The organism is Paenibacillus dendrobii (assembly GCF_009807035.1).
GTDB classification, from domain to species: domain Bacteria; phylum Bacillota; class Bacilli; order Paenibacillales; family Paenibacillaceae; genus Paenibacillus_AQ; species Paenibacillus_AQ dendrobii.
Genome location: NZ_WUBI01000006.1, coordinates 1 through 57,671 on the forward strand (window position 1 = coordinate 1; position 57,671 = coordinate 57,671).

The window sequence follows — 57,671 nt, forward strand, 5'->3', positions numbered from 1 at the left end:
GTGATCAAATCGCTTGAATCGTTTGGTGGCGATGGCGGAGGGGTTCCACGCGTACCCATCCCGAACACGACCGTTAAGCCCTCCAGCGCCGATGGTACTTGGACCGAAGGGTCCTGGGAGAGTAGGATGCTGCCAAGCGAAGAACCACTGTTGATAACAATTGACAGTGGTTTTTTTGTCCCCATCTGTGGATAGGCTGTTTTTTAATCTCGATTCATCCACAGCTTCTTCAGTTTTCCATTCAGAAAGAACACTTGTACACAGAGAAATCAATCGAAATTTGTAATTTTAGAGAATCTCACAAAAAGTTCTCCACAAATTCACAAATTCATCCCCATAATACACAGTTTTTTAACAAAAAGAACTGACAAACTGTAATGGCCGGATAGTTATGAACATGAGGATAACTCACGATAGATTCTTTCCTGAATTGTTATGTGTTCATTAATATTTATCGGCACCGGTTCGGCCGGGTTGCCTTCATTCTTAGTCCGCTCTGCGATCAGGGATATCCTGTTCGTGGAGTTCTTTGACCTTCTCTGGTAGATTCATGATCTTGTTCAAATGCTTCACGTGACTTATGGATCTTAAGCTTTAAATCGGTTACCGCAATTTAGTTTGGCTTGTGGCCTCTTTGCTGGTTTTCGATAATGAGGCAAGTTATGATTTAGATACAGGAGAGTGAAAGCCTATGGATATCAAGTGGAACGAGAGTTATCTTATTCATTCCAATGACATAGATTATAAATCGGAGGCACGCTTGTCCGTCATTCTTGCTTTGATGCAGCGAACGGCTGATGCTGACCTGGAGCGACTGGGAGCAACGCGTGATCAGATGATGGCTCAAGGCATGGGATGGATGCTGATTACCATGGATTTGCGAGTGCAGCGGATTCCAAGAGCATTGGAGGAAATTGTGATCCATACGTGGAACAAGGGGCCGAAAGGCGCCCTCTGGCAGCGTGATTTCCGGATTACAGGCAGTGAGGGTGAAATCATTGCCGAGGCGTGCAGCATTTGGGCTCTGGTGGATATAAGCAAAAGAAAGGTGCTGCGTCCTTCTGCTTTTACGTTTGAAGTGCCGATCAAATCGGATGATTCGGTCGGAGAAGCACCTGATAAAGTGAAGATCCCTGAAGAGGCAGTCCTGTCGGAGGCATACCGGTCCGTCGTCCGCTACAGCGGTATCGATGCGAACGGTCATCTCAATAATTCGCGTTATGCGGATCTGTGCATGGATGCACTAAGCAAAGAGGAGCTCGACCATCTTACGATGGGATCGTTTAAAATAACCTACCAACATGAAGCGTTAGTGGGGGATGAAATAGAGGTTTACCGTTCAGATACCGTGGATGGCCGAATTTATTTCAAAGGACAAGCTGCAGACGGAAGCTCTTTTTTTGAAGCATGTCTTGCTGAACCCTCTTTAAGATGACCCCCGCAGCAATCGCATAAACTACCAAGTAAATATAAAAAAGCGCCGGACGAAGAGTCCCGGCGCTTTTTTTATATTATTAATACTGATTATTTCACCTTAAATACCATAATCTGATCCTGTAGTTGGCGACTAACCTCATTCAGAGATTGGCTGGACTTGCTGATTTCCTGAATAAAATCCAGCTGTTTACTCGCAGCTTCCGACACTTGGCCCGAAGTGCGGGAGATATTGCCTGCTGCATATTTCAGTTCGGTCACCGATGCAGTAGCTTCTTCGGAGGAAGCAGATATCTGCTCCAGAGATGCGGAGATTTCCTGCATCTGCATCGCCACATTACTCGTGGAGCTCAGAATGCGGTTGAAGGCTTGTCCGGCTTCCGTTGCAAGAGACATACCATGGGTAGCTTCCTGCTGTCCATGTTCTGCCGCATTCAGTGAATCGTTGGTGCTGTCTTGAATGCGTGAGACAAGATCCGAGATTCCCGCAGCCGACTTACTGGTGCTCTCTGCCAGCTTGCGGATTTCGCTGGCCACGACAGCAAAACCGGCTCCATGCTCTCCTGCACGTGCTGCTTCAATTGAAGCATTAAGCGATAACAGATTCGTTTGCTGAGACACTTCCGTGATCAAATCGGTAAAAGTACCGATTTCCGTAATACGTACGTTCAAGTTATGAAGCACTCGCGAGATTTGCCCCACTGAGGTATTGATGGCCTCCATCTGATTCATCATTTCTTGGAGTACCTTATGCCCTGCTTCCGCATCATCGGCCATCTGGTTGGATTCTTCCGAAGCGGAGGAGGTGGACTCGGCAATACGCTGAATGCCTAGGGCAGTCTCCTCCAGAACGGTCACCGTATCATCGGCAATTTTAGAGGTCGTTGTCGTCTGTTCGGCAACCTCGGAAATATTCTTCGTGACAGAGAGCGAGTAGCTTTCCGTCTCGGAGGCGCCGGTTTTTAACTGCTCGGATGAGCTCATCATAAGTTTGGACTGCTCTTGGATGTTCTGGATGAGCGAACGAAGATGGGTGTTCATTTTGCCGATCGCGTTGAACAGCTGTCCGATTTCATCTTTAGAATCAGCCGTGAAATCCTGGGTACTGAGATCGCCATCGGCTATTTTATTAGCCATACGCACAATGTTCCGCAGAGGCCTCAAAAGACGGTGAACAATGTAATAGATAATCAAGCCTGTAATGGCAATCCCGACAAGAGTGATGATGATTTGCTTGGTTCGTGACGCGCTCACGGCATCATTAATATATGCTGCGGAATAATCGATTCCCAGCACGGCAATGACCTTGCCTTCATTTCGAATAGGGAGCATGATCGTTCTCCATGAACCGAGAGCATCTGAATACATGCCGGTAATTTGGCGGGTTCCCGTTTCATAGGCCTGTGTTCCTGCCTTCAAATTAACAGGCGATAATCCGTCCACGGGTTTGCTGAAATCCGTCTCTGCATTATCCAAATCGGATGTGAACGCAACCGAGTAGGCTTTTCCGTCTTGGAATTTCCATATATATCCTGAAGACATGGTTCCCTGTACCTTTTGGATATAATCCAGCTGGTTTTGAACTTTTGCAAAATCGGGATTGTCTTTACTCGAATGATTGACTAATGAAGTGATCTGAGCCGGATCGAGCTGCATTGCCGTCAAATTTCCGATGCCCTCAAGCTCATGCTCCAAGTCCCGGGACAAGCCGGATTTCAACGTATTGATATTCAATTGTAAAATTGCCATGAAAATAACGATGACAATGGGTATCAATAATAAAACGATTTTGTACTTTAATGATAGATGACGTACTTTCACTAGATGTCCCCCTGTTTCTGATTTACACAATGGCTTGGTTCACGACTAATTACCTAAGTTTTTTGTGTGTATGTTCACAGTAGCTTATTTGTTCACCCCGCATAGTTCAAATGGTATAGCACATTACCTTTAGAAAGTATCATTGGTTTTTATAGCCATTTTTAATTTAACAAAATTAGACAAGATAATCTATATTTTTGCGGTTTTTTGTATAATAAATTTCATAATTCATCATTGTATAGGCTTTAAGAACTATTTTACATGGATAAGGAAAAAGATATTTGGGGATTCATAACATAAAGGGGGGATATTCATGCCGCATCATAAACCGCTGAAAATCAATAATCAACAAAACAGAGCCAGCCGCAAAGAAGAGATTATTACTCCGCATCCGGATAAGGCCGCCAAGGTTCCGCCCAGTTTGAACGGGATTCCAAAGCAAGAACAGTAACCCGAATCTTCATCCTACCTGTAGTCCACTTAAGACCGATATTTTGAATCATAAAATAGTCCCTTCTGGCACAGCCGCGAGATTCTTATCCGCTTAAGGTGTCCCGGAGGGATTTTTGCTTGATGGATGTAAACCGGATTTCATGACGCAGGCCTATGGATGCTATAATGGTCAGTAAAGGAAAAACGTCTGTCCTGAAGGAGCGTCAAAACAAGGCAGAACGCGTATGGCGGAAGTTTTTCTTGCGATATCAGGATGCGGTTGCCCTGAGGCCTTTGCCTTCTGATATCTTAAGAAAGGGGAGCGTTATGAAATCACTCGTATTAGCTGAAAAACCTTCCGTGGCACGTGAGATTGCGCGGGTCATGGGAAGCAGGGAAAAACACAAGGGATTTTTTGAAGGCCCTCAATATATTGTGACTTGGGCACTGGGACATTTGGTCGGCTTGGCCGAGCCGGAGGATTATGATCATAAGTATGCCACATGGAACCTGGAGGATTTGCCGATCCTGCCGGACAAGATGAAACTGAAAGTACTGCGTGAGACCGGCCAACAGTATAAGGTCGTGCAGTCGCTGACCAAGCGGCAGGACGTGAACAAGCTGATCATCGCAACCGATGCGGCACGTGAGGGTGAGCTCCTGGCCCGCTGGATCATGAAAATGGCCCATTGGAACAAGCCGTTTCAGCGCTTATGGATTTCATCCCAAACGGATAAAGCCATTAAAGAGGGATTTGCGTCTTTGCGTCCGGGCAATCAGTTTGACCGTCTGTATGAATCGGCACGGTGCCGGGCGGAAGCGGATTGGATGATCGGGCTTAATGTGACCCGTGCGCTGACCGTCAAGTTTGGCGCACAGCTGTCCGCAGGACGCGTACAAACGCCGACGCTTGGTATGATCATGGACCGCGAGAAAGAAATCGTGAACTTTCGTTCGCAGGAGTATGACACGCTCAAAGCCGATTTTGGAAACTTTTCGGCGACTTGGCGCGGAAAAAACGGAGATGCACGTATCTTCGAACGCCAACAGACCGATACATTGAAAAAGAAGCTTGAAGGCCAGTATGGCAAGGTCAGTCAGGTGAAGAAAACGGAGAAGGTCGAGGCGCATCCGCTTGCCTATGATCTGACGGAGCTTCAACGGGATGCGAACCGCAAATACGGCTTTTCCGCAAAACAGACTTCCAATGTGTTGCAGCGATTGTATGAACAATACAAGCTGGTCACCTATCCCCGAACGGATAGCCGCTATTTGACCTCGGATATGGTTCACACGTTGAAGGAGCGGCTGGAGAGCGTGGCCGTTGGACCGTATGCTACGCTTGCCCGTCCGCTGCTGCGCAAAAGTCTGCCTGTTACCAAGCGGATCGTCGATGACTCCAAGGTCAGCGATCACCATGCGATCATTCCTACGGAAGAGACCGTGCTGCTGAATCAACTGAGCACCGAGGAAAGAAAGCTCTATGATCTGATTGTTCGCCGCTTCATCAGCTTGTTCTACCCTCCGGCTCGTTACGACAATGTGAGTGTGATCGTGAACGTAGAGGGAGAGCACCTGCATGTCAAAGGCACGACAATCAAGGATGCAGGCTGGCGTGAAGTTTACGGTACCGATGCGGATGATCTCTCTGATGACGATAATGAGGATGAAGCGGATGACAGTTCGTCTCTGCTGCCCGAGCTACATGAAGGCGACTCCGTGAAAGTGCAGCGCATTCAAGCGCAAGCAGGAAGAACACTTCCTCCGAAACGTTACACGGAGGCAAGCCTGCTCTCGCAGATGGAAAAGCATGGACTAGGTACGCCTGCTACACGCGCGGATATTATTGAAAAGCTGATCAATTCCGATACGATCGAGCGTCAAGGCAATCTTTTGCATCCGACGGGAAAAGGCAAACAGTTGATTGAGCTGGTAGCGCCCGAACTGCGCACGCCGGAGCTTACTGCTCGCTGGGAAGCCGAACTTGAAAAGATTGCTCGCGGCCAGGGTAAACCGGAGCCTTTCCTTCAAGGCATCCGCGGCATGTCCAAAGATCTCGTTGCCGGGGTGAAAAACAGTTCTGCCGGTTATAAGCCTCATAACGTGTCTAACAGCCATTGCCCGCAGTGTGGAACAAAACTGCTTGAGAAAAAAGGCAAGCGCGGTAAAATGCTGATATGTCCAAGCGATGATTGCGGTTACCGCCGCTCGGATGAGAAGCGGTTGTCGAACCGCCGCTGCCCGCAGTGCCACAAGAAAATGGAGATAAAGGAAGGCAAGGCCGGCATGTACGTGCAATGTCTGCCATGCGGCATAACCGAAACGCTGAACAAGGACAATAAACATGTGAACAAGAAGGAAGCACGCAAGCTGGTTCAGCAGTATTCCAGTACGGAATCCGCAGCTGTCTCCAATCTGGGGGAACTTCTAAAAGCGGCGATGGAGCAGAAAAACGATAAGTAACGGCGGCCCGTCGTTTGATTGGGATCTCTTTCAGGTGTGAAGGTGAGCCCGGCCGATTCATGATTTTGATTAAAAGCTTAGGAACTGAAATAATTTTGAGTTTCGACATTGTTTCCTTTCGTTGGCAGATTTATAATGAAGCTATATAAATTGAACTAAAGAATGGATAAGCCATCTCGTTGATGACACCCTGGAATTCAGAAGAAGGGGGATTAAACTTTAGTTCATTTTATGTAGGCAGTAGGAACGGAGGTGGTTCCCCGGTGAGAACAGCCCTTTGGGTATGGTTTATTTTCATCAATGCAGTGGGCTACCTGGTTATGTCCGAGGATAAGAGAAGAGCAAGGAACAGGCGCGAGCGCGTGCCTGAGAAAACGTTGTTTTTGCTTGCTGCGATCGGCGGGGCGCTTGGAGTATGGATTGCGATGTACCGCAAACGCCATAAGACACGACATTGGAGCTTCCGTATTGGCATCCCTCTGCTGTTGTTTGTGAATGCCGTTCTGTATGCCTATTTTTTAAGCTAGGTTTTGCTTTTGAACAGGCTTTATCGATTTCTACATCTTAAAGCGGGTCTGCTTCCAATCGCGAAAGTGATTAATGGAGCCGATTCAAGGTTAAATCGTTTAATACATGGCAGTTTAACAAAACAGAGAAAGAAGAGGTGGGTTCACATGTTATTCTCTAAAATTCTTCTGGCTTATGATGGTTCCAAAGCTTCCAATAAGGCTCTTGACCGTGCGATTGAATTGGCTAAGGCTGCTCCAGGCTCAGAAATTCAAGTGCTGCATGCATTCGATTTTCCGCGTGTCTTTATCGGCGAAGGACTTGCTCCGATTCCGGCTTCTGTGAACAAGGATTTTTACGATCTGGCTGAACAGACGGTGGACGAAGCCAAAAAGCGCTTATCGGACGAAGGCGTGAATTTCAATGTGGAAATGATCCAGGGAGCACCTGCGGAAACGATTTTGAAATATGCCAAGGATAAAGGTTCGGATGTCATTATTATCGGCAGCCGCGGACTTGGAGGAATTCGTGAATTCGTGCTTGGCAGTGTCAGCCACAATGTGGTGCAGCATGCACGTATACCTGTTCTGGTGATTAAGTAATAAAATAGAAATGGTGAGCCAGTGTGCCGGAGGTTAAAGGTGCACTGGCTTACTTTTTAGGCATGAAACGGCCAAAAAACGAACATTAAATATATGTTCCTTTTAATTGTTCGTGTTTGAGTTGACATGTGATGTAGGGGATTGTTAAACTGATAGATGTAAGCCCCCTTATTCGGAGGCTTTCGACAACAACCAACACATACAATTGAAAAATGCTCGTATAATGCCGGGGATAAGGCCCGGAAGTTTCTACCCGGAGACCGTAAATTTCCGGACTACGAGGGAATACCGCAAGGGAGGCGTAAGGCTGCCTCTTTCGCCTTGGCGTCTGCCTTTTGTGCATGCACCGTTTGGCACGCCAGACGTATTCCTGACATGGTCCGGTATCCTGAAAATCACTATTTTCTTGGGACCGGGCTTTTTGGTCTTATTTTCGGCTTTCTTTAGAAAACCCAGATTCATGATTTCTAAAACCAACATGAAAGTAGGTATGAGGACATGTCAGCATCGGTCGCTGTCATCATGGGCAGCAAATCGGATTGGGAAACGATGCAGCACGCTTGCAAGGTGCTCGATGAATTGAATATTCCATATGAGAAAAAGGTCGTATCCGCGCATCGTACGCCGGATTTGATGTTTACCTTTGCGGAAGAGGCGGCACAGCGCGGCATTAAGGTCATCATCGCGGGTGCAGGCGGCGCCGCGCATTTGCCGGGCATGGTTGCTGCCAAAACCGTACTGCCTGTGATTGGCGTGCCGGTGCAGACGAAGGCGCTGAACGGACTGGATTCACTGCTGTCCATCGTGCAAATGCCAGGAGGCATTCCGGTTGCAACGGTGGCGATCGGTCAGGCGGGAGCGACGAATGCCGGACTGCTGGCTGCCCAGATTCTTGGAGCTTCGGATCCTGTCATTCAAAATCGGGTACAGGCTCGGCGGGATCATATCCGTAACGAAGTACTGGAAAGCAGTGACTCGTTATGAGTAAGGAACAAAGCAGTCAAGTGAAGAACGCAAAAACCCTCCTGCCAGGTTCGACTATCGGCGTACTGGGCGGGGGCCAGCTTGGACGAATGATGGCGCTCTCCGGAACGGCCATGGGATATCGGTTCATTACGCTGGACCCGACGTCATCATCGCCGTGCGGGCAAGTTACGCCTCAGATCGAAGCTTCTTACAGTGATGAAGCAGCTGCACGCAATCTGGCGCTCGCATCGGATGTCATCACGTATGAATTTGAAAATGTGGATGCCGGCGTAGCCGCCCTCCTCGAGAATGAATCGTACGTTCCGCAAGGAAGTACGCTGCTGTACACGACGCAGCATCGGCTGCGGGAAAAACATGCGATCGAAGCTGCAGGTGTGCCCGTGGCTCCGTATCGTGAGATTACGGATTTGCCAAGCTTGGTGAAGGCGGCCGAAGAACTAGGTCTCCCGTGCGTGCTGAAAACGGCAACCGGCGGTTATGATGGAAAGGGACAAGCAGTCATCCGCTCTGCTGACGAGCTGGAAGCAGCGCACACGGAGCTTGCAGCAACCGGACGAGAACTGGTGCTTGAGAAATTTATCGCTTTCCAAGCGGAAATCTCCGTAATCGCAGCCCGAAGCCCACAAGGAGAAGTGAAAAGCTTTCCTGTTTCGGAAAATATCCATGTGGACGGTATCTTGCATCTGTCGATCGTTCCGGCAAGGATAGAGGAAGGAATCCAGCGAGAAGCACGGAAGCTCGCGGAAAAGCTGGCAGAAAGCTTGCATGTCGCGGGGCTTCTCGCCGTTGAGATGTTCGTGACCAGAGATGGTGAGCTGTATGTGAACGAAGTGGCTCCGCGCCCTCACAATTCCGGACATTATACGATGGAAGCATGTGCAACCTCCCAATTCGAGCAGCATGTGCGAGCGATCTGTAATCTGCCGCTCGGGGATACAACACTGCTGAGCCCTGTCGTGATGGTGAACGTGCTGGGACAGCATCTGGATGAAGTCGTGAAGCGGACAGGACTGCCGGATAACGCATTAAGCGAATATGGCGTCGTGCCTAAGCTTCATTTATATGGTAAGAATGAAAGCAAGACGGGCCGCAAAATGGGCCATATCAATCTGTTATGCAAGGATGTTCAGCATGCGCTGGACTGGATCGAACAAACTCATATTTGGAGGCAAGGATAAAACATGATTGAACGTTACAGCAGACCGGAAATGCGGGCCATCTGGACCGAGGAAAATAAATTTAAGGCTTGGCTCGAAGTGGAACTATGCGCTTGTGAAGCATGGGCGGAGCTCGGAGTCATCCCGAAGGAAGACACCAAACTGCTACGCGAAAATGCCACTTTTAACATTGAGCGTATTAGTGAAATTGAGCTGGAAACGCGTCATGACGTAATCGCTTTTACACGTACCGTATCGGAAAGCCTTGGAGCAGAACGCAAATGGGTGCATTACGGCCTGACTTCGACCGACGTGGTGGATACAGCACTAGGTTACCTGCTTCGCCAGGCCAATGAAATCATTGAACAAGACCTGATTCGTTTCATCGAAATTCTGAAGGACAAAGCGGTTGCTTACAAAGATACTCCGATGATGGGCCGCACGCATGGCGTGCATGCCGAACCGACTACTTTCGGATTGAAAATGGCATTGTGGCACGAGGAAATGAAGCGTAATCTGGAGCGTTTCCGCCATGCGGCTAAAGGCGTGGAGTTCGGAAAAATCTCGGGAGCTGTCGGCACCTACGCGAACATCGACCCATTCGTCGAGGAATTCGTATGCAAAAAGCTGGGTACCAGCCCGGCTCCAATCTCGACGCAAACGCTGCAGCGTGACCGTCATGCCGAATATATGGCTACGCTTGCTTTGATTGCAACATCTCTCGACAAATTTGCAACGGAAATCCGTGCCCTGCAAAAGAGCGAAGTGCGCGAAGTAGAAGAAGCTTTTGCCAAGGGACAAAAGGGTTCATCGGCTATGCCGCATAAACGCAATCCGATCGGCTGCGAGAATATCTCCGGTCTGTCCCGCGTGATCCGCGGACATATGGTGACAGCATACGAGGACGTGGCGCTCTGGCATGAACGCGATATCTCGCATTCCTCGGTAGAACGGATTATTTTGCCGGATGCGACGATGCTGCTGAACTACATGCTGAACCGCTTTGGCAATATCGTGAAGAATTTGACCGTGTTCCCGGAAAACATGAAGCGCAACATGGCCCGTACTTACGGCGTTCCGTTCTCCGGACGCGTGATGACGAAGCTGATCGACAAGGGCTTCAGCCGCGAGCAGGCATACGATACCGTGCAACCGCGCGCGATGCAGGCCTGGGAAGAACAACGCCAGTTCCGCGATATCGTGGAATCGACGCCGGAAATCGCGAACGTGCTCAGCGCAGAGGAAATTGAAGATGCTTTCAATCCATCCTGGCATTTGAAGCATGTCGATACTATTTTCAAAAAGCTGGGCCTGGTATAAACACGGGGCGGCTTTAGCTTGATAGAGTGACTTGGGATAGAGGATGAGGGAAAAAGGCTCAACATCAGAATTCAATCATGAAATGTGTTGAGCCGAAAAATGGGGAGGATTCACATGACATCACCGGCTGTATCCACTGCTGTGGAACTTGTTGATGCGCCGCTGCTTTACAAAGGCAAGGTACGTGAGTTGTACGATTTGGGGGAGCATGTGCTCATCGTCGTCACGGATCGGATTTCCGCGTACGATTATGTGTTGGACCCGGCGGTTCCGGAAAAAGGAAATGTTCTGAACCGGCTCAGCGCTTTCTGGTTTGAGAAGACCGGGGAACTGATGGAAAACCACGTGGTTCACACCGACGTAGAGCTTCTTGGGGATATCGCGAAAGACAAAGCGCTTCTGAAAGACCGAATCATGGTTGTCCGCAAGGCCGAGCGTATCGACATGGAATGCGTGGTCAGAGGTTATATCACCGGGGGCGGCTGGAGGCAGTATCAGGCTTCCGGTGAGGTCAACGGGATCAAGCTTCCGGGTGGCATGCGCAAAAACGAGGCGTTTCCGGAGCCGATCTTCACCCCTGCTGCGAAAAACGATGTCGGCCACGATGAAGACATCTCGATGGAGCAGATGAAGAAGATCATCGGCGAGGACCTTGCGGAAGAACTGCAGGAGAAGAGCCTTAAGCTATACGGTTTTGCCAGGGATTATTGCGCGGAGCGTGGTATCATTTTGGCGGACTGCAAGTTTGAATTCGGCATTCTGGAGGGCAAGGTGATCCTGATTGATGAAATCTTCACGCCGGATTCCTCGCGCTTCTGGGCGAAAGAAAACTACGCGCTGGACATCGAAATCGACAGCATGGACAAGCAGCCGGTGCGTGCCTATCTGGATTCCACCACATGGGATAAGAACAGCCAGCCAGATCCGCTTCCCGCGAAAGTGGTGGAAGAAACGACCCGTCGTTATGTGGATATTTACCGCAGGTTGACCGAGCAGGCGTAATCATTACTTAATCTGAATCTATGTTCCGCATCATTTCCAGTGACTGTATTGAATCAAAAGCAGCGAAGGGGACGGAATCGATCTGAAGAACGATCCGTACCCGTAGCGGTCACTGATGCAACGAAGCACAAAATTCTTAAGCTCATTCTATCTAACCCGAGGAGGAACCAGAAGAATATGTTGAAAGCTACGGTCTATGTCACAATTAAGCAAGGCGTACTTGATCCGCAAGGGGTTGCGGTGCAAGGAGCGCTGCATTCGATGGGGTTTCAGGAAGTTGAAAGTCTGCGCATCGGTAAATATATGGAGCTGAGCCTGAACACGGATGACCGTGCAGAGGCGGAGCGCCAGATCAAACAGATGTGCGAAAAGCTTTTGGCAAACACGGTGGTTGAGGATTACCGTTACGAATTGGAGGGCTAACATCCATGAAATTTGCTGTTCTTGTCTTTCCCGGCTCCAACTGTGATATTGACTGCTATAAAGCAGTGGAAGAAGCGGTCCAAGAGCCTGTCGACTACGTGTGGCATACCGCTACCGATCTTTCTGCATATGACTGCATTTTGGTTCCAGGCGGGTTTTCATATGGCGACTACCTTCGCTGCGGAGCGATTTCCCGCTTTGCGCCGGTGATGAATGAAGTAGCTAAGGCCGCAGAAGAAGGCAAATACATTCTAGGCATCTGTAACGGTTTTCAGATTTTGACAGAGGCGAATCTTCTGCCTGGCGCGCTCCTGCGCAATACGTCGATGAAATTTCGCTGCCATGATACCGTGCTTAAGGTGGTTAATAACCAGACACCGTTTACCAATGATTTTGAGCTGAACGAAGAGATCGTCATTCCGATCGCGCATGGCGAAGGCAACTACTATTGCGATGAGGAAACGCTGAAGCAGCTTCAGCAGAACAACCAAATCGTATTTACGTATAAAGACAACCCGAACGGCTCTCTTGCCGACATCGCAGGCATCTCGAACGTACGGGGAAATGTCGTCGGCATGATGCCGCATCCGGAGCGGGCTGTAAGCGAACTGCTGGGCTCGGCGGACGGCAAACGCATGTTTACATCAATCCTGAAGGCTTGGAGGGATACCCATGGTACAGCAAGTGTCCGCTAAGGAACCAACCGCACAGCAGATTGCGGAGCAGAAAATTTATCAGCAGTTTGGTGTATCTGACAGCGAATATGAGCTGATTTGTTCGTTTATGGGACGTCAGCCTAACTATACAGAGATCGGCGTATTCAGCGTTATGTGGTCTGAGCATTGCGCGTACAAAAACTCGAAGCCGCTGCTGCGCCGCTTTCCGACCAGCGGACCGCGCGTCCTGATGGGTCCCGGCGAGGGCGCTGGCATCGTGGATATCGGCGATAACCAAGCTGTCGTTTTCAAGATCGAAAGTCATAACCACCCTTCGGCCGTAGAACCTTACCAAGGTGCAGCAACAGGCGTCGGCGGCATTATCCGTGATATTTTCTCCATGGGCGCAAGACCGGTTGCCCTGCTCAACTCGCTGCGTTTCGGCAAGCTGGAGAGCGACCGGGTTAAGTATTTGTTCGAGCATGTCGTATCCGGTATTGCGGGATATGGCAACTGCATCGGCATTCCGACCGTAGCGGGCGAAGTGATGTTCGACAACAGTTATGACGGCAATCCGCTCGTGAACGCCATGTGCGTAGGTTTGATCGATCATGATAAAATCCAGCGCGGTGTAGCCAAAGGCGTAGGTAACCCGGTGTTCTATGTAGGGCCTCCTACTGGTCGTGACGGCATTCACGGTGCGACCTTTGCTTCGGTGGAGCTGAGTGAAGAATCGGAAGCGAAGAAAACCGCCGTTCAAGTCGGCGATCCATTCATGGAAAAACTGGTTATGGAGTCCTGTCTCGAACTCATCGATTCAGGCATTGTGCTCGGCATTCAGGACATGGGTGCAGCCGGTCTGACTTGCTCCAGCGCTGAGATGGCAAGCAAAGCGGGCAACGGCCTTGAGCTCTACCTCGATCAGGTGCCGCAGCGTGAAGAAGGCATGACACCTTACGAGATGATGCTCTCCGAATCCCAGGAGCGCATGCTGTTCGTTGTTGAGCCGAAGGATGAAGCACAGGCGATGGAAATCTTTGAGCGCTGGGGCGTCATCTGCGCCAAAGTCGGCAAAGTAACGGACGACGGCTGTCTGAAACTGTTCCATCACGGTGAACTGGTTGGCGATATGCCGGTACAGGCGCTTGTAGATGAGTGTCCCGTGTATGATAAACCATCGAGCGTGCCGGCTTATTATGTGGAAAACGAGAAAGTGGATACCCTGCGCTACGACGAAGTGAAGGATCTCGGCGGTGCCTTGAAAAAAGTACTCGCGTCTCCGACGGTTGCCAGCAAAGCATGGGTGTACAATCAATATGACTATATGGTCCGCACCAGTACCGCGGTTCGTCCGGGTTCGGACGCGGCTGTGATTACCATTCACGGCACGCGCAAAGGTCTTGCGATGACAACGGACTGCAATGGACGTTATGTATATCTGGATCCGGAGGTTGGCGGCAAAATCGCCGTCAGCGAAGCAGCGCGCAATATCGTCTGCTCCGGTGCAGAGCCGCTTGCGATTACAGACAACTTAAATTTCGGCAGTCCGGAAAAGCCGGATATTTTCTGGCAAATGGAACGTGCTGTCGACGGCATGGCGGAAGCCTGTCGCGTGCTGGATACGCCGGTTATCGGCGGGAATGTCAGCTTGTACAACGAAAATGCAAGCGGAGCCATTTATCCGACTCCAGTTGTCGGCATGGTAGGTCTGCTGCATGATACGGACCATATTACGACGCAAGGCTTCAAACAGGAGGGTGACGTCATCTTCCTACTAGGCAACACTCAAGCCGAATTGGGTGGCAGCGAATTCCAATATGCGGTTCACGGATTAACCGAAGGTCGTCCTCCGGTGCTTGATCTGGATACGGAGAAAAAGCTGCTTGCAGGCGTTCTTGGCGCAATCCAAAGCGGGCTGGTACAATCCGCGCATGACCTGTCCGAAGGGGGGCTTGCGGTGGCATTGGCCGAATCCTGCATCAGCGGTTCGCTTGGCGCTCACGTAACGCTCAGCTCACAGCTTCGTAACGATCTGGCGCTCTTCAGCGAATCGCAATCGCGCATTCTGTTGTCTGCAACGAAGGAACATGCCGACAAGCTGCAGGCGTATCTGTCTGAGCAGGGCGTTCCAGTAACCTTGATCGGCTCTGTTGGCGGGGAAAGTCTGGTGGTAGAGATCAACGACGCGCCGGCTTTGAATGAAACGGTTGCAGGCCTGCGTCAGGTGTGGGAGGATGCGATTCCATGTCTCATGAAATAGCACCGCAAACGCTGTGGACCGGAGACTATTATAACGAAGGGGCCGGAAAAGAAGGCCTCTTCGACAAATTGAAGGAAGAGTGCGGCGTATTCGGTGTCTTCGGACATCCGGATGCCTCGTCCCTGTCCTACTACGGGCTTCACGCCCTCCAGCACCGCGGGGAAGAAAGCGCGGGGATTTGCGTCAGCGATGGGGAGGAGTTCCATTACCACCGCGGCATGGGTTTAGTGAAGGAAGTTTTCGACAAGGATATGCTGTCTTCCCTAAGCGGCTCGATTTCCATTGGTCATGTACGTTACTCGACCAGCGGCGACAGCAAGCTGACGAATGCCCAGCCTCTGGTCTTCAAGTACCGGGCTGGCGATCTCGCCGTGGCAACCAACGGTAATATCGTGAATGCACCGCAAATCCGGCGCGAGCTGGAGGAGAGCGGTTCTATTTTCCAGACGACGAGCGATACGGAGGTTATTGCCCATCTGATTGCCCGATCATCAAAGGATCTTGTCGAGGCGGCCAAGGATGCGTTCAACCGGATTGTCGGCGGATATGCGTTTCTGATTATGACCAATGACAAGCTAATCGTGGCTTCCGATCCACATGGTCTTCGCCCTCTGACGATGGGTAAGCTAGGGGATGCATATATTTTCGCTTCCGAGACCTGTGCGTTTGAAACGATCGGAGCGGAATCCATACGCGATATCGAGCCAGGCGAACTGCTTGTGCTGGACCGTGAAGGTTTGCACGAGGATCGATTCGAAGAGAAGAAGCACCGGAAGGCGCTCTGTGCGATGGAGTATATCTATTTTGCACGTCCGGACAGCGATATGAACGGTTCTAACCAGCATGCTGCGCGTAAGCGCATGGGCAGCCGCATGGCGCTTGAGTCCTTCGTGGATGCGGATATCGTGACCGGCGTTCCGGACTCCAGCATCTCGGCGGCCATTGGCTATGCGGAACAGACGGGTATTCCTTACGAACTCGGATTGATTAAGAACAAGTACACGGGCAGGACTTTTATCCAGCCAAGCCAGGAGCTGCGCGAGCAAGGCGTGAAGATGAAGCTGAGCGCGGTGCGTCGCGTGGTGGAGGGCCAGCGTGTTGTCATGATTGACGACTCGATCGTGCGGGGAACGACCTCCCGCCGAATCGTCAACCTGCTTCGCGAAGCGGGGGCTACCGAGGTACATGTACGGATTACTTCGCCTCCGTTCAAGAACCCTTGCTTCTACGGCATCGATACGCCGGACCGGCGCGAGCTGATCGCTTCGTCAAGAACGGTCGAAGAAATTTGTCGTGAGATTAATGCGGACTCACTCGAATTCTTAACTCCGGAAGGCTTGATTGCTTCGATTGCCGGCGATAACGAAGAGGATTATAAGGGCGGCCTTTGTCTGGCCTGCTTCGACAATGATTATCCGACTCGCCTGGACTTTAACGGAGAAGAGAAATTCGGCTGCAGCTGTTAACGATATTGGATGCCGATTTCAACATTCTATAGCAGATTTACGATTGGGTTAAGGAGCATCAAGCGTGATTTAATCGTTGTATCGTTAAACATATGAATCATTCATCAGGTTGAGGATGGGTGCGGATCACTAAACGATTTCGAATGTTTATGGGGATCTTTTACGCTTCAATCGATGGATCAAACTATGCTGAAGGGAAGTGTCGTGGGAAGTGTCTGAGGCCTATAAAAATGCCGGTGTCGATATTGCGGCAGGGAATGAAGCGGTAGAACGCATGAAGAAGCACGTGAAGCGGACGTTCCGTCCTGAAGTCATGACCGATCTCGGCGGCTTCGGCGCGCTGTTCGGGTTGAATAAGGATAAATATGAGGAGCCGGTTCTCGTGTCGGGAACGGACGGCGTCGGTACGAAGCTGAAAATTGCTTTTGCCATGGACCGCCATGACACGATTGGTATTGATGCGGTTGCCATGTGCGTCAACGATATTGTCGTTCAGGGTGCTGAGCCCCTCTTTTTCCTGGATTATCTCGCCTGCGATAAAGTCGTGCCTGAAAAGATCGAAGCGATTGTTGCAGGGATTGCCGAAGGTTGCCATCAATCCGGCTGCGCCCTGATCGGCGGCGAAACGGCTGAAATGCCGGGGATGTACTCGGAAGGCGAGTACGATATTGCCGGATTTACTGTTGGCGTTGTCGACAAGAAAAAAATCATTAACGGCCAAACCATTGCCGAAGGCGATACCGTCATCGGTCTTGCTTCAAGCGGCGTGCACAGCAACGGCTTCTCCCTGGTCCGCAAGCTGCTGCTGGAACAGCAGGGCTACAGCCTGCAGGATTCGATTCCTGAGCTTGGAGGTACTCTGGGTGACACACTTCTGGAGCCTACCAAAATCTATGTCAAACCGCTGCTTGCTCTGTTAGAGCAATTAAAGGTCAAAGGCATGGCCCATATTACGGGCGGAGGCTTTATCGAAAACATACCGCGCATGCTGCCTGATCATGTGAATGTCGACATTGAATACGGCACTTGGCCGATTCTGCCGATATTTGAGCTGATGCAGCGCAAAGGCGGCATTACCAACCGTGATATGTTCACGACCTTCAACATGGGCATCGGTCTGGTGCTTGTCGTGGCTTCTGAGGATGCGGATCAAGCGTTAGGGCTCTTGAAGGAGCAGGGCGAAGAGGCTTACGTGATCGGAAAAGTGACTGCAGGCGAGTCTGTGGTAACTTTCACGGGAGCTGACGTTTAATGAGCACTTTTCGTATTGCCGTGTTTGCTTCGGGGGAAGGCAGCAACTTTCAAGCTTTGGCGGAAGCTGCGAATACTGATACGCTGGGCGGCGCGAAGATCGCCCTGCTTGTTTGCGACAAGCCTTCCGCACCCGTAGTACGGCGAGCCGAGCAGCTTGGTATACCTGCTTATGTGTTCAAACCTAAGGATTACGATTCCCGCGAGGCGTATGAGCGCGAAATTGTCATGCGTCTGGAGGAGCTTCAAGTGGATTTGATCGTACTTGCGGGATATATGCGGCTGCTGACCCCTGTCATTGTGCACCAGTACAGAGGGCGTCTCATCAACATTCATCCATCGCTGCTGCCGGCTTTCCCGGGCAAGGATGCGATCGGACAAGCGCTGGCATACGGTGTGAAGCTGAGCGGCGTAACGGTTCATTTTGTCGATGAAGGCATGGATACGGGACCGATCATTGCCCAGAGAGCGATTGATATTGTCTCCGGTGAGACCGCAGAATCTTTTGCCCAAGCTGTTCATGGGATCGAAAGGGAACTCTATCCGACGGTTGTCTCTTGGTTTGCCCAAGGATTCGTGAGGCTAGAGGGCAGAGAAGTGACTGTCACCCAAGCAGATACTAAGGACTATCGTTAGACGACAAGTTCGGCTTACGAAGCCCAAAGAATGACAGAAACTGTACGGCATCACGTTAGCACGGCATTGATGTTGGAGATATTGATACGTACTTTATTTTAATAGTTGTTGAAAGTATGGCCACTTTTTTGTCACCTTTATGTTTCAAAGGGATATTTCTGGGTACGCGCATTCGATATTTCTCGGGAAATAAATAAGGTTCATCGAAAGTTAGCGTTTTTACGCGAGGAACGGGGCGGAATTCTGCAGTCTGCTCACCCGGCTCCATATATTCAGCGCCGATGGATGGCGTGATCTACATATGGGGGCTGGTGGATCGATCAGCAGGATTTTCCCATCTTCAACTTTAAAGGAGGAGACATATTGTGGGTATAAAAAGAGCGCTCGTAAGCGTTTCGGATAAGAAGGGCATCGTAGATTTTTGCCGTGAGCTGTCTGCACTTGGCGTGGAAATTATTTCGACAGGCGGAACGAAGAGTCTGCTGGCGAAGGAAGGCGTGCCGGTGATCGGCATTTCCGACGTAACGGGATTTCCCGAAATTCTTGACGGACGTGTTAAAACACTCCATCCTGCGGTGCACAGCGGCTTGCTTGCGGTTCGTGACAGCGAAGAACATCAGCAGCAGATGAAGGATTTGGGGCTGGACTACATCGATCTGGTCGTCGTGAACCTCTATCCGTTCCAGGAAACAATCGCCAAGCCGGATGTAACTTATGAGGACGCCATCGAAAATATCGACATCGGCGGTCCAACCATGCTCCGCTCGGCTGCCAAGAATCATGCTTTCGTGACTGTGGTCGTGGATTCCCATGATTATGGCACCGTCATCGAGCAAATCCGCGAGCAAGGGGATACCACCCTCGATACGCGCAAACAGCTTGCAGCCAAAGTCTTCCGCCACACTGGCGCATACGACGCCCTTATCTCCGATTATTTGTCGAACGTGACCGGCGAACCTCTTCCGGAACGCTACACCGTGACCTATGAAAAAATCCAGGATCTCCGTTATGGAGAAAATCCGCATCAAAAAGCGGCATTTTACCGCAAACCGCTTGCTCCTGCGGGAACATTGACGACTGCCGAGCAGCTTCACGGCAAAGAATTGTCGTACAACAACATTAATGATGCCAATGCAGCGCTGCAAATCGTGAAAGAGTTTGACGAACCGGCCTGCGTGGCCGTGAAGCACATGAATCCTTGCGGCGTAGGCGTGGGGGAAAGCATTTTCGAGGCTTATGAAAAAGCCTACAGCGCGGATCCGACCTCCATTTTTGGCGGCATTGTGGCTGCGAACCGCATCATCGACAGTGATACCGCGAAGCTGCTGAGCGAGATTTTCCTGGAGATCGTGCTGGCACCGGACTTCACGGAGGAAGCTCTTGAAATCCTGACGAAAAAGAAAAACATCCGCCTGCTCAAAATGGGTGAGTTCGGTTCCGCCAAGGAGCGCAAGAGCAGCTTTGTCGTCACTTCTATTGATGGCGGCATGGTTGTGCAGGAAAGCGATGTTCATGCTGTGGACGAGGCCGATTTGAAGGTCGTAACGGATCGTCAGCCGACTCCGGAAGAGCTGAAACAGCTTCTCTTCGGCTGGAAAGTGGTTAAGCATGTGAAATCCAATGCGATCGTGCTCGCTGCGGACAATATGACCGTTGGCGTTGGCGCCGGACAAATGAACCGTGTCGGTTCCGCCAAAATTGCCATCGAACAAGCGGGAGAGAAAGCCGAAGGCTCCGTCCTGGCATCCGATGCCTTCTTCCCGATGGGAGACACCCTGGAGCTTGCTGCCAAAGCGGGCATTACGGCAGTAATTCAGCCTGGCGGTTCCATCAAGGACGAAGAATCCATTAAAGTGGCTAACGAATACGGCATCGCAATGGTATTCACGGGCGTGAGACATTTCAAACACTAATCACACAGAGAGATAGAAAAGCAAAGCAATACATGAAAACGGAGAAAGCGAATGGATCTGAAAACGCGTAGCGTTCGCCTTTGCCCCCGGATTTTAACCCTATTGAACCATAATTATAAAATCTGGAAGCAACAGCGATTGGAAAATCCATCGCATTTGAAGTGACTATTATGTATTCAATTTTGCTAACGAATAACAGATCAGACATATGAAATTGAGACCAGGCTCTGCCTGCTGCGGCTAGAAGCAGTCAGGTGGAGCCTGCAATATAACAGGGGTAGAGACAGGAGGCGGACATGGATATTTTGGTCATTGGCGGCGGAGGCCGCGAGCATGCAATCGTGTGGGCGCTGAATAAAAGCCCGAAGGCAGGACACATCTACTGCGCACCGGGAAATGCCGGGATCGGTCAGATCGCGGAATGCGTGCCGATTGCCGTGAACGAATTCGACAAGCTGACGGCGTTTGCGCTAGAGAAGAAGGTCGGACTGGTGGTTGTGGGACCGGATGATCCGCTCGCGGAAGGTATTGTGGATGCGTTCGAGACGAAGGAAATTCCGGTATTCGGTCCGCGCAAGAATGCGGCTGAGATCGAAGGCAGCAAAACCTTTATGAAGGACCTGCTTCACAAATACAGCATTCCGACGGCTGCTTATGAAAAATTCGACAATTATGACGCGGCTGCGGCTTACCTGAACACGCAACAGGCCCCGATCGTCATCAAAGCGGACGGGCTCGCCGCGGGAAAAGGCGTGACCGTGGCGCATTCGATGGAAGAGGCGCATCAGGCGCTGCAGGATATCATGGTATCGAAGGTATTCGGTGAATCGGGAGCGCAGGTCGTGATCGAGCAGTTCCTGCAGGGACAGGAAATGTCGATCCTCTCCTTCGTGGATGGGGAGACGGTAAGACCGATGCCTGCCGCACAGGATCATAAGCAGGTATTCGACGGCGACCGCGGACCGAACACGGGAGGGATGGGAACCTATTCCCCGCTGCCCCACATTGACCCGGCCATTATCGAAAATGCCATTGAGCATATCATCAAGCCGACGGCAAAGGCAATGGTAGCCGAAGGCCGTCCTTTCCGCGGCATATTGTTCGCCGGGCTGATGATCCAGCCGGACGGGACTCCAACAACGGTCGAATTCAATGCCCGCTTCGGCGACCCCGAGACACAGGTCGTCCTTCCGCGTCTGAAGAGCGACTTGCTGGAGATCTTCCTTGCTGCAGTGAATGGTACGCTTGCCGATGTGGAAATCGAGTGGAGCGATGAGGCTGCTGTATGTGTTGTGCTCGCATCCGAAGGCTATCCGGCTTCTTACCCGAAAGGATTGCCGATTGAAGGATTAGAGAGATCGGAAATTGAAAAGGATGCGCTGGTGTTCCATGCTGGCACGGCGCTGAACGCCGAGGGTCAATTCGTGACCAGCGGCGGCCGTGTGCTTGGCGTTGTCGGCTTGGGTTCAGGCATTGCCGAAGCCCGCGACAAAGCTTATGAGCATGCGGAACGTATTACGTTCAGCGGAAAACAGAACCGTACGGATATCGCTGCGAAGGCACTTGTGTAGCATATATTTTTGTGAGATATCAAGCCCCGTGCTTCCGGATTGCTGGAAGCAGCGGGGCTTTTTTGACGAGACAAGAGCTTCCCACTTGGTCTGATTTGCTGTCCATTCGTAAGCCGCTTGCAATTTATCTCCAATTGAACTATTATATAATTAATAATCTTAAATTTAAGACTAATTATTATAAGGAGGCAAGAGGGATATGTTAAGAACAGCAGGTATTCACCATATAACGGCATTCGTGAACAATGCCCAGCAAAACGTCGATTTCCACGCGGGTGTCCTGGGACTCCGTCTTGTCAAAAAAACGATAAATTTTGATGCGCCGGATGTGTATCATCTGTATTTCGGCAACGAGAACGGCAGTCCGGGCACCATCATTACTTTCTTCCCTCAGGATAACGCAAGAACAGGCGAGATCGGCGGCGGGCAGGTTAGCATTACCGTGTACGCCATCCCGAAGGGCAGTATGGAGTTCTGGATGAACCGTCTGGATGCCTTTGAAATCCGCCATGAAACCACCTCGCGTTTCGGAGAGAGATTCCTGCGCTTTTCCGATCCATCGGGTCTGCTGATCGAGCTTGTTGAACGCGAAGAAGGAACGCCAAGTGCTTGGTCCTTTAACGGCGTTCCTGTGGAGCATGCGATTAAAGGCTTCGGCGGAGCGGTACTGAGCAGCGTGTCGTCGGAAAATACGATGCTCGTGCTCGAAAGAGTGCTGGGACTATTGCGTATAGGCGAAGACGATGGACTGGTTCGATTCCAAGGCTTCGGCGATATCGGCCATATCATCGACGTGAATGCGGAGAATGCATCCTGGGGTAATCCGGGTGCAGGAACGGTTCATCATATCGCATGGCGCGCCAGAGATTACGAGGAGCATGAGAAATGGCGCGAGCTGCTGGTGCAAATCGGCTTTCAGCCGACGCAGGTCATTGACCGTCAGTATTTCAATGCGATATACTTCCGTGAACCGGGTGGAATTCTTTTCGAAATCGCGACTGATCCTCCGGGCTTTGCCCGTGACGAGGCTGAAGACGAGCTGGGCACGCATCTGATGCTGCCTGAATGGTACGAACCGCAGCGGGATCTGATCGAACAAGGACTGCCAAAGATCGAAGTACGTGAAGTGGAGGGAATATAAATGAGTCATTTAAGCATGAAACATATTTTTAAACAGGGGTCCGATCCGGCTGCACCGGTATTGGTGCTTCTGCACGGAACGGGCGGCAATGAGCATGACTTGCTGCCCATAGCGGAAATGTTGTCGCCCGAATCTTCGGTGCTGGGGGTACGTGGTAACGTACTGGAGAACGGGATGCCGCGCTTCTTCCGCAGATTGGCGGAGGGTGTGTTTGATGAAGAAGACCTCGTGGCACGCACGAAAGAGCTGAATGATTTCCTGGATGAAGCTGCCCGGGAGTATGGACTTCAGCGCGACCGCATGATTGCCGTGGGCTTCTCGAACGGTGCCAACATCGCAGCAAGCCTGCTGTTCCATTATGAACATGCTTTGTGGGGCGCAGCTTTGCTGCATCCGATGGTACCGCTGCGCGGCAAGCAGCTGCCGGATTTGACGGGCGTTCCCGTCTTCATTGGCGCAGGCAAAAACGATCCGCTCTGCTCCGTGTCCGAAACGGAAGAGTTGCAGTCTCTTCTTGAAGGAGCGGGTGCCGAGGTTACGCTGTATTGGGATAACCAAGGTCATCAGCTGAGCAAAAGAGAGCTGTATGCCGCCTCCGATTGGCTGGATAACCGCTTCTAAACCGAGATTCACAGAACCTCTCGTCCTTTCAAGGGCGGAGGTTTTTTTGCTTCCCTATTTTTTCTTGAAAAGTATTTATTTGAATGCCGTTCTGGCCCTAAGAGCCTGCTTTGTGAAATCTTTTTCTAATCTATAGAGGATTATTGGACATACACCCTTGAAAAAACGGCTCAAAAAAGGTACGGTACTGTGTAACAAACATTTCAGTGATGACTTGAATAAAGCCCCGAACCGACAGAAAGAGGGCTGATGGAGTGAGGAGAAAAAATGAAGGAAAATCTGCAAGAAACAACTACCCCAACAGCAAACGCCGTATCGGCAGCTGAGCCTATCGACTATATGGTTTCCATGGAGGACATCGTGCGTGCGCATCACGTGCTGCGCGAGGTCATCGTACGCACGCCGCTTCAGCTTGACGCGGTGTTGTCGGCGAAATACAAATGCAATGTTTATTTGAAAAGAGAAGATCTGCAGGTCGTGCGCTCCTTCAAGATTCGCGGCGCTTATAATATGATTCGAAGCTTGTCGGCTGAAGAGCTGGCGAATGGCATCGTATGCGCGAGCGCCGGCAACCATGCCCAGGGTGTGGCTTTTTCCTGCAATGCGCTGGGTATCCAGGGCAAAATTTATATGCCAAGCACAACGCCGAACCAAAAGGTGAAACAGGTCAAACGTTTTGGTGGCAGCAATGTGGAGGTCGTTCTGACTGGCGATACGTTCGACGACGCATCCGAGGAAGCGATGAAGGCCTGCACGGAGCAGGGCATGACCTTCATTCATCCGTTTGATGCCCCGAAAATCATCGCAGGCAACGGTACCATCGCCATGGAAGTCATGGAGAGCCTGAATGCGCCCGCGGATTATGTGTTCGTCACGATCGGCGGCGGCGGTCTGGCTGCTGGCGTGAGTACGTACATTAAAACTGTGAGTCCTTCCACGCAAGTGATCGGCGTTGAGCCTCTGGGAGCGGCATCCATGAGCGAAGCGCTGCTGCGCAAAGAAGTCGTAACACTGCAGGAGATCGATAAATTCGTGGATGGAGCAGCAGTCAAAAGAGTAGGCGACATGCCGTACTCCATCTGTTCCAGCAAGCTGGACGACATCGTGAAGGTGCCGGAGGGCAAAGCGTGCACAACCATTCTTGACCTGTACAACGAAAATGCCATCGTGGTTGAGCCGGCAGGCGCACTGCCGGTTGCTGCGCTTGATCTGTACAGCGAACAGATTCAAGGCAAAAACGTCGTCTGCATCGTCAGCGGCGGCAACAATGACATCGACCGGATGCAGGAGATCAAGGAGCGTTCCCTGATGTATGAGGGTATCAAGCATTACTTCATGATCAACTTCCCGCAGCGTTCCGGAGCACTGCGCGAATTCCTGCAGGACGTGCTTGGGCCTGGAGACGACATCACCAACTTCGAATATACGAAAAAGCATAACAAAGAAAACGGGCCGGCACTCGTGGGCATCGAGCTGGACAGCAAAGAGGACTACCTCCCGCTGATCGAGCGCATGAACCGTAAGGGATTGCAGTATACCGAGCTGAACAAGGATTCGAATCTGTATAATATTTTGATCTGATAAGTGTAACGTCATAAATTGTTAATGAAGTAAGAACTTCAGGTGAGGCACACCAGGAGTTTTCGATAAGATACGTTTTGAAAAGGTCTGTGTAAGACGTCGCTTTGGCGTTCTTGCAAAGGCCTTTTTGCATTGTGGCGGGCAGTTCGCTCATATCGGAAAGCCCAAGCACGAACGAGTATACCGTAAACAAAAACGCCCCTCCGTTAACCGGAAGGACGCTCATCTATTCAAACTATAAAAAGTAATTCGTGATGGTTTGATCGCTCGCCAGCACAGCTTCGCTGTCGAGCTTCTTTTTTAAATAAGCCTTGTCCGAGGAAATAAAGATGCTCATGATCAGGTCCACGACGAACAGGAAAGTGATATGATTGGACATCAGCGCGCTATTGTTGACCGATATTTTATCCGGCACGATGATGTTCACATCCGCATTCTCCGTGATTGGAGACGAATCATAGCACGTGATCGAAATCGTCTTGACCTGGTTGACCTGAGCAATTGCTACCGTGTCCACCACTTCTTTCGTTGATCCGGAGCGGGAGAAGGCCACGACGGCGTCTTCCTTGCCGCACTGCGCGGCGGCGATCTTCATGGCACGGCTGTCATTTACTGCTTCGGCCATAATCCCGATGATCGACAGGCGATTCTTGAGTGCAATGGCAGCCAGGTAGGAATCGAACAGGCCGATTATGTAAATACGCCGTGCCCCTTTCAGAATGTTCACCACGCGGTGAAGCTGTTCCTCGGTAACAAGCGCAGACGTATTGACAATGAGCTCATTGTAATCGAGCGCAAGCGCGTCAATCGGGTTAATTTCCCGTCTTTCTTTTTTCTTGGCCTGCATATCCCGGTAAAAAGCGTCCTGGGCAAAAGCGATCTTGAAATCATTGAAGCCCTTGAAGCCTACTTTTTTACAGAACCGGTTAATACTCGTCTCCGATACACCAATTTCGTTGGCAATGGACGTGATCGTGTTACGCGTAATAAAATCCGGATTGTGTATGACAAAATTGGCAATCTGGTTTTCACCATAAGTCAATTTTTGAGTTTGGGATACGATTTTTGCGATAACGGCCGGAACCTGTGAAGACATGATACCTCCTCCTGATCTAACGCTGGAAATGACGAGTCCGGTGATCTCCGCTAGATTTCCCCATTATATCACACCGGGTGAGGTATTGAGAGTGCGCGATATCCAACATTTGCAAGTTTCGAGCTGCTGCTCGAACACTTTTTCCTGAAGCTGGTTGTCTTCGATCAGATACGCGTAATCCAGCAGATTGGGCAGGCAGGGAAGGTCCAGTACTTCCTTGCAAAAAGCATGCGCAGCGATCTCGCTGCATTGTACCACACTTGATCTCTTCGTATAGGGTCCCAGCTTGAAGACTTCGATCGGTTCGAGCCTCTCATTCGTAAAAGATCCCTCCCGGTACTCCAGCCAGTGATAGAACTCATGCGCCAGATGAATATCGATGAGACGGTCCATATCCGGCTCAGCCGTGGGAGACGCTCCCAAAATATTTCGGCATACTCGCTGCATCCCGTTAAGGGATGAAGAGTACAGAAGGATCTGGGGCGGTTTTTTGGCAAAATCAATCTGTGCCCGGAAGGAGACCTGATGAAAATCGCCGGATGCGTCTGTCACCTCATGACGAAGTCCGGCTTCCCTGTACATACGGCGGATGTTGCAGCCCTTGTACTTCTCTGCCGCAACACGGCCGGCCCGCAGCGACGCTTGGACATAATAGGCAATCTTATCTTCAGGAATCTTATGAAAAAGCGGGTCCTGCTTCAGCTCCATGCAACCCAATATTTCATCGGATAGATGGGTGAGAGGATTGGTTAGCAGAGAATGAACCGTCATTTGAAGTGACTCCTTTCGACCACGTGTATAGGATTAAGCGAAAAATTACCGTTACTGATATGCCACAATCAGCAGTTCATCCGAAGCTGCCAGCATTTCCGTTTCAATCTCCAGAATGGATACCAGCTGCTCCTTGGTCTGCATGCCGGTCAAATCGAGCATCTTTTCCTTATAGAAGACAAATACCTTCGGAATAGTAGCATTGGCGTCAGAATAAATGGTGTTGTCATCCAGAAAATCATTCAGGGCTTCTGCCGATGCTTTGTTGAGCTTCGCGTAATGGACATTGCTCTTCTTGAAGCGGACCACGCCTTCACGGTCCAGAATGCTGACGCTGCTGGATTTCTTCTTCAGCAAGCCGAAGAAGGACTTCTTCACGCTTTCGCTGGTGAACAGGCTCCAGCGTCCGCTCTGCGCAGCGAGAACCGTGGCTTCTACGGGCTGATCGATCGAGCTGGCGGCAATCGCCTTCATGTCTTCGGCGGACATGGCTTCCTGAGCCAGATCCTTCGAGCGCAGCTCGGTGGAGCCGGTAGCCACGGCGCGGAGAATGTTCTTCTGACTGTCGATCTCGATCGTCACTTCGACGGTATCCTCGGAGGCGCCGGATTTAACGATCCGCTCGACGATCTCGGCACGGATGCGCTTGATGTCCTCGTCGGTCGGATTGACAACAGTGCGTTCAAGCTGTTCTTTGACCATCGCGAGCGCGACGCCAATGGTGGAGACATACGGCGCATTATTGGCGATTTGGCATTTGAAGCTCTCACGTTCTGCCATTGCAGGTACCAGCACCGCGCCGCTGCCCCCGCCGCCTACGAGCGTGACGAAGGAGCGGTCCAGCTCATAGTCGTCTATCATTTCATTGACGGTCTTCATGGTCTTGTCGATAGCAATATCCATGACCTGTCTGGCCGCTTCTTCAACACGGACCTCGATTTGGTCCGCGAGTGCCTTCCAAGCCTTCACGGCTGCTTCCTTATTGCCTTTGGCATAATCACCGTCCGGAATATAGTTCAGAATGTTCGCCGCGCCGGCGAGGGTATAGGAGTATTCTTTACCGTTACTGCATTCGCAGATGGCGTATTCGGCGGGATCCCCTTCACGGGGGCTGATGAATTTCACTTTTGGATCCGAGATATGTTCCGCGGGAGCAAAGGCTTCGTATTCCTTGCCTGCAATATGCGCGCTCCGCGGCCCGACATCCGTGATGCGTCCTCCCGCGACTTTGATCATGCTGCCGCCGGCGATGCCGAGCGTGCGCACGTCCAGAGACTGCAAATAGGTGCGGTGACCGCCGACCTCGGCATTCTTGATCATGACCTTGCCGTTCTTAATGACAGAGATGTCGACGCTGGTGCCGCCGACTTCGAAGAAAATGCCGTCAGAAATTTTCTCGTACATCAAGGCTCCGGCGACACCGGCGGCAAGGCCCGACAGCATCGTCAGGATCGGCCGCTTGCGGACCTCGTCGATGCTCATGACGCCGCCGTCGCAGCGCATGATCATAAGCTGCGACTGAATGTTGGCATTCTTGACGGACTTCTCTGTCATATTGGCGGTTTCCATCATTTTCGGAATGAGGGAGGCATTGACGACAGCCGTCCTTGTCCGTGTCTTCAGCCCGTAGAGTTGGCTGATCTCATGCCCGCCTGTCGCATAGATGCCTTTGCGGTTTGCAAGCTCGACTACCCGCAGCTCATTGGCAGGATCATCAACGCTGTAGGCTTCGGAAGCGACGATGACCTCGGCACCTTGGCCAGCGAGTTCATCGATAGCGGCTTCAATCTGCTCATCCGTCAGATTTTTGGAATCCAGATACGTGTGGTAGGTATGCAAAAACTTGCCGGGTGCAAGCTCAATATCTCCTGGATTGGATTCGGAGCGGGCACTGAGACCGTCCAGGCCTGTTCCCATACCGATAATGCCGACTCGTGCGACGTCACCCTCGAGTAGAGCATTCGTGGCCTGCGTTGTCCCATGGGCGATGAAGGTGACGTCCTCCGGTCGAATGTCTTTGCTGCTTAAGATTTGATTCAGAATTTGAACGATCCCCTTCGCCACGCCGTCAGGGTCGTGGTGGGTGGTCGGAATTTTCATTTTTTCGATGACTTCGAACGTATCGTTATCGATGAGGGCCGCGTCGGTAAACGTACCGCCGACGTCAATGCCCACCCTTACCTTTTGTCTCCCCATAATGTCCTCCTGAAGATGGGCAAAGGGCCGTTTGAATGGTTCTTTGCCCGGGCTTTTTGTAGCTGTATCATCACGCCGGATGCGAATTATTCTTACGATCGTTGTTCCAGAATAATTCCGCCTCCTCCGTTGAAGCGAAAATTTCCAGACACCTTATGTCCGAAACTTATCCGCGGACCTTTTTGAATGAACCCTTATCTCTAACCTTTAACCTCTAGAACACCATGAACGCTCCGATAATCATGGAGATCAGCACCGATGCCATCGTCCATGGAAGCGTCTTTTTCAAAATCTCGTTAATGTCGCTCTTCGTAAAATCAGCCACCCACACGTTGTGCGAGTTGGTAGGATCGGAAACGGACTGCACATTGCTGACAGCGCGCAGCGCGAGCATGGCGGCAACCGGCGTCATGCCAGCCGTGACGAAGAGGGCGGCGATGCCGCTGCCCAGACCCCATACGTTCAGCGGTCCGCGGTAGATCGCGAGCGGGGACAGGATCGTAAAGAACAGGATGTACATCAACGGTGTGCCAGGCAGAACGGACTCGATCAGCGGCGAGATTACAGCCGACACCTGCGGAGACATCACGGAGCTCAGCAGAATGCCGATGCCGATCATCAGCGCCATGGCGCCGGCGACATCCTGAATGCCTTCAATCATTGCACTGGATAGGATGTGGATCGGGCGTTTCGGCCAGGTCAGCAGGATCGTCACGATCGCGCCAATAATAACCGCCGGTACAATGTCGATTTTGAAAATGAAGACGAGAAGGACCGGTACGAGCGGACTGATCAGCGCAATGGCAGGTACCTTCTTGTTGTCGCCGGGCGTTGCTGCAGGCATCGCCCAGGCTTTGCGGCCTTTGCCGTCTCTTTTAATATAGAAGACGATCATGAGGAGCGAGATCACGATTAGTGGAAGGGCCACGACCAAGGTATAGTTGGCGATCTTATCGACCGAGAGGCCCAGCACATCCACGTACACCGCCCAGTTGGACACGTTGAAGAGAGAGCCGACACCAACGGCCAGTAAGACAACGATGGAGGCGACGAATTGCGAAATGCCTGCCGTCAGCATGATCGGAATGACGATGGTACCGACCAGGATGACCATGCCGAGCCCGCCTGCTGCGGAAAAAATGATGGATGCGGTAATGAAAAATAGAATAGCAATAAGTACGGGTTTATCTCCGGCCAGCTCTGCAGCCTTGCGGATAATGGATTTGGTGATGCCGACCTTGTTCAGAATTTGACCGAACCAGGCACCGAACACGAGGCCGGCGATCGCGCCGGACAGCTTCATGGAGCCGGCTGCCAGAATCGTCTTGGCGATGGAGGTCACCTCTGGATTGTTCGACATCCACGGCACGCCGGCGATAATGGCGAAGAGGATCGCCATGCAGGGCATTGCCAGAATGGTCGGCAGCTTGCGTGCCATCATGAGTCCTACAAACACCAGAAAGACGAGCAGAATGCCGATTGCTTGGAACCACATTGACGTTGTCACAAGAATTTCCCCTCTCAAATGGGCTGCTACGCGAATCTAAACCTCCAGATAAGCTCCTTGCTCCTTCAAAATCGTCTGCACTTTCTTGATGTCGATGTCCTGAACGTCACGTCCTTCAAGAGCCGCGAGCGCTGCCGCAACGCCGCCCCCATGTCCGATGGCGCCTGTTGTCGGCGTGGTTCTCATGGCTGCCTGCGCCTCGAAGGTTGCCGAAATGCAGCGGCCAATGACAATGAGATTCTTCATGGAGTCCGTGATCATGCAGGAAAAAGGAATGCTGTACATGCCGCCCCATTCCAGTTTTTGATGCTTCGTGCCCTCGCCGTCGGGGCTGTGAATATCGATCGGATAGCCGGAGTGCGCGATCGTATCGTCAAACAGACGCTGTTCCAGAATATCCTCTGCCGTCAGGGTGTACACTCCTTTGATCTGCCGCGAACCGCGGACGCCGATATTCGGTCCCGTGGATTCCACGACGGCATGCTCGAAGCCGGGAATATATTTGCGTACGAAAAGCTCCAGTTCCCGGCACTGCTTGCGTCCGACCATTTCAGCCTTGCTCAGGCTGAGCGCGTCGGTTGCGTCATGGCCAAGAATACGAGTCGTATTGAGAATGACTTCGCCTGGATTATTCGTTTCGAAGAATAGGATATTCTCGCGCGGGATGGAAATCTCGCCGCGCTCCTTGGCTTTCTTGAAGAGGCTGTCAAAGCCGCCCACGGAGAGGCGGGGAGCCTTCTCGATGATGGAGGTGTCTCCGCCATACAGGGGGAAATCCTCCGGGTGGCTGTGAATATATTCCTTGACCTTTGGAATGTCGACATTGTACATTTTCATCTTCAGAGTCATCGGCTGTGTCGCCCCGTCGGATTCGCGGCCCTTCGTGTATTCCACGCCGGCGCCCGCCGAGAGGTCTCCGTCACCTGTAGCATCAATGAAGACAGAGGCTTGGATCCTACTAATCCCAGACTTGTTGCAGACCTGGATTTCAGCAATGCGGCCATCTTCCGCGTGCACGCCGGCCAGCATCGTGTGGTAGAGAATGTCGCCTCCGGCTTCCGTTACCATCAGTTCGAGCTCATGCTTCATCGCTTCGGCATCGAACGGGGTGACCGAGTATGTAAAGCCAACCGTATCGAAAATATGCCCTGGAGATTTGCCGAGTTTTTTGAGCCTTTCGATCAACTGATCGGTATAGCCCTGAATGGCCTGCTTGTCACCGGCATGGAAGGTCATCATGGGACCGACGCCGTTGGCTGTCAGCGTTCCGCCCAGGAAACCGTGCGACTCGATGATCAGCGTCCTTGCTCCGGTTCGGGATGCCGCGATCGCGGCCATGGACCCCGAGATGCCTCCGCCCATGACGACAACGTCATATTGCTGCATGTTCTCCACTCCTCTTGTCGCAAGTTTTGAATTTCCTTTTAATGCCTTTAGGCTAACAAAATAATATTACTTTGTAAACGCTTTTAGAAAATAATTTTCCGAATATCCGAAAATATAGAAAATTATTTACAGACTCATAGAGATCGTTTTATAGAAGGACCATTGATGAAAAATAAGAACACAAAAAAAGAAGACTGCCGACCTTCGGAAGCCTTCTTTTTTCATGGATATACCTGTCTTCTTCAGTCCTAGTCATCCTGACCGAGGCTAAGGATCTTGCCGGTTTTGGCATCGATTTTGATTTCATACTCGCGAGTGGAAGTATGCACGTCCACCTCATAGTAAGTGGGTCCGTTTTTTCGTTCGATCTTCCATTTGGTTGCAGTTCCATTCACCTTTTGAGTGGCTGTCTGCATCGCCTTTTGCTCATCAATAATCCCGGTCAAATCAATCTTGGACTGTGCCCGGTCCGTTTTGACCTTGCTCTGATCCAGCTTTTCCGTTTTATTTTCAATGATGCTCTTATCCTCCGCATGAATGCCGACTTTGGTCTTTTCCGTATCCGTCATCATCTCGACTTTGTAGACGTAGACCTGATTTTCGAGCTCAATCTCCAATTTGGTAACATCGCCCGAGCCTTTTGTGGCAGCGATATCGAGCGCTTCCTTCGGGGTCACTTTAAACGTTGTTTTTTGCAAGTCCAGATGTCCCTGCTTGTCTATGCCCGTTTGTTTCTCAGGAGATGACGGAGTGGAAGAAGGTGGGGTGGTATGATCCGCAGCGTTATTGGCAGCGTCCTGACCCGTGCCTTCATTCGTATTCGTTCCGGTATCTGTCCCTTGCGTCGTATTTTGGCCAGTGCCCTGATTGCTGCTTTGCCCATTGTCCGCCGCTTTGGAAGAGCAGCCTGCGGCTCCGATCAAGAGCAGGATTCCGAGTGCGATGATCGTGATCTTTTTCATGATGCAAAACTCCTTTCGCCTGTATTTTAACCATGGCCGGGACTTTAAAACATCCGCCGCACCCGATGAATTCAACCCTTCGGCGAAGCCGGGATGTCATTTCACATCGCAAAAAAGCCCTCGCTGTCGCTTCCTGAAGAGAAGGGAGCTGACAGCGAGGGCTTTTTTTTGCTGATTCATAGGTGAATGATTGGATAATTTTACATGCCTGATGCGGCTTTTCTGTATTTATCGACTTCAGGGGTCAGGGTGTCGTTGTTTTTCTTCAGCACGTCCAGGAAGCCTTGCAGCTTTTTGATGTATCCGCTCTTGGTTGGATCGCCTTTGCTGACGGCAGCTTGCAGGGCGGCCTTTGCTTTGGCATCGACTTTTTTGGTGTCATAATCAAAGAGCGGCGTGTTATTGAGGCCGGACATGGAAATGCTCAAGTATTGATTAAACAGCGACTTCACCTGGGCCGTGCGGTTCGAATGCGGGAAGGATTTCACGAAGGCTTCCTGCGCCAACGCGCGCTTGGTCACTTCCGTCCATCCGATGGATAAGGCAGCGTCATTGGCAAACGGAGCTTTGGTTTCGGCGGTCATGATGTCGATATAGCTCTTGATGTCGGCGGACACATAAGAACGAACCTTCTGGAATCTTGGGTAATCCAGGACGAGATAGTACATGCCTTCCGATGTGTCGATGCGGTAGCCGCTGTCGCGGGCGCCCTTGAACAGAGATTTCAGACTTTTGTCGTTGGTTTTATTGATCAAGGCGGTCAGGTCGTCGCCGGATTTCATGAGCTTCATCAGTTTGGTCTGGATACTGTCCTTGAAAAACTTGTCGTTCCAAGCATCCAGATGGGCTTTTTCGGCATTTTCGAGCTTCAGCACCATCATGGAACCCTGCCAAGGCGTCACCTGATAGATGTTCTTCTCCATGTAGCTGACGGCTTCGGCTTGCTTGGATGGGGATTTGAGCAAGCTCATCATATGGTTGTAGACTGCATTGGCATGCGCCGTTTTGGCGGAAGCCGCAGTAGATGCGGATACGGTTTGGTTAACTGTAGTGGTTCCGGCTGCATGGGTCGCTCCAGCACCTGCCTGCAGACTGATAGCGGCTATAAGGGCAGCGGCTGTAAATGCTGATTTGGTAAATTTCATGGTTAAAGCACCTCCAAGGTTTCGATACATTGATATTACCCGCGTGTTGTTTCGTGATGACATCCGTTTGTTTCGGACTTGTAAACATTTGAAAGAAAATTGGAAATCATTCCAGGAATATATTCGATTCATAAAAAAAACATCCTCGCCGGCAACGAATGAAGCATTGTGCCGCGCAAGGATGTTTTTAATTTCAGGTCGTTATCTGGATTTTCGCAAGAAAATAAACCGGATACCGAGGAAACCTATGATGCAGAAGACGAGACTAAGCACCGGCGGTATCGTAAACACGGGCAGCATGTTGCGCAGCGAGAAGCCGATCGCCATCACGACGACAGCGATAATCAAGTAGATGCCGATGGCTTTCAAGTTGATTCCGGGCTTCCGGTTCTCATTCTCCTGCGGCTTGCTTAGCGACTTTATGAGGACTTCCATAATGACAATGGATCCGACAGCCACCAGAATGATCGCGAGCAGACTGACGCGGTTCAGCGAACTGCCGCTGTAGCCCGCAAGCTGAGATCCGAAGCCGACGACGGTCTCTATCAGAAACAGAATGGTGAGCGCGGTCCAGGCAATCATGATGTAATAAGCCGCACCTTCGACAGGCTTGACCGACGGCAGCGTTTCAACCACCGTACGTGCATATTCCTCCGCGTTCCCGCCGAACAGTTTAGAAGCTGAGGTGCCTTTTTTCTGTGCATCCAGCACGTCCTTGGCGAGCTCCAGCAGACGTTTCTCGGCCTGCTGACGGTCTGCGCGGCTATCGCGTACGTATACGACGATATCCTCGTAAAAATCCTTGTTCGCCGGAGTCATCTGCTCCCGCAAACGATTGTTCTCTTGTATCATTTGTCTTGTTGACATATCCGTTCCTCCGTATACAAACATACAACAAGTATAGGAACAGGAGCTGACGAATTCAAGGCCCGGGAGTTCCTTCCTGGCTTATTCCCGATAAAAGAGCTTCTCATAGTTCACAGCCACATAAATAATAGCCAATACGACGCATACGGCCAGAACCCAGGACAAGGGGTGCTCCTGTATATGCGATATCCATCGTTGCCACATAAGCATATCCCTTTCTATATACGGGTATCGGTGATAGTTTCCGCCATGCGTCTGCATTCCATGCAGACTTGGATCTCTTCACAAAAAAGCCATGCCGGTGTGGATTGACACATGCGAGTCGGCGGTGATAATATGGACTTCAAACCTTATATCTCATTAAACTTATCGGAATTATAAAATATAGCATTTAAGGGATACAAAAATCCTTAGCACTAGCGTTTTATCTGAAAACATAGTTATTTCAAAGGGGGATGGAATTCATGGAAAGACAAATCATGATCCGTCATGGTCAGGAGGAACTGACCGCGAGTCTTCATTATCCGGTTCAGGCCGAAGGGAAGAACGGACGCTGCGGGGAGCGGGCGCCGCTCGTCGTCATCTGCCACGGGTTCGTCGGCAGCCGTGTGGGCGTGGACCGCTTATTCGTAAAAACTGCCAGAGAGCTGGCGGGAGAAGGTTACATGGTGCTGCGCTTCGATTATGCGGGCTGCGGTGAAAGCAGCGGACATTATGGCAAAGAGGGACTCGAATCCATGATCGCCCAGACCCGGACCGTGCTGGATTATGCGCTGGATTGCGGAAATGTGGATCCATCCCAGGTCACGCTGATCGGACATAGCCTCGGCGGCGCGGTAGCCATTCTGACAGCCGTACGCGACCGTAGGGTGAAGAACCTGATTCTGTGGTCTGCGGTCGGATATCCGCTGAACGACATTCTGAAAATCACCGGACGGGAAGTTTATGACCATGCGGTAAAAACAGGCAGCTCGGATTATCTCGGCTTCGATTTTACACCTGCATTTTTCGATTCGCTTGGAACGTATCAGCCGTTCCAGGAGGCTATCAAATTCAACGGCAATGTCCTTGTCGTTCATGGCACGTCCGATGATACGATTCCGGTGGACTATGCTTTTCTATATCAAAAGGTGTTCTGGATGCGGTCCGAGGGCCGCTGCGACAAGGAAATCATTTTCCAGGGAAATCACACCTATTCGTCGGGTTCGCATTGCGGTCAGTTGATTCACCGGACCAAGGATTGGTTAAACGAGCAGAAGACCCTGCAGCAGGATTGGCAGCACTGGATGATCTAACAAGCTAAATAACGCCTTTCAAGCAGACTTCTTGACGTTACAGGAAATCAATCAAGCCAGCAGTGATACAGAGATTGGAATTATCTCTTCATACACGGTAAAATATAAGTAGCAACTTATACTGGCGTGTGGAGGTTGACATCGATGACATTACCATCTTTATTTGTAGCGCACGGTTCACCTATGCTCGCCCTGGAAGATAACGGATACACGCAGTTTCTGGAAAGTTTGGGACGGGAGCTTCCGAAGCCGGAGGCCATTGCCGTATTCTCGGCGCATTGGGACAGTCCCGACCAATCCATGAGCGTGGATGAATCCCACGGTACGATGCATGACTTTTACGGTTTTCCGGAAGCCATGTATGAACTGCGGTATCCGGCTCCGGGCTCTGCATCGCTTACCCAGCAGATTGGGCAGTTGTTTGACGCAGGCAATCTGTCGTATCAGCCGGTCCTCGGCCGAGGCCTTGACCACGGTGCTTGGGTTATTTTACAGAAGATGTATCCTGAAGCGAATATTCCGGTTGTCGAGCTGTCAGTAGATTCCAGACGTTCTCCCGCAGAGCAATATGCGATTGGCGCCATGCTGAAGGAACTTCGCCAGCAAAATGTTCTGGTCATCGGCAGCGGCGGCTTGGTGCATAACCTGCGCATGATTGGACAGTCGGAGGAAGCGGATGATTGGGCCGTGGAATTCGATGAATGGGTTGCGGGGCAGCTGGAGGGCTGGAAGGTCAACGAGTTGTTCGATTATGACAAAAAAGCTCCTCATGCCCGCCAGGCGGTGCCTTCTTACGGAGTGGAGCATTTCATCCCGCTGTTCTATGCCATGGGAGCTGCAGACGATGACCGCAAGGCCAAGCGTCTGTTTCAGGCTTACCAGTATGGGAACCTCAGCTTGAACTGCTGGATGTTCGGTTCCTGAACAGCAAATCACATCACATGAAAAAGAATGAGCCGGGCTGGTATTTCCAGCCCGGCTCTTTGTGTTGCTCCCTGTAGTTCTCTCTTGGTGTTTATGCAGCGCCTTTGGTCTTGTTTATGCCGTTTTGCGGTACAGGAGCGGGAGCAGGATCATGGGCATTCTTGTGGAAGAGGCCGCGTACATAAGGCATTACCCAGTGGTCCAGTCCGATGCGTCCGGCATTGGCGGCAGCGACGACGATGAAGATTTCAAGCACGACCATTTGTGCGTTGGTGCTTACGGTGCCCGAGAAGAGGAAGGCGAAGTTCATCACCATACCCATCAGGGCAGCGAAGGTAGTGAAGGTACCGAGGATAAGTCCCAGTCCGACCAGTGTTTCACCAAGCGGGATGACAACGTTGAATAATTTTACTCCAGGCAGTGCGCCATGCTCCAGGAAGGCAGCCCACCAGCCTTGCACTGCGGGGTGATCGCCGCTTGCCTTGGCAATGGCCCCTTGCAGGAAGCCTCCTGCGTCGAATCCGCCTGTCAGTTTCTCAATTCCGCCTTTGATCCAGGTATATCCAAGGTAAATCCGGACCACCGTTAATAACCACATTGCCACTTTGTTGTTTCTCAGCCAGTTGTTGAACATTACAATCCACTCCTCAAATTAGTTTAATGGGTATTTTTAGGAAGCTTCTAGGGTGCTGTTCTTGATGTGAGCTTCTTTCTTTTGTTGTTGGAAGATGATCATCTCTTTCATGTCTTTATTATATGTGAAATATTTCACGTTACATGTGATTTAAATCACATTATTAAAAATAAATTAAAATTTTTAAATTGTTTTTCTGTCAGTGCGTTTCGGGTTAGCATTTTCAGCCCGGCGATCGGATTGCAAGCTGCCGAATTTTCGAATCATTGAATGGAAGAGAGGCGGGCTAGAATGAAAAAAGAGCCGGGCTGGACATCCAGCTCGACTCTATGTGATATTCTCATATGATATTGGGATTAGAGTAAGATTAGAGTAAGCTGTTGATCTGATCTGATCTGTTAAATGCTGCTTTGCGGAGCAGAAGCGGGGGGAGTATCTTGTTTCTTATAGAAAAGGTTGCGCAGGAAAGGCATTACCCAGTAATCCAGTCCGATGCGTCCGGCATTGGCGGCAGCGACGACGATGAAGATTTCAAGCAAAATCATTTGCGGGTTCACACTGATGCTGCCCGAGAAGAGGAAGGCAAAGTTCATTACCATGCCCATTAAGGCGGCAAAGGTTGCGAAGGTACCCAAGAGAAGTCCTATGCCAACGAGCGTTTCACCGAGGGGGATCAAGATGTTGAACAGCTTCACGCTAGGCAGTGCGCCGTGTTTCAGAAATGTTGCCCACCAGTTCTGTACAGCGGGATGCTCACCTGCGGCTTTGGCGATAGCGCCTTTCATGAAGCCTCCGGCATCGAAACCGTCGGTTAATTTTTTAATCCCACCCGTAATCCACGTGTAACCCAGGTAGATCCGCACGACCGTCAGCAACCACATCGCGACTTGATTCTTTCTCAACCAGTTGTTGAACAAGATATCCCACTCCTCAAAGTTTTTTATGACATTTTGTCATTTTGTGTCATTCTCCTTTTGTCTGCAATTTTAGCATTTAATGGAATAACATCCTTTGATTATAAATTATACATATCAACTTACAAGTGGTGTAAACCACGATTTTTAATAAAATTTTAATATTTTCCGCAGTTTTTTCATAGGAATTACCCTGGAAAGGACGGCTTTTTACACATTGCCCTGTAATCTCATCATAATTCCCTAAGTAGGTGGGATTATTCAGAATTAAGACAAGATATGGAGCCTCGTGAATAAGAACAGGAAAAATGTACGGGCGTTACTTCCTCGCATACGTCGATAAAGGTTGTAAATTGCGGTTTTTCAAAGACAAACCCTACCATTTATGCTTAAATGGGAGGAAAAGGAAAGCGGGAGGGAGACCGGATCAAGCAAAGTGCTGCATCTTGGGAGGTGCAGTCCGAACAATATCGAGGGGGAATGGATTGATATGAAGAATCGAGTGGGGATGAGCGGATACAGATGGTGGAGCGGCATGTTGTGCGCGATGCTATGCGTTTCGCTGCTGGCTGGCTGCGGGCAGCAGAAGGCGGAAGCGCCCAAGGCGCCGGTCGTGGAGGAACAGACGCCTCCGGAGGAGCCGGCCCCGGAGGATCCGGTGCAATCGGGCGATCCGGAACAGGCTGCTTTCACGGCTCCGTTAACCGGACTGCCCATGGATCAAGCTCCTACGATACGCCCACTGTCCATTATGATTAACAATGCGCCGGCTGCGCGGCCGCAGTCCGGGCTTACCCAAGCGGATATCGTATATGAAGTGCTGGCGGAGGGCGGCATTACGCGGATGATTGGTATTTTCCAAAGCAAGGGAACGGATGAAACGATCGGGCCGATTCGCAGCATCCGTCCTTACCTGATCAATCTTGGCGAAAGTTATGGCGGCGTGCTGGTCCATGCCGGTGGCAGCAATGATGCCTATGCGATTTTGCAGAAGCAGCATAAGGAAGATCTCGATGAGATTGGAAATAGCGGGGCATACTTTTGGAGAGATAAATCCCGGAAGGCTCCGCATAACCTCTATTCGAGCGCAGACAAGCTCCGGGAGGGCGCTGACAAGCACGGTTACAAAAAGGAAGTAAATATACCCGCTTACAAGTTTCGGGCCGAGAGCGACCTTCCAGAGGGCGAGGATGCGACTGGAGTCGACATTACCTTCCTGCTCAAAAGCTACAAGGTATCGTATCAGTATCATGAGGCCAGCAAGGTGTATCAGCGTTCCATTAACGGTAAGCCGCATGTCGATCAGAACACGGGGCAGCAGCTGACGGCGACGAATGTGGTCATTTTGGGCGCTGATCATAAAACGCTGGATGATGTGGGCCGGCTTGCCGTCGATGTCGATAAGGGTGGAGAGGCCGTTCTGCTGCAGCGGGGCAAAATTCTCAAGGGGCGCTGGGTGCGTGCCAAGGGAGACGTGATCCGGTTCGTGAAGGACGGGCAGGAGGTGCCGCTGTATCCGGGTACCACATATTTCAATATCGTACCGAATGCGCCAACCTTCGACAGCCATATCCAAATTCATCAGCCATAAGGCCTTCGCTGTAGGCGGTTTATGCAAATCCTGGAGCTCATTATTCCAGTCCTTGGATATTTTTACCCAAGACTGGGTAATTTATCGTATGAAATCCTGTTCGCGCCTTTACATTCCGTTAAAATAGAGATGCGGTCGCCTTTACAAAATACGCCGCGGATTGATAAAATAGTTGGGGTTGTCATTTTGCTGTTTTCGCGCGTTCACGGCAATTTTAAGTAAAGGGGTTATCGTATGAAATTGAAGAAAAAGGACATATTTTTCCAAACATTGGAGAATATGGCCGATACGATTGTACAAGCTGCCGATTATTTCGCACAGCATGTAGCCAATCTCCAGGATGTACTTCTTTTTGCCAATGAAATGAAGAAGTTTGAGTCGCAGTGTGACGAATTTACACACACCATTATTACGGAACTCAACAAAACGTTTATAACGCCGATCGAACGCGATGATATCATGGATTTGACGACCACTTTGGATGACGTAATGGACGGGCTTGAGGCTTGTGCTTCCCGCTTCGATATGTATCATCTGCCGGACCCCGACGAGTACATCGTGCAGTTCGCAGAAATTTTGCGTCAATCGGCTTACGAAATTCAAAAGGCTATTCATCTGCTATCCCAGAAGAAGCTTCTGGCGATCCGTGAATATACCATCCGTTTGAATGATCTGGAGAATCAAGGGGACGAGCTGCTTCGCATCTGCATCAAAGAGCTCTTCGCCAAAGTAACGGACCCGATCGAGCTGATCAAGCGCAAAGAGATTTACGAACGACTGGAAACAACCACAGACGCGTGTGAAGACGTGGCCAACATGCTGGAATCGATCATTATGAGCAACTCGTAAGGGGCCAACTAAAACATGGATACATCATCAATATTCGTTATAGGTATTGTCATCTTCCTGGCGCTGGCGTTTGACTTCATTAACGGGTTCCATGACACGGCCAACGCGATAGCAACCTCGGTATCGACGCGCGCGCTCAAGCCGCGTACGGCGATTATCCTGGCGGCGGCCATGAACTTCCTTGGAGCTATTCTCTTTACGGGCGTTGCGAAGAAAATCGGCGGTAGCGTCACGGATCCGACGACGCTTGATAATGGTCTGGAAGTGGTTACGGCCACGCTGCTGGCCGCGATTATCTGGAATCTGGCGACCTGGTGGCTGGGCATTCCATCCTCCTCCTCGCATGCGCTGATCGGCGCTTTGGCCGGTGCGGTATTCGTCGGAGCCGGTTCGGATCACCTCAAGTGGAGCGGATTCATTGAAATCGTGGAAGGACTTTTGCTGTCTCCGCTGATTGCATTTGTCATCGGTTATATCATCATGACGATACTCAAGTGGATATTTGCGAAGAAGAGTCCGCATACCGTCAACAAGGGCTTCCGTACCATGCAGATCCTGACCGCTGCGGCGCAGTCTTTTACGCATGGCACGAACGACGCGCAAAAGGCGATGGGGATTATCACCTTTGCCCTCGTCACTTCCGGGCATCTGGAGAGTCTCGAAGTACCGCTGTGGGTTAAAATCGCGGCAGCGACCTCGATGGCGCTCGGTACCTCCATTGGCGGCTGGAAGATTATCAAGACGATGGGAACGAAAATTTTCAAAATCGAACCGATTCACGGCTTCGCGGCTGACTTTACCTCCGCTTCCGTCATCTTCGGTGCGACTCTGCTGCATCTGCCCGTCAGTACAACCCATGCGGTAACCTCCGCCATTCTCGGTGTAGGCAGCGCGAAGCGCTTCTCCGAAGTGAAATGGTCACTGGCTGGACGGATCGTCATCACATGGTTTATTACCATCCCGATTTCCGCCATACTGGCAGGTATTATTTTTAAAATATTATTTTAGACAAAACAATAGGATTAGAGTGGGGGCCAATCGATGAGGTTGGCTTTTTTGTATGCCCGAAAGCGGGGATGTCGTGATTAAGCGGACGATGCTGTACAATGGAGATTACCAATCTGTGCCTGTGGAGAGTTATAATGCTTCCATTGGAAAGCGAATGACTGACAGGCAGGAAACTTCAGCATGCAGCTTCGGCCTTAGAATTGCAGTAAGACCCTGATGTGAAAGGAGTCCAACGAATACCGATGATACGCACAATGGCCATAACCCGTTCGCATGAGGTGGTGACCGGAATCCCGCTGGAGCAGCTCCAGCCGGATGATTACGCCTGGATGTGGGTGGATTTCAACGCCCCAACGCCGAAGGAATCGGCGCTTCTGACTACATATTTTCATTTTCATCCGCTCGCGGTGGAGGACTGTCTGCATGTGCTCCAGCGTCCGAAGCTGGACTATTATGACGAACTGCAGTTTTTCGTGCTGCATGCGCTGGACCCGGATACGCTCCATGTGGAGGAAGTAGACCTGTTTCTAGGGCAGAACCTGATCGTGTCTTTCCACAGCAAGGAGCTGCAGGAAGTGGACGAGGCTTGGACCGAGATTATCCAGCATGCCCATGACCGCAAGATTTGGTCCCGCGGCCCGGTATCCTGCGCCTACAACGTGATGGACAAGCTCGTGGACAAGTATTTCCCAAGCGTCTTCGGCATTGAGGACGAGCTGGCGGAGCTGGAGAACCGCGGCAGTTCGGAATCGGTCGAGGACCTCATGAACCAGGTGTTCGACCTGCGGGGGCGCTTGCTGAAGCTCAGACGAACGGTGGTACCGATGCGCGACCTCATGTACCGGATCGTCAACTCCCAGCATGTCCAGAGCAATACCGAGCATAAAGTGTACTTCGGCGATATTTATGACCACCTGCTGAAGCTGACGGACATGATCGAAGCGGACCGCGAAATGACGGCGGATCTGCGGGACAGCTATATTTCGCTGAACTCGAACCGGATGAACGCGATCATGAAGACCCTGACGGTCATCACGACCGTGTTCATGCCGCTGACGCTCATTGCGGGCATCTACGGGATGAACTTCGCCAATATGCCGGAACTGGGCTGGACATACGGATACCCGGCAGTGCTTCTGCTCATGTTCGTGCTGGGCGGTGGCATGGTGATGTGGTTCCTGAAGCGGGGATGGTTTAAGTAAGAGCTTGTGGCGTGAAATGTGACAGCATAGAAATAGGGGGCATGATGGCCCCCTGCATGGAAAAGCGGATACGTATCTATTGCTGATCGTTCAGGGCCGCAGCATAAACAGACAACATGGGGATAGAGCCATCCCCCTGACCCCGTTATCCAAGTGCGGCCTTCAAGAGCAGAAACGGTTCATATGTGTCTTGGGTTAGCGCCGCTTTTTGCCGGTCGATTTTTTCTTTTTAACGGAACGGGAAGCGGTGTTTTTGCGTTTGCGGTTGGAGGATTTCTTGCGGTTAGACCTTCTTCTTCTCCGGCGCGGACGGTAATTATCGTCGTCATCGGCACTATTGGTCTTGCCTTTGCCGAAGAACAGCTTGAACATCGGAGCGACCTGCTGCACGCCGGTCATGACCTTCTGCACCTTCCCGATATTATTGACGAGTCCGTCAATGCCGCCGAGCCGGTCGATAATGCCCTTCAGCTCGCCGATGTTGGCGAGGGAGAAGCCGGTTTTGGCTGCTGCGGCTGCAGGCGCGGTTGCTGCGGTTACTAGCTCGGCTGCTCCGGTTGCCACTTCTGCCCCCGCCAGAGCTTCAGCTCCTGTGAAAGCTTCGGCGCCCTGGAACGGAACAAGACCCGTGCCGGGGCCGGCGAAGTCGCTATAAGGGATACCCGGATAGGGTGAATAGGATGGGTAAGGGGAGAAAGGGCCGCCGCCGTTCAGCGAGCGCTGATCGTTCTGGGGCTTGCGGTGATAGTAATGCTCAGGCATGGATATCACTTTCCTTTTTGGAATGTTTTATTATACTGTATGTGGTAGGCGAACATAAGGTATAGACGAATGCCCGGAGGACAGGGATAGGAGCGGAATCGGGCGGATACCCAGAAGGTGCAGGAGCGGTAGGAGTGCTTCGGCGCTGGCCAGAAGAAAAGGCATTCCATACAGGATATGGACCCAGGGGCGACGGGGTTCTTTTGAAGGGGAAAGATAGCGTGTCCAGCGTGCGTCAATAAGCGGGTTCCGAGTGTACTTACATTTCCTGCTTGTCCCCTTCCCCCATGAGTTCAGCTGTGCAGGCTCCGTTCGGAGGTTTTTAACTCAAGCCGGCCATAGAAATGATATGCTTTTATCAGAGTTTATTTGGCATCCTTACAAACGTTCTTGCTGAATATTTTAGTTTATTGTCCATGGGGTCGCAGGGAAATGCGGTGTATTGTAAAATTACGGTTCCAAATCTATACATTGCTGTCGCACTGAGGTATAATTAAAGCGTTTTCACGAGGAGAAGATGATTCCTGGATTTGACGGCATTCGATTGCGGGCGCTATCAGACCAGAGGAACAAGAGAGCAAACCGCTTCGGCTCTGGGTTGTCACGTGCTAAGAGCTGCTATTGGCATGCTTCTAAAATGCCTAATTTTAGCTAAAATGCGAGAATAAGGGCACTCCTCAGAGGCGATGACAGGGGCTCTTATGGCATTGTTATCTTGTGACTCTGTAGTGCGTGAATTCGTTAATGCTTGAAAAGTCCATACTCGCTCGGGTACAATGAAATTACATAGTAATAGTAGGGGATGATGATTCAGTGCAACTGAAGAAACTTAATGATAAAAGTATAGACCAATTATTCGAAGCGATTTTAACGCTCAAAAGCATTGAAGAATGCTACGTCTTTTTCGACGATCTGTGTACCGTCAATGAAATTCAGTCCCTGTCCCAGCGTCTGGAGGTTGCGCGTATGCTTGGCAAAGGCAATACGTACAATCAGATTGAAGCCGAGACGGGAGCGAGCACGGCGACCATTTCCCGTGTGAAGCGTTGTTTGAATTATGGTAACGATGGGTATAAAATGACTTTAGACCGTCTTGGACGATAAGATGCGCAAACGGGGCGTGCTAGTCATCAGTCACGGCTCAAGGGAACAAGCTTGGGTCGATCTGGTCGATAACGCCATTCAACAGCTGCCGCTGCGGGGAAACCTCCCTGTGGCGGCTTCGTTCTTGGAAATTGTGGAAGGACGGCTGATTCAGGATGGCCTCGACCTGCTGGAGAGCCAGGGCGTCACGGACATTCTGGTTATTCCGCTGTTCGTCTCCTCGGGGAGTACGCATGTGAATGAAATCGCATATGCGCTAGGCGTCATTGATGCTCCTTCATTCGAGAGCGACTTGGCGCCATTTCGCGTCCATGCGAATATCACATACGGCTCCCCCATCGAGCATGGCTCCTATGTGGCCGAGATGATCTGGGACAAGGCGAAGACGGTATCGCGGACTCCGGAGAAGGAAGCGCTGATCCTAATTGGGCATGGCAGCAGCTATGACAGCTTCCGCGAGCGCTGGGAGCAGGGACTCGCGAAGCTCGCCGAGCAGGTGCGTGAGCTTGGCGGACTGGCTGAGGCAGACTATGCGCTGCTGCGGCCGGACACGGTGCGTGCGAAGGTTGAATATTGGCAGAACGAACGCGGAATGCAGGTGATTGCGGCTCCGCTTTTTTTGAGTGAGGGATATTTTATCCGCGAAGTGATTCCGAAGCGTCTCGAAGGATTAACTTACCGGTATTCCGGAAAGTCACTGCTGCCGCATCCGCTCTTGACCGTATGGATCGATGAACAAATACAAGACTGGTTAAGCAGGAAGTTATGAGCTATATTTTGAAGTAACGGGTTCTCATGATTCAGGGCAACCGGATTAGGTGTAAATGCCCTTGATGGCTCTTTGCTGACTTGCTTGCAGAATATAGCGTTTTGAAATGACATAGAATGAGAGTGAGATGCAAACAAGCTTAGAGTCATTCTATGGGCTAAGAATGGGTTAATGACAGACCCAAAGGTTCAATGGATGTCACATGTGCAAATCCTATAAATAGGTGGCGTTTGGTAAATGAAAAGAGCAAGATTGATTTATAATCCCAGCTCAGGCCGAGAGGAAATGAGACGGCGTCTGCCGGACATTCTCCAGAGGCTCGACCAAGGCGGCATCGAGGCCTCCTGTCATGCGACAACAGGCGAAGGCGATGCAACCGCGTCCGCCGCGGATGCGGTGGAACGCGGATACGATATGATCATCGCCGCCGGCGGCGATGGTACCCTATATGAAGTCGTGAACGGGATGGCCGGCAAGGAGAACGTGCCTCCGCTCGGCGTGTTCCCGCTGGGGACCACCAATGATTTTGCCCGCGGACTCGGCATTCCGAGAAGCTGGGAGGATTACTGCGACCTGGTGATCCGGCAGCAAACCCGTCCGATCGATGTAGGGAAGGCGAATGACCGGTATTTCATCAACATTGCGGGCGGGGGAACCTTAACCGAGCTCACCTATGATGTGCCAAGCCGCCTCAAGACCATGATCGGCCAATTGGCCTATTACATCAAAGGCGTGGAGAAAATGGTCAGCCTGTCACCGCAGGAGCTGATCATCAACGCAGAGGGACAAGAGACGATCCATGACGAGTTCATGCTCTTCCTGATCACGAACACGAACTCGGTCGGCGGCTTCGAAAAATTAGCTCCAGGCGCACGGATCGACGACGGCCTCCTCGATGTGATAGCCCTTAAGAAATGCAACCTGGCAGAATTCGTGCGGGTCGTCACCCTCGCGCTTCGCGGCGAGCATCTGAACGACAAGAAGGTCGTGTACTTCCGCACGCCTGCGATGGAAGTCACTTCCCCAGGCAAGGTGCTGCTGAACCTCGACGGCGAGCTGGGCGGAACGCTGCCTGGCCAGTTTTCGGTGCTGCATCAGCATTTGAGGATTTTTGCGTAGGTGACAGAAAGGCTGGGGGAGTCGGTTAGACCAGCCACCTAATAGATTAGCCGTATGACTTTTTTTCGGTACTGTACACCGAGGGGGATCTATGGTCAGTCAGTAGGATATATATGTTCGGCTTTGGATTCGTGCTGATGTGGTTTTGAGAGAATTAGCACCTTTGGACAGTGCTTATAAAGATGTAAAACAACGCGTAAGATAGTAAGACAGAAGTTGCGGTTGAACGACGGCCTATGCGGCCGTTCACCGGTACATACCAGCAGTACACGGCAGGTTAAGATGTCCAGGCGCTGTTCATCGGAATCAAGGGTGGAAGCGGGACATCTTATCTTTTTTTTGCGTTGGGGCGATGTCTGGTATAATAGGATGGATGCAGGGATGGCCCTAGCGTGAAAAGGGTTGGATGGTATTTTGAGAGGTTGTTTTAAGGTATGGATGACGTGTTTCGATAAGAAACTACGTTAGCGGCTTAGAGCGACGTATTTCTTCGAAAGACGACGTTATTTTTGGACACGGATATGAGAACTTATAAACTTTAAATAAATCAGAAATTTTATGAGGAAAGAAGTGACATGAGCAGCATGAACAAGCGACAAAGCCGCCGGAACGCCGGCCGCCGCAGCACGCCTGCGCCGATCACCGGATTGCCGGTGGCGAAGAACGACGAGGCTGTGATCGAAATTATCGGGATGAATCATGATGGGGAAGGTGTCGGGCGTGCCGAGGGCTACACCCTGTTCGTGGCGGGCGCCCTTCCTGGCGAAAAGGTGCGCGTGAAGGTGCTGAAGACCAAGAAGCAGTACGGCTACGCCAAGCTGCTGGAGCTGGTCGAAGCTAGCCCCGACCGCATCGCGGCGCCCTGCCCGATCTACGATCAGTGCGGCGGCTGCCAGCTGCAGCATATGGACTATGCCGCGCAGCTCGCCTGGAAGCGTCAGCTTGTCGTGGACAACCTAACGCGGATCGGGAAGCTGCAGGTGGCAGGCGAGCCGGTAGTGCGCGGACCGCAAGCAGCCGATGAGGCGGAAGGTGCAAGCGCTGGTTCGCAAGCATCCACAGTCGGAGCGGGCAGCGCCGAGCATGGTATTCAGGTCCATGCCACAGCGGGCATGGCCGAGCCATGGCGCTACCGCAACAAGGCGCAGGTACCGATGGGTGTAACCGAAGGCGGCCTCGTAGGCGGCTTCTACGCCCGCGGCAGCCACCGCATCATCGACATGGAAGCCTGCCTGATCCAGCACGAAAGCAACGACGAAGTCGTGGCCCGCGTGAAGGCCATCGGCAGGAGGCTCGGCATTTCCGCCTACGACGAGGAGAGCGGCAAAGGCCTGTTGCGCCATGTCGTCGTAAAGGTTGCCTTCCGTACCGGCGAGATGATGATCGTGCTTGTCACCAATGGGGATAAGATTCCGCATGCGGATGAGTGGGTTCAAGAGATTCAGGCGCAGCTGCCGTCTGTGGTCAGCATTTGCCAGAACGTGAACACCAAGCAGACCAACGTAATCTTCGGCGATACGACGCGTGTCCTGTGGGGAAGCGAGGTCATTTACGATTATATCGGCGATGTGAAATTCGCTATTTCGGCGCGTTCCTTCTATCAAGTGAACCCGGCGCAGACCGAGGTACTGTATGGGAAGACGGTTGAATATGCACAATTGACCGGGAAAGAGAACGTTATCGATGCCTACTGCGGTATTGGTACGATCTCGCTGTTCCTGGCGCAGCATGCAGGCAAGGTGTACGGCGTCGAAATCGTACCGGAAGCGATCGAAGATGCCCGGCGTAACGCGGAACTGAACGGGATGAATAATGTTACGTTTGAAGTTGGGGCATCTGAGGATGTGATTCCTGCCTGGAAAGAGCAGGGCATAGAAGCCGATGTCATCGTTGTCGATCCGCCGCGTAAGGGCTGCGATCCGAAGCTACTGGAGACGATTTTAGAGATGAAGCCAGAGAGGGTTGTATATGTGAGCTGTAATCCTTCTACGCTGGCACGGGATTTGCGGGTGCTGGAGGATGGCGGGTACCGGACGGTGGAAGTGACGCCAGTGGATATGTTCCCGCATACGGTGCATGTGGAATCGGTGGCTTGGTTGGTAAGGGTTGGTTGAGAAAAATAAATAAAGTCTTCTCAATAACCAAAAAATTCCTTATGAGCTGAGTGAAAAGCAGGAATCCCTCCTGTTTTTTCACTCAGCTTTTTTTGTCATCAGGATTATAAGGAACTCATCATATCTATCCATTATCGTGTCATTTATAAAGTAACAGGATAAAATTGATCACTTTCGGAAGACTCTTTGGCTTGCAGACATACAAGAGCACTGCGGATGCCATCTTTCAGCGGCGCTACAGATTCGGTAGTTCTGCCTTGCATCAGATGCACAAAATTGCGCATGAGTACAATATCACCGCCACCATGACGCGAACCTTGATCATCAAGACGCACGACGGTTACTTTATCACTCATATGGTCAAATATTTTGATTTCATTCGTGACGAAATCGAATTCCACGGTGCCTTTGTAGCCGTACAGCCTTGCACCACGTCGTCCAGCACCTTTGCGCGCAAAGAGGTTCTGCGAATACATGACGTGCATACCGCTCGCGTATTTCACAATCATGCTGCCGGAGTCTTCATTTCCGGTATCTACCGCAAAACCGCAATAATCGCTGCGCGGAGTGTCATTGCGCAAATGGATGATATTGTACGTGCTGTCCATGCAGGTTTCCCATTTGTCGCATTCGCTGCAGCGCAGGCCGGCGGGCATATCGCCTTTGTAAATCTGTTTGGACTTCATGGCGCAAACTTTTACAGGTTCTTCACTGAGCAGATAGTTGAGAACATCGATATCGTGTGTGGCCTTTTGCAGGAAAAGTCCGTGTGAAACGGATTCATCCCGGTACCAGTCGTGGAAATATACAAAGCCATAGGTTACATCGTTAAATGCCTGTACATGCTCTACCTTGCCAATCGTGCCGGCATCCAGAATGCGTTTTACTTCCAGGACCAGCGGCGTGACACGCAGCGGAAAAGAAACAACTGTAGGAGCTGTTGCTTTCGCTTCGCACTCGGCAAGCGTTCTCAAATCCTCCATCGAAGTAGCCACCGGTTTTTCCAAAAACAGCGGCAGGTTGCGATTCAGCACCTTTTGAGCGAAATAAGTATGCGTGTTGCAGTTCGTGCCAACGATCACGCCGTCCAGCTTCTCTTTGTCCAGCATTTCGTCTGCATCCGTATAAAAATGAATAGAATCTGGATTCATCTCGCAGCTGCGCATCAGTCCGTCGATTTTATCGATTTCCATGTTGTGCATCGTTTCTTTGGAAACATCTTTTTTCATCAGAGCTTGCACACGCTCGGGGTTGGTATCCGCTACGGCCTTGATCGAGACTTCATAAGGCAGCGCGAACAAATCATCCATCAGCATGTCGATCCGTACGCCATATCCGATAATACCAATATTTAACATATGTAAATCCTCCTGCTATTTTCTGAGTTCAATTTGTACACGTTCTCCAGCTGAAAGGAGGACCGTTTTCATACTTTCAAAGTAATTGTGGGTCACATGCTTTGTGTTGGTACGTTCGTCCGCAAGCAGCGTGACCGTTGTGTTGTATGCTGTAGGATTATACATTTCCAGCAAGACAGAGTCTGCATTCCACTGGGTAACCAAGCATTCCACATGGTCAAATACCTGCAATGTGCGGCTTTCGAAATCCACATAGACGCCGGGAACTTCCACAAAGGTAAGCAGCATGGAAACTTCCGGCCAGTTGGAACCATAGAGGAATTCCCCAACGGTTTCCTTGCCTTCCCAGTCGCTTGTTTGCACGCGCTCGTTCATATAGCCGGCAGGCAAATATTTCTTCTCGAGGGTAAGTTCCGGATTTTCTGCCAGAGATACATACTGCGGTAAACTGTGTGCAATAGCATGTAGATCCCTTAGATATTTTGCATCGCCTGTAAAGCGATACAGTTTGAGAAGACTGTTGCCTGAAAGCGTGCAAATGCCCGGCGCAGAGTGCTTGTTCTGTGCGTTGGCAAATACCGTACCGCTGCTGTGAACGCCACGCTTCGCTGCTGTACTGTGCGCAGGAAACACAAAGTCATAGCTCATGACCCACGTCATGGCAATCTCGCAGGTTTCTTCTGCATAAGAAAGCCAAATGCTCCTTTGGGTCGTTTCATACAGCTGCACATAGCTTTCCAGCATAGCGAACGCCGCCTCGCTGTCCGGCGCTTGACAGATCTCCCCTGGACAGCCGTTCAGCATGCCTTTTTTTACATAGTTGTTGTAATAGTACTCACCGAGCCGCTCTGCAACATCGAGATATTCCGTACACTGAAAATATTCGCTTGCGAGTGCCAGTGCACCTACAGCCATACAGGCTCCGGCTGAATTACCTATCACAATTTCTTCTGTAGCCATATCAATAAACTGTCCGAGCTGCCCGTATTGTTGGAACAATCGTACAAATGCATCACAAAGGGCTTTTACAGGCTGCTCAAATAAGGTCGTGGAATGGTCGTGATCCGAAAGCCAAAATAGTTGTTTCAGCACAAAATAAAGCAAATCGGCATTTTTTCGGACGAGCAAAATGGTGTCAGGGTTACTGTCGCCGCCGTCACCAACAAATTTTCCGTTTCCATACATGCCAAACACCCATCCGCTGGGATGCTGCAAGCGTGAAAAAACAAAGCGGAGTGTAGAAAGTGCGCGCTGCCGTGCCTCGGATGTATCTTCCAGCAAAAACGGATAACTGTTGATACCCCCGCCAATCCAGCCCGCCTGCCAACACTGCTGGGGTATGTTCCAGTCGGTTCCTACAGAGTAATATCCTTCTTCCGTAAAGTTTTCTCTACGGTACTTTTCTTTGATGCTTGTATACGCCTTATAAAACGGTACATTATTAAAATTCGCCGGGTTTTCCAACGTTGTTTTTGCGCCGTTTACCAGCTTAAAAAAGTCCGGTAAAGATATTGGATTCCAATGAAAAACACAGGCAGTCAGAGTAAGAGTGTCACCTTGTTTAAAAAAAGCGCCGGTATCGTGCGAAGGAGCAGAGGCATCCGGACGAAAACCTTTCCCGTCCTGTTGATCCCCAAAGAAATATGCGTTAGTTTCGCGTACTCCCGGAACAGAAAGCACAAAAGAAGCTTTGCCATCGTTTTGATTTTCATCAACGGTAAAGCCTGTATAATAATCGCCGCATCGGTGCTCTCCCAAAAGAACAGAACCGGATTGGCCGTTAAAATCATAGAACCCGCATAAAGGGGATGCCATGTCCCCAGCAAGTAAGGAAATTTGTGATTTTTTCTTCTCCATATCCAGATGAGGAATGCTGGTAATGACTTCGGCATCCGAAAAAGTGCAAATTTCCGCAGGTTGATAATAAGGCGGGTACGTTAGAGGTAAGCTTACAAAACGATTGCCGTTATAAACCGCACCGGGCATCAGCACATAGTGGCTTTTATCCCATTGCTCCGCTTCCATAGAAAATGAAAAATTCATCGGATAGGTCGTGTCTTCATTGAAAGTCAAGGTAATATCCAATCGTAGTCCATGCGGAAGTTGCTGCGTTGTGATCCATGCATGACATGGGAACTGCGAAAAAATATACTGGTTGTTCTCCAAATTCACACAAATGTTCTCAACGTCTAACACATCACTGCCAGTGAAAGATTTACATACAAGAGAATAGCGCATGTTGAGTTCCTCTCTTTTGGGCTTATTAATATAGAAATCCGGTGTACGATATAAAGAAATACACCGGATTTCATATAGGAGCGTGAGATTATTTTTTTGCTTTCCAGGCGTCATATTGAGCCTGTTTTTCTTTGATGATGTCGTCCACGCCGGCAGTTTTCAGGCGCTTGAGGAATTCAGGCAATGCTTTAGCAGGATCTATTGAACCGGAACTAAGTGCAGGAATCATCTCGGAGGCAACTGCAGCGCAGTTTGCAACCTGAGTTTTTATAGGAGTCGGGTCGAATACGAAGCCCGTAACGGGTGAAATCTCTGCTGTTTTGTCAGCATCAAAGACCATTGTTTGGGTCTTTTTTTGAATATCACCATCTTTGTTCTTGTCATAAGCAGCACGGTTGAAATCAGGGCTGTAAGATTGACCGATTTGCCATTCGTTAAAGTTGAAATTGTATTTGCCTTCAATCATAGTGAATTTGCCATTTTCGTCGTATTTGTAGTCAACGCCTTCTTCGCCAAGCGTAATCAGTTTGTACAGATCATCGTTAGTATTGAGCAGTTCAACTAATTGCAGAGCTTTATCAATATGTTTGGAATCGGCATTGATAGCAATAGCTGCAGTAGAAGCGGCGCCCGCAGGAATCATCGTGCGAGTCGTGGACACGGTCACTGCTGGAGCATTATCTGCGCCTTTAGTCATAGACATATTGCTGGCATCAGGGTTGCCTGGAAAGTCGATGCTGTCAGGCCAGCTGCCAGTTCTCTCAGCGACAAATTTGGCTGCTTTACGATCAGTAGAAGTATCTTTTACCGTTGCGCCATCCTTGCGCACATAACCTTTGTTGTACCAGTCACGCATAATTTCAGTGTACTTCGCAAAATCTTCCGTCTCAAACTGGTTGATGACTTTGTCCGGATTGTCAAGGTTAATCCAGCCAGGGATGCTCGTATCGCCTACGGCTTCCATGTTCCATAACAGCGGATTGCTGGCATAGAGGCTTTCAACTGAGCTGGTTTCAAACCCGATCATTTCTTTGTGTTTTGCTAGAGCATCGCCAAGGAAAGGTCCGATCTTCTCAAGTACCTCAATGGTAGGCTTGCCTTTCAAGGCTTTCCAGTCAAAACCGGTTTCCTCTGCAAGATCAGAACGGAACTTAAAGCCCTCTCGTTTGGCAGTGCCCCACTGTTGATAGTTCGGGAGTGCATAGATCTTGCCATTTACTTTAACGCCATCCCACAGTCCTACGGGGATACGGGAATACGTTTGCGGTGCATATTTAGGGATGAGGTCCGTCAAGTCGGCATAAGCTCCTTTGGCGGCGTTTTCAAAAAAGTTGATGCCACCCCAGTTTGCAGTGAAGGAGAGATCCCAATCGTCGCCAGAATTGATCATCAGGTTCATTTTCTCGGCATAAGTACTGCTGTCTACAAGAATTAGATTCAGCTTAGCATTCATTTCTTTGCCAATAATTTCATTGGCTTTCTTCATGACGCGGTCAAAATCATTGACAGGGCTGTTCATCATGTAGAAGTTGAGCTGGGTCATTTCTTCCTTGCCGGGAGAATCGCCGGTAGAGCTTGCATCTTTCTCTCCGCAGCCGGCCAGCAGCATGGTAAACAGCATTGTTACGGACAACAGAATCGCAGAATATTTTTTCATTGTCGTTCCCCCTGAAATGTATTTAATTTTCCGGCTGGTTTCCCGGTAAAATTACTCTTTTACAGCGCCAATTGTCAAACCTTTTTCAAAATACTTCTGCAGCAGCGGATACAGCAAAATAATCGGACCGATGGCAAGTACGCAGGTTGCCATGCGCGCGCCTTCACTAGGAAGCATGCCAATAGCTGATTCCATCGACTGCGAAGCTTGCGCGTTCGACTGCAAGTATCCAATATTGTTCATTAAAGATTGGAGCAGATATTGGAGGGGACGCAGTTTTGGCGATTCGATATAGAGTGATGCGGTCATCCAGTCATTCCAGTATGCAATGGCTACAAACAAACCGATGGTCGCAAGCGACGGTTTGGAAAGCGGTAGTGCAATCCGGAAAAAAGTACGGATTTCGCCCGATCCATCGATGCGCGCTGACTCAATTAATGAATCCGGAATCGTGCGGAAGAAGTTTTTCATAATCAGCACGTTAACCGTCGACACCAGATAGACGATAATCAGCACCCAGATGGTATCCTTCAGATGCAGGATGCGCGTCAGCAAAATGTACTGCGGAACAAGGCCGCCGTTGAACAGAACCGGAAGATACACGAAGAAGGTGAGTGCTTTGCGGTGAGTGACTTCGGGACGTGTCAACGAATACGACAGCATGGAAGTAATCAGCAAATGCAAAAGTGTACCCACAGCAGTTACAAAAATCGTAACTCCATATGCATTTAGAATAGAGCTTGCTCCGCTGAATACATACTTGTAAGCTGCTGTGCTGAACTTTTGGGGCCAGAAGTGATATCCGTCTAGCATGAGCGAGTGCTCGCCAGTAAATGATATGGATACAACCAAAAGCAGCGGAGCAATACAGGCCAGGCTGAGTGCAATGAAAATGAGATGAATCGCTAATGTTGAAAAATGTAGCTTTCTTAGAAGCATGGATTTCCCTCCCAAGTACATCAATTGAACTAAAGAATAGGTACCACCTATCTCTTTGATTAACAACATGAATCAAGAAGGCGAATGGTTAAACTTTAGTTCAAATTATATCGAAACGGCATTTAAGTCCTTTTGAAAGATTCATCCGTTTCTGCTCAATTAGAATAGTGCGCTGTCGGGATCTTTCTTTTTTATGATGTAATTCGAGATCAATACTAGGAAGAAACCAACTACAGATTGATATAAACCAACGGCAGACGCCATGCCGTAGTCATTGACCTTCTTCAGCGAGCGGAATACCAGTGTGTCGATCACGTCTGTTGCCGGGTACAGAGCACCCGAATCATTCGGAAGCGTGTAGAATCCGTTCCAGTCGCCTAGACCGCCATTGAACAATTTACCAACCCAGAGCAATGATAGAACAATGATCGTCGGTTTCAAGAGCGGCAATGTGATGTGCTTAATGCGCTGCCAATTTGAAGCACCGTCCAGTTGCGCAGCTTCATAATAATCGGGATTAATCCCGGCAATCGCTGCTACATACAGTACCGAATAGTAACCGACATTCTTCCATAGGTAGGCAATCGGCAAGATGAAGCGCCAGTAAGACGGCTCACTGTACCAGTAAACGGCTTCTCCTCCGTTTCCGGTAATCACGTTGTTGACAATGCCACGGTCAACACTGAGCATGCTGAAGAGAATGTACTGGATCACAATCCATGAGAGAAAGGTTGGCAGCAAAATGGAGCCCTTATAGGTAGCAGAAACCACTTTGTTTTTTACTTCGCTTAATAGAATAGCCAGTGCCAACGCGCAAAGTGTAACCGTAATAGCTTCCAGTAGATTGTAAAAAAGCGTATTGAAAGTAACGGTTCTTGCTGCGTCGGATTTAAAGAAAAACTCAAAGTTTTTGAACAGCGGATCCATCCACGGACTTCCGAAAATCCCGTCGCGTGCACTGTAATCTTTGAAGGCAATGATCACGCCGGCCATCGGGATGTAGAACAAGATCGTAATGAAGATTAATCCCGGTGCCATCATGAAATAGAAAGGAACCTGACGGCGCGCGCTGCGCAATGTTCTGTAGGATTTACTCTTGCGAGACGAATTCGTAATCGCATTCATTTATTTCACCCCTTTTCTTTGCAGCATTTATATGTCTGCCATCATTGTAGTAAGGGGGATTTTCAGGCTCAACAAACAAATATGGTGATCGTTTTGTTTTTTAACACAAGGCATCTCTAAAAACTAACGATTTCTACAAAGTGTTATAAATCGTTGAGGCACAATTTATTTAACACTATAATATAAATTGGCATAATACCTGGAAGTCGTATGAATAGGAGGCCGCAATGAAGCTCTTATATAAGACCAAAAACCGCAGTACAAGCTTTCTACGCAAATCTTTTTTTTCTTTTTTGATTATCACGGTCATCATTACCGTCTTACTTACGACTTTTTTGACGTTTACTTATTTGCGCACGACGAATGCATTAATTAGCCGCTATAACGACAAACTGATTGCGCAGTCGAATTATAGCATTACCTATCTTGACGAGACCGCAAAGAAATTAGGCAATGCTCTGTACAGCGACAAAGATATCATCGACTTTTTAAATATGAAGGAAAGTGATGAGCGCGTAGCGCTTTTAGCAAGCAAGGTCATTGATAAGCACTTTCTGACACTGAAAGATATCGACAGTGTGTATCTGTACAATGCGGGGCTCAATTTGTTTTACTCCTCTCGGAGCGGTGAACGTCGATCAGCATCCGCATTTTCAGATCAGACGATGGCAAAGTTACTAACCGACAAACATTTCGTAGCCGATTATCGTGGTCGCCCCTTTGCGGCATCTGTAGATGAAGCAACGCAATCGGCAAAGGTATGCTCGTATATATTATTTGAACCTGGCGCCACAGCATCTGGTTTGAAAAATGCCGTTGTTGTCAACATTCGAACGAAAGCGCTTACGGATTCCATCCAAGCCATTAATAGTAGTGATCCTGTACCGGAAACGTC

The 57,671-nt window shown here is 50.5% G+C and carries 49 protein-coding genes, 1 rRNA gene and 1 riboswitch (1 of these 51 running past the window's edge); of the genes, 32 read left to right on the forward strand and 18 right to left on the reverse strand.

What is annotated here, in order from left to right; translation table 11 throughout:
- The first annotated feature begins 21 nt into the window (after positions 1-21).
- Together rrf and GRF59_RS26015 are read left to right on the forward strand one after the other, a co-directional pair.
- Positions 22-138, forward strand: a 5S ribosomal RNA gene (gene rrf / locus GRF59_RS26010).
- A 553-nt stretch (positions 139-691) separates the two neighbouring features.
- The gene (locus tag GRF59_RS26015; RefSeq protein WP_160500647.1) at positions 692-1,435 is read left to right on the forward strand and encodes an acyl-[acyl-carrier-protein] thioesterase; all 744 of its coding nucleotides are present in this window, start codon (positions 692-694) and stop codon (positions 1,433-1,435) included.
- A gap of 89 nt (positions 1,436-1,524) precedes the next feature.
- On the opposite strand, the gene GRF59_RS29870 is transcribed toward GRF59_RS26015, so the two are convergent.
- Positions 1,525-3,255: a methyl-accepting chemotaxis protein gene (locus tag GRF59_RS29870; protein ID WP_160500648.1), complete on the reverse strand. Its 1,731-nt coding sequence runs from the start codon at positions 3,253-3,255 to the stop codon at positions 1,525-1,527.
- A gap of 313 nt (positions 3,256-3,568) precedes the next feature.
- Here GRF59_RS29870 and GRF59_RS29530 point away from each other — a divergent pair, with 313 nt between their 5' ends.
- The 19 genes from GRF59_RS29530 (at position 3,569) to ilvA (ending at position 25,244) form a co-directional block, all read left to right on the forward strand.
- Positions 3,569-3,706, forward strand: a complete 138-nt coding sequence (locus GRF59_RS29530) for a hypothetical protein (RefSeq protein ID WP_202128889.1) — start codon at positions 3,569-3,571, stop codon at positions 3,704-3,706.
- Between the two features lie 308 nt (positions 3,707-4,014).
- Positions 4,015-6,150, forward strand: a complete 2,136-nt coding sequence (locus GRF59_RS26025) for a DNA topoisomerase III (RefSeq protein ID WP_160500649.1) — start codon at positions 4,015-4,017, stop codon at positions 6,148-6,150.
- Positions 6,151-6,413: 263 nt separating this feature from the next.
- Complete coding sequence (locus GRF59_RS30080; RefSeq protein WP_160500650.1) at positions 6,414-6,677, forward strand: DUF1294 domain-containing protein; 264 nt, start codon at positions 6,414-6,416, stop codon at positions 6,675-6,677.
- A 147-nt stretch (positions 6,678-6,824) separates the two neighbouring features.
- On the forward strand, positions 6,825-7,259 hold the full coding sequence (locus tag GRF59_RS26035; RefSeq protein WP_160500651.1) for a universal stress protein: 435 nt from the start codon (positions 6,825-6,827) through the stop codon (positions 7,257-7,259).
- Between the two features lie 196 nt (positions 7,260-7,455).
- A riboswitch (purine riboswitch) is annotated at positions 7,456-7,557 on the forward strand.
- A gap of 200 nt (positions 7,558-7,757) precedes the next feature.
- Entirely contained in the window at positions 7,758-8,243 is a 486-nt protein-coding gene (gene purE / locus GRF59_RS26040) for a 5-(carboxyamino)imidazole ribonucleotide mutase (protein WP_160500652.1), read from the forward strand.
- Entirely contained in the window at positions 8,240-9,424 is a 1,185-nt protein-coding gene (gene purK / locus GRF59_RS26045; RefSeq protein WP_160500653.1) for a 5-(carboxyamino)imidazole ribonucleotide synthase, read from the forward strand. Before purE ends, purK begins: the two co-directional genes overlap by 4 nt.
- 3 nt (positions 9,425-9,427) lie before the next feature.
- Entirely contained in the window at positions 9,428-10,723 is a 1,296-nt protein-coding gene (purB, locus tag GRF59_RS26050) for an adenylosuccinate lyase (RefSeq protein WP_160500654.1), read from the forward strand.
- A gap of 114 nt (positions 10,724-10,837) precedes the next feature.
- Positions 10,838-11,725 carry a phosphoribosylaminoimidazolesuccinocarboxamide synthase gene (locus tag GRF59_RS26055; protein ID WP_160500655.1) on the forward strand — a complete coding sequence of 296 codons (888 nt, stop codon included), beginning with the start codon at positions 10,838-10,840 and terminating at the stop codon, positions 11,723-11,725.
- Between the two features lie 177 nt (positions 11,726-11,902).
- Positions 11,903-12,148 (forward strand): phosphoribosylformylglycinamidine synthase subunit PurS, encoded by a 246-nt coding sequence (gene purS, locus GRF59_RS26060; protein ID WP_160500656.1) that lies wholly within the window; start codon positions 11,903-11,905, stop codon positions 12,146-12,148.
- Positions 12,149-12,153: 5 nt separating this feature from the next.
- Complete coding sequence (gene purQ / locus GRF59_RS26065; RefSeq protein WP_160500657.1) at positions 12,154-12,843, forward strand: phosphoribosylformylglycinamidine synthase subunit PurQ; 690 nt, start codon at positions 12,154-12,156, stop codon at positions 12,841-12,843.
- Positions 12,821-15,064 (forward strand): phosphoribosylformylglycinamidine synthase subunit PurL, encoded by a 2,244-nt coding sequence (gene purL / locus GRF59_RS26070; protein WP_160500658.1) that lies wholly within the window; start codon positions 12,821-12,823, stop codon positions 15,062-15,064. Before purQ ends, purL begins: the two co-directional genes overlap by 23 nt.
- Entirely contained in the window at positions 15,049-16,530 is a 1,482-nt protein-coding gene (purF, locus tag GRF59_RS26075; protein WP_160500659.1) for an amidophosphoribosyltransferase, read from the forward strand. The genes purL and purF overlap by 16 nt, the downstream gene beginning before the upstream one ends.
- Before the next feature lie 211 nt (positions 16,531-16,741).
- Entirely contained in the window at positions 16,742-17,782 is a 1,041-nt protein-coding gene (purM, locus tag GRF59_RS26080; RefSeq protein ID WP_160500660.1) for a phosphoribosylformylglycinamidine cyclo-ligase, read from the forward strand.
- The gene (gene purN, locus GRF59_RS26085) at positions 17,782-18,417 is read left to right on the forward strand and encodes a phosphoribosylglycinamide formyltransferase (RefSeq protein WP_160500661.1); all 636 of its coding nucleotides are present in this window, start codon (positions 17,782-17,784) and stop codon (positions 18,415-18,417) included. The genes purM and purN overlap by 1 nt, the downstream gene beginning before the upstream one ends.
- 365 nt (positions 18,418-18,782) lie before the next feature.
- Positions 18,783-20,330 (forward strand): bifunctional phosphoribosylaminoimidazolecarboxamide formyltransferase/IMP cyclohydrolase, encoded by a 1,548-nt coding sequence (purH, locus tag GRF59_RS26090; protein ID WP_160500662.1) that lies wholly within the window; start codon positions 18,783-18,785, stop codon positions 20,328-20,330.
- A 296-nt stretch (positions 20,331-20,626) separates the two neighbouring features.
- Positions 20,627-21,901, forward strand: a complete 1,275-nt coding sequence (gene purD, locus GRF59_RS26095; RefSeq protein ID WP_160500663.1) for a phosphoribosylamine--glycine ligase — start codon at positions 20,627-20,629, stop codon at positions 21,899-21,901.
- Between the two features lie 199 nt (positions 21,902-22,100).
- The gene (locus tag GRF59_RS26100) at positions 22,101-23,042 is read left to right on the forward strand and encodes a ring-cleaving dioxygenase (protein WP_160500664.1); all 942 of its coding nucleotides are present in this window, start codon (positions 22,101-22,103) and stop codon (positions 23,040-23,042) included.
- 15 nt (positions 23,043-23,057) lie between these two features.
- A complete protein-coding gene (locus tag GRF59_RS26105; RefSeq protein ID WP_160500865.1) occupies positions 23,058-23,663 on the forward strand; it encodes an alpha/beta hydrolase in 606 nt (201 codons plus the stop codon).
- Between the two features lie 339 nt (positions 23,664-24,002).
- The gene (gene ilvA / locus GRF59_RS26110; protein ID WP_160500866.1) at positions 24,003-25,244 is read left to right on the forward strand and encodes a threonine ammonia-lyase IlvA; all 1,242 of its coding nucleotides are present in this window, start codon (positions 24,003-24,005) and stop codon (positions 25,242-25,244) included.
- Positions 25,245-25,479: 235 nt separating this feature from the next.
- Here the strand turns inward: ilvA and GRF59_RS26115 are convergent, their stop codons facing one another.
- The 9 genes from GRF59_RS26115 to GRF59_RS30085 all read right to left on the reverse strand — a co-directional run bounded on the left by GRF59_RS26115 (position 25,480) and on the right by GRF59_RS30085 (position 35,378).
- Positions 25,480-26,340 (reverse strand): MurR/RpiR family transcriptional regulator, encoded by an 861-nt coding sequence (locus GRF59_RS26115; protein ID WP_160500665.1) that lies wholly within the window; start codon positions 26,338-26,340, stop codon positions 25,480-25,482.
- A 63-nt stretch (positions 26,341-26,403) separates the two neighbouring features.
- Complete coding sequence (locus GRF59_RS26120; protein WP_202128891.1) at positions 26,404-27,111, reverse strand: hypothetical protein; 708 nt, start codon at positions 27,109-27,111, stop codon at positions 26,404-26,406.
- Positions 27,112-27,162: 51 nt separating this feature from the next.
- Positions 27,163-29,307, reverse strand: coding sequence for a hydantoinase/oxoprolinase family protein (locus GRF59_RS26125; RefSeq protein ID WP_160500666.1), 2,145 nt, complete (start codon positions 29,305-29,307; stop codon positions 27,163-27,165).
- Positions 29,308-29,521: 214 nt separating this feature from the next.
- The gene (locus GRF59_RS26130) at positions 29,522-30,814 is read right to left on the reverse strand and encodes a citrate transporter (RefSeq protein ID WP_341480146.1); all 1,293 of its coding nucleotides are present in this window, start codon (positions 30,812-30,814) and stop codon (positions 29,522-29,524) included.
- A 36-nt stretch (positions 30,815-30,850) separates the two neighbouring features.
- Positions 30,851-32,200, reverse strand: coding sequence for an FAD-dependent oxidoreductase (locus GRF59_RS26135; protein WP_160500667.1), 1,350 nt, complete (start codon positions 32,198-32,200; stop codon positions 30,851-30,853).
- Between the two features lie 248 nt (positions 32,201-32,448).
- A complete protein-coding gene (locus GRF59_RS26140) occupies positions 32,449-33,162 on the reverse strand; it encodes a PepSY domain-containing protein (protein ID WP_160500668.1) in 714 nt (237 codons plus the stop codon).
- A gap of 200 nt (positions 33,163-33,362) precedes the next feature.
- Entirely contained in the window at positions 33,363-34,307 is a 945-nt protein-coding gene (locus GRF59_RS26145) for a hypothetical protein (RefSeq protein ID WP_160500669.1), read from the reverse strand.
- Between the two features lie 201 nt (positions 34,308-34,508).
- On the reverse strand, positions 34,509-35,174 hold the full coding sequence (locus tag GRF59_RS26150) for a DUF1129 family protein (protein WP_160500670.1): 666 nt from the start codon (positions 35,172-35,174) through the stop codon (positions 34,509-34,511).
- 81 nt (positions 35,175-35,255) lie between these two features.
- On the reverse strand, positions 35,256-35,378 hold the full coding sequence (locus tag GRF59_RS30085) for a hypothetical protein (RefSeq protein WP_272915032.1): 123 nt from the start codon (positions 35,376-35,378) through the stop codon (positions 35,256-35,258).
- 260 nt (positions 35,379-35,638) lie between these two features.
- Here GRF59_RS30085 and GRF59_RS26155 point away from each other — a divergent pair, with 260 nt between their 5' ends.
- Together GRF59_RS26155 and GRF59_RS26160 are read left to right on the forward strand one after the other, a co-directional pair.
- Positions 35,639-36,469 (forward strand): alpha/beta hydrolase, encoded by an 831-nt coding sequence (locus GRF59_RS26155; RefSeq protein ID WP_160500671.1) that lies wholly within the window; start codon positions 35,639-35,641, stop codon positions 36,467-36,469.
- 144 nt (positions 36,470-36,613) lie between these two features.
- On the forward strand, positions 36,614-37,393 hold the full coding sequence (locus GRF59_RS26160; RefSeq protein ID WP_160500672.1) for a DODA-type extradiol aromatic ring-opening family dioxygenase: 780 nt from the start codon (positions 36,614-36,616) through the stop codon (positions 37,391-37,393).
- A 91-nt stretch (positions 37,394-37,484) separates the two neighbouring features.
- On the opposite strand, the gene GRF59_RS26165 is transcribed toward GRF59_RS26160, so the two are convergent.
- Together GRF59_RS26165 and GRF59_RS26170 are read right to left on the reverse strand one after the other, a co-directional pair.
- Positions 37,485-38,027 (reverse strand): DoxX family protein, encoded by a 543-nt coding sequence (locus tag GRF59_RS26165; RefSeq protein WP_160500673.1) that lies wholly within the window; start codon positions 38,025-38,027, stop codon positions 37,485-37,487.
- A 398-nt stretch (positions 38,028-38,425) separates the two neighbouring features.
- Positions 38,426-38,944 (reverse strand): DoxX family protein, encoded by a 519-nt coding sequence (locus GRF59_RS26170; protein WP_160500674.1) that lies wholly within the window; start codon positions 38,942-38,944, stop codon positions 38,426-38,428.
- A gap of 487 nt (positions 38,945-39,431) precedes the next feature.
- Between GRF59_RS26170 and GRF59_RS26175 the strand changes: the two genes are divergently transcribed.
- The 4 genes from GRF59_RS26175 to corA all read left to right on the forward strand — a co-directional run bounded on the left by GRF59_RS26175 (position 39,432) and on the right by corA (position 43,591).
- Positions 39,432-40,532: a DUF3048 domain-containing protein gene (locus tag GRF59_RS26175; protein ID WP_160500675.1), complete on the forward strand. Its 1,101-nt coding sequence runs from the start codon at positions 39,432-39,434 to the stop codon at positions 40,530-40,532.
- Between the two features lie 234 nt (positions 40,533-40,766).
- On the forward strand, positions 40,767-41,381 hold the full coding sequence (locus tag GRF59_RS26180; RefSeq protein ID WP_160500676.1) for a DUF47 domain-containing protein: 615 nt from the start codon (positions 40,767-40,769) through the stop codon (positions 41,379-41,381).
- 15 nt (positions 41,382-41,396) lie between these two features.
- Positions 41,397-42,389, forward strand: a complete 993-nt coding sequence (locus tag GRF59_RS26185) for an inorganic phosphate transporter (RefSeq protein WP_160500677.1) — start codon at positions 41,397-41,399, stop codon at positions 42,387-42,389.
- A 242-nt stretch (positions 42,390-42,631) separates the two neighbouring features.
- On the forward strand, positions 42,632-43,591 hold the full coding sequence (corA, locus tag GRF59_RS26190) for a magnesium/cobalt transporter CorA (protein WP_160500678.1): 960 nt from the start codon (positions 42,632-42,634) through the stop codon (positions 43,589-43,591).
- 195 nt (positions 43,592-43,786) lie between these two features.
- Here the strand turns inward: corA and GRF59_RS26195 are convergent, their stop codons facing one another.
- Positions 43,787-44,353 carry a hypothetical protein gene (locus GRF59_RS26195; protein WP_160500679.1) on the reverse strand — a complete coding sequence of 189 codons (567 nt, stop codon included), beginning with the start codon at positions 44,351-44,353 and terminating at the stop codon, positions 43,787-43,789.
- 813 nt (positions 44,354-45,166) lie between these two features.
- On the opposite strand from GRF59_RS26195, the gene GRF59_RS26200 reads away from it, so the two are divergent.
- The 4 genes from GRF59_RS26200 to rlmD all read left to right on the forward strand — a co-directional run bounded on the left by GRF59_RS26200 (position 45,167) and on the right by rlmD (position 49,459).
- Positions 45,167-45,457 (forward strand): YerC/YecD family TrpR-related protein, encoded by a 291-nt coding sequence (locus GRF59_RS26200; protein ID WP_160500680.1) that lies wholly within the window; start codon positions 45,167-45,169, stop codon positions 45,455-45,457.
- Position 45,458: 1 nt separating this feature from the next.
- Positions 45,459-46,226 carry a sirohydrochlorin chelatase gene (locus GRF59_RS26205; protein ID WP_160500868.1) on the forward strand — a complete coding sequence of 256 codons (768 nt, stop codon included), beginning with the start codon at positions 45,459-45,461 and terminating at the stop codon, positions 46,224-46,226.
- 237 nt (positions 46,227-46,463) lie between these two features.
- Complete coding sequence (locus GRF59_RS26210; RefSeq protein WP_160500681.1) at positions 46,464-47,345, forward strand: diacylglycerol kinase; 882 nt, start codon at positions 46,464-46,466, stop codon at positions 47,343-47,345.
- 584 nt (positions 47,346-47,929) lie between these two features.
- Positions 47,930-49,459, forward strand: a complete 1,530-nt coding sequence (gene rlmD / locus GRF59_RS26215) for a 23S rRNA (uracil(1939)-C(5))-methyltransferase RlmD (RefSeq protein ID WP_160500682.1) — start codon at positions 47,930-47,932, stop codon at positions 49,457-49,459.
- Between the two features lie 143 nt (positions 49,460-49,602).
- Here the strand turns inward: rlmD and GRF59_RS26220 are convergent, their stop codons facing one another.
- The 5 genes from GRF59_RS26220 to GRF59_RS26240 all read right to left on the reverse strand — a co-directional run bounded on the left by GRF59_RS26220 (position 49,603) and on the right by GRF59_RS26240 (position 56,776).
- A complete protein-coding gene (locus tag GRF59_RS26220; protein WP_160500683.1) occupies positions 49,603-50,817 on the reverse strand; it encodes a Gfo/Idh/MocA family protein in 1,215 nt (404 codons plus the stop codon).
- Positions 50,818-50,832: 15 nt separating this feature from the next.
- Positions 50,833-53,169: a hypothetical protein gene (locus GRF59_RS26225; protein WP_160500684.1), complete on the reverse strand. Its 2,337-nt coding sequence runs from the start codon at positions 53,167-53,169 to the stop codon at positions 50,833-50,835.
- Positions 53,144-54,712 carry an ABC transporter substrate-binding protein gene (locus tag GRF59_RS26230; protein WP_160500685.1) on the reverse strand — a complete coding sequence of 523 codons (1,569 nt, stop codon included), beginning with the start codon at positions 54,710-54,712 and terminating at the stop codon, positions 53,144-53,146. Before GRF59_RS26230 ends, GRF59_RS26225 begins: the two co-directional genes overlap by 26 nt.
- A gap of 51 nt (positions 54,713-54,763) precedes the next feature.
- Positions 54,764-55,651, reverse strand: coding sequence for a carbohydrate ABC transporter permease (locus tag GRF59_RS26235; RefSeq protein WP_160500686.1), 888 nt, complete (start codon positions 55,649-55,651; stop codon positions 54,764-54,766).
- Between the two features lie 159 nt (positions 55,652-55,810).
- The gene (locus tag GRF59_RS26240; RefSeq protein ID WP_160500687.1) at positions 55,811-56,776 is read right to left on the reverse strand and encodes an ABC transporter permease; all 966 of its coding nucleotides are present in this window, start codon (positions 56,774-56,776) and stop codon (positions 55,811-55,813) included.
- A 227-nt stretch (positions 56,777-57,003) separates the two neighbouring features.
- Here GRF59_RS26240 and GRF59_RS26245 point away from each other — a divergent pair, with 227 nt between their 5' ends.
- Positions 57,004-57,671: the start of an AraC family transcriptional regulator gene (locus GRF59_RS26245; protein WP_160500688.1), read on the forward strand. Its footprint extends 1,702 nt past the window's final position; the window shows 668 of its 2,370 coding nt (coding positions 1-668); its start codon is at positions 57,004-57,006; its stop codon lies beyond the right edge, outside the window.

Excerpts from the sequence above, each read along its gene's own strand:
- GRF59_RS26175 (WP_160500675.1), top strand. The coding sequence starts at position 39,432 with ATGAAGAATCGAGTGGGGATGAGCGGATACAGATGGTGGAGCGGCATG.
- GRF59_RS26125 (WP_160500666.1), bottom strand. The coding sequence starts at position 29,307 with ATGGGGAGACAAAAGGTAAGGGTGGGCATTGACGTCGGCGGTACGTTT.
- GRF59_RS29530 (WP_202128889.1), top strand. The coding sequence starts at position 3,569 with ATGCCGCATCATAAACCGCTGAAAATCAATAATCAACAAAACAGAGCC.
- GRF59_RS26155 (WP_160500671.1), top strand. The coding sequence starts at position 35,639 with ATGGAAAGACAAATCATGATCCGTCATGGTCAGGAGGAACTGACCGCG.
- GRF59_RS30085 (WP_272915032.1), bottom strand. The coding sequence starts at position 35,378 with ATGTGGCAACGATGGATATCGCATATACAGGAGCACCCCTTGTCCTGG.
- GRF59_RS26185 (WP_160500677.1), top strand. The coding sequence starts at position 41,397 with ATGGATACATCATCAATATTCGTTATAGGTATTGTCATCTTCCTGGCG.
- GRF59_RS26015 (WP_160500647.1), top strand. The coding sequence starts at position 692 with ATGGATATCAAGTGGAACGAGAGTTATCTTATTCATTCCAATGACATA.
- GRF59_RS26210 (WP_160500681.1), top strand. The coding sequence starts at position 46,464 with ATGAAAAGAGCAAGATTGATTTATAATCCCAGCTCAGGCCGAGAGGAA.
- ilvA (WP_160500866.1), top strand. The coding sequence starts at position 24,003 with ATGGTTTCCATGGAGGACATCGTGCGTGCGCATCACGTGCTGCGCGAG.
- GRF59_RS26165 (WP_160500673.1), bottom strand. The coding sequence starts at position 38,027 with ATGTTCAACAACTGGCTGAGAAACAACAAAGTGGCAATGTGGTTATTA.
- rlmD (WP_160500682.1), top strand. The coding sequence starts at position 47,930 with ATGAACAAGCGACAAAGCCGCCGGAACGCCGGCCGCCGCAGCACGCCT.
- GRF59_RS26220 (WP_160500683.1), bottom strand. The coding sequence starts at position 50,817 with ATGTTAAATATTGGTATTATCGGATATGGCGTACGGATCGACATGCTG.
- purB (WP_160500654.1), top strand. The coding sequence starts at position 9,428 with ATGATTGAACGTTACAGCAGACCGGAAATGCGGGCCATCTGGACCGAG.
- corA (WP_160500678.1), top strand. The coding sequence starts at position 42,632 with ATGATACGCACAATGGCCATAACCCGTTCGCATGAGGTGGTGACCGGA.
- GRF59_RS26105 (WP_160500865.1), top strand. The coding sequence starts at position 23,058 with ATGAAACATATTTTTAAACAGGGGTCCGATCCGGCTGCACCGGTATTG.
- GRF59_RS26135 (WP_160500667.1), bottom strand. The coding sequence starts at position 32,200 with ATGCAGCAATATGACGTTGTCGTCATGGGCGGAGGCATCTCGGGGTCC.
- GRF59_RS26055 (WP_160500655.1), top strand. The coding sequence starts at position 10,838 with ATGACATCACCGGCTGTATCCACTGCTGTGGAACTTGTTGATGCGCCG.
- GRF59_RS26160 (WP_160500672.1), top strand. The coding sequence starts at position 36,614 with ATGACATTACCATCTTTATTTGTAGCGCACGGTTCACCTATGCTCGCC.
- purS (WP_160500656.1), top strand. The coding sequence starts at position 11,903 with ATGTTGAAAGCTACGGTCTATGTCACAATTAAGCAAGGCGTACTTGAT.
- purL (WP_160500658.1), top strand. The coding sequence starts at position 12,821 with ATGGTACAGCAAGTGTCCGCTAAGGAACCAACCGCACAGCAGATTGCG.
- GRF59_RS26120 (WP_202128891.1), bottom strand. The coding sequence starts at position 27,111 with ATGACGGTTCATTCTCTGCTAACCAATCCTCTCACCCATCTATCCGAT.
- purE (WP_160500652.1), top strand. The coding sequence starts at position 7,758 with ATGTCAGCATCGGTCGCTGTCATCATGGGCAGCAAATCGGATTGGGAA.
- GRF59_RS26240 (WP_160500687.1), bottom strand. The coding sequence starts at position 56,776 with ATGAATGCGATTACGAATTCGTCTCGCAAGAGTAAATCCTACAGAACA.
- GRF59_RS26230 (WP_160500685.1), bottom strand. The coding sequence starts at position 54,712 with ATGAAAAAATATTCTGCGATTCTGTTGTCCGTAACAATGCTGTTTACC.
- GRF59_RS26180 (WP_160500676.1), top strand. The coding sequence starts at position 40,767 with ATGAAATTGAAGAAAAAGGACATATTTTTCCAAACATTGGAGAATATG.
- GRF59_RS26195 (WP_160500679.1), bottom strand. The coding sequence starts at position 44,353 with ATGCCTGAGCATTACTATCACCGCAAGCCCCAGAACGATCAGCGCTCG.
- GRF59_RS26225 (WP_160500684.1), bottom strand. The coding sequence starts at position 53,169 with ATGACGCCTGGAAAGCAAAAAAATAATCTCACGCTCCTATATGAAATC.
- GRF59_RS26150 (WP_160500670.1), bottom strand. The coding sequence starts at position 35,174 with ATGTCAACAAGACAAATGATACAAGAGAACAATCGTTTGCGGGAGCAG.
- GRF59_RS26100 (WP_160500664.1), top strand. The coding sequence starts at position 22,101 with ATGTTAAGAACAGCAGGTATTCACCATATAACGGCATTCGTGAACAAT.
- purN (WP_160500661.1), top strand. The coding sequence starts at position 17,782 with ATGAGCACTTTTCGTATTGCCGTGTTTGCTTCGGGGGAAGGCAGCAAC.
- GRF59_RS26145 (WP_160500669.1), bottom strand. The coding sequence starts at position 34,307 with ATGAAATTTACCAAATCAGCATTTACAGCCGCTGCCCTTATAGCCGCT.
- GRF59_RS26025 (WP_160500649.1), top strand. The coding sequence starts at position 4,015 with ATGAAATCACTCGTATTAGCTGAAAAACCTTCCGTGGCACGTGAGATT.
- GRF59_RS26035 (WP_160500651.1), top strand. The coding sequence starts at position 6,825 with ATGTTATTCTCTAAAATTCTTCTGGCTTATGATGGTTCCAAAGCTTCC.
- GRF59_RS26115 (WP_160500665.1), bottom strand. The coding sequence starts at position 26,340 with ATGTCTTCACAGGTTCCGGCCGTTATCGCAAAAATCGTATCCCAAACT.
- purK (WP_160500653.1), top strand. The coding sequence starts at position 8,240 with ATGAGTAAGGAACAAAGCAGTCAAGTGAAGAACGCAAAAACCCTCCTG.
- GRF59_RS26140 (WP_160500668.1), bottom strand. The coding sequence starts at position 33,162 with ATGAAAAAGATCACGATCATCGCACTCGGAATCCTGCTCTTGATCGGA.
- GRF59_RS26235 (WP_160500686.1), bottom strand. The coding sequence starts at position 55,651 with ATGCTTCTAAGAAAGCTACATTTTTCAACATTAGCGATTCATCTCATT.
- purQ (WP_160500657.1), top strand. The coding sequence starts at position 12,154 with ATGAAATTTGCTGTTCTTGTCTTTCCCGGCTCCAACTGTGATATTGAC.
- GRF59_RS26205 (WP_160500868.1), top strand. The coding sequence starts at position 45,459 with ATGCGCAAACGGGGCGTGCTAGTCATCAGTCACGGCTCAAGGGAACAA.
- purF (WP_160500659.1), top strand. The coding sequence starts at position 15,049 with ATGTCTCATGAAATAGCACCGCAAACGCTGTGGACCGGAGACTATTAT.
- purD (WP_160500663.1), top strand. The coding sequence starts at position 20,627 with ATGGATATTTTGGTCATTGGCGGCGGAGGCCGCGAGCATGCAATCGTG.